Source organism: Streptodolium elevatio (assembly GCF_053592165.1).
On record NZ_JBSFVE010000010.1, the window covers coordinates 197,823 to 255,493 of the forward strand.

General features: G+C 72.1%; 41 protein-coding genes and 1 pseudogene (1 of these 42 only partly in view). 28 read left to right on the forward strand and 14 right to left on the reverse strand.

The genetic code is table 11. The features are described 5' to 3' along the window. Positions 1-67: 67 nt before the first annotated feature. Complete coding sequence (locus ACWD12_RS20130; RefSeq protein ID WP_358365060.1) at positions 68-481, reverse strand: ATP-binding protein; 414 nt, start codon at positions 479-481, stop codon at positions 68-70. Positions 482-841: 360 nt separating this feature from the next. Here ACWD12_RS20130 and ACWD12_RS20135 point away from each other — a divergent pair, with 360 nt between their 5' ends. Continuing rightward, positions 842-1,369, forward strand: coding sequence for an ATP-binding protein (locus ACWD12_RS20135; protein ID WP_450100634.1), 528 nt, complete (start codon positions 842-844; stop codon positions 1,367-1,369). Positions 1,370-1,410: 41 nt separating this feature from the next. Here ACWD12_RS20135 and ACWD12_RS20140 read toward each other — a convergent pair whose 3' ends face one another. The 4 genes from ACWD12_RS20140 to ACWD12_RS20155 form a co-directional block, all read right to left on the reverse strand. After that, positions 1,411-3,123, reverse strand: coding sequence for a hypothetical protein (locus ACWD12_RS20140; protein ID WP_450100635.1), 1,713 nt, complete (start codon positions 3,121-3,123; stop codon positions 1,411-1,413). Positions 3,124-4,107: 984 nt separating this feature from the next. Then, positions 4,108-5,250: a hypothetical protein gene (locus ACWD12_RS20145; RefSeq protein WP_358365282.1), complete on the reverse strand. Its 1,143-nt coding sequence runs from the start codon at positions 5,248-5,250 to the stop codon at positions 4,108-4,110. A gap of 512 nt (positions 5,251-5,762) precedes the next feature. Further along, positions 5,763-8,153, reverse strand: a complete 2,391-nt coding sequence (locus tag ACWD12_RS20150; protein ID WP_450100636.1) for a hypothetical protein — start codon at positions 8,151-8,153, stop codon at positions 5,763-5,765. Between the two features lie 424 nt (positions 8,154-8,577). Further along, positions 8,578-9,876, reverse strand: coding sequence for a hypothetical protein (locus ACWD12_RS20155; RefSeq protein ID WP_450100637.1), 1,299 nt, complete (start codon positions 9,874-9,876; stop codon positions 8,578-8,580). 704 nt (positions 9,877-10,580) lie between these two features. Between ACWD12_RS20155 and ACWD12_RS20160 the strand changes: the two genes are divergently transcribed. The 10 genes from ACWD12_RS20160 to ACWD12_RS20205 all read left to right on the forward strand — a co-directional run bounded on the left by ACWD12_RS20160 (position 10,581) and on the right by ACWD12_RS20205 (position 23,951). Then, on the forward strand, positions 10,581-11,411 hold the full coding sequence (locus ACWD12_RS20160; RefSeq protein ID WP_450100638.1) for a hypothetical protein: 831 nt from the start codon (positions 10,581-10,583) through the stop codon (positions 11,409-11,411). Between the two features lie 545 nt (positions 11,412-11,956). After that, on the forward strand, positions 11,957-13,525 hold the full coding sequence (locus ACWD12_RS20165; RefSeq protein WP_450100639.1) for a hypothetical protein: 1,569 nt from the start codon (positions 11,957-11,959) through the stop codon (positions 13,523-13,525). Between the two features lie 308 nt (positions 13,526-13,833). Then, a complete protein-coding gene (locus ACWD12_RS20170; protein ID WP_450100640.1) occupies positions 13,834-15,102 on the forward strand; it encodes a WxL protein peptidoglycan domain-containing protein in 1,269 nt (422 codons plus the stop codon). 80 nt (positions 15,103-15,182) lie between these two features. Further along, entirely contained in the window at positions 15,183-16,550 is a 1,368-nt protein-coding gene (locus ACWD12_RS20175; protein WP_450100641.1) for a hypothetical protein, read from the forward strand. Then, positions 16,547-17,368, forward strand: coding sequence for a WxL domain-containing protein (locus ACWD12_RS20180; protein ID WP_450100642.1), 822 nt, complete (start codon positions 16,547-16,549; stop codon positions 17,366-17,368). Before ACWD12_RS20175 ends, ACWD12_RS20180 begins: the two co-directional genes overlap by 4 nt. A gap of 81 nt (positions 17,369-17,449) precedes the next feature. Next, on the forward strand, positions 17,450-18,364 hold the full coding sequence (locus ACWD12_RS20185; protein ID WP_450100643.1) for a hypothetical protein: 915 nt from the start codon (positions 17,450-17,452) through the stop codon (positions 18,362-18,364). A 103-nt stretch (positions 18,365-18,467) separates the two neighbouring features. Beyond that, the gene (locus tag ACWD12_RS20190; RefSeq protein ID WP_450100644.1) at positions 18,468-20,231 is read left to right on the forward strand and encodes a hypothetical protein; all 1,764 of its coding nucleotides are present in this window, start codon (positions 18,468-18,470) and stop codon (positions 20,229-20,231) included. Positions 20,232-20,407: 176 nt separating this feature from the next. Then, positions 20,408-21,256 carry a hypothetical protein gene (locus ACWD12_RS20195; RefSeq protein WP_358353329.1) on the forward strand — a complete coding sequence of 283 codons (849 nt, stop codon included), beginning with the start codon at positions 20,408-20,410 and terminating at the stop codon, positions 21,254-21,256. A 715-nt stretch (positions 21,257-21,971) separates the two neighbouring features. After that, a complete protein-coding gene (locus ACWD12_RS20200; RefSeq protein WP_358353327.1) occupies positions 21,972-22,643 on the forward strand; it encodes a response regulator transcription factor in 672 nt (223 codons plus the stop codon). A gap of 33 nt (positions 22,644-22,676) precedes the next feature. Next, complete coding sequence (locus ACWD12_RS20205) at positions 22,677-23,951, forward strand: ATP-binding protein (RefSeq protein ID WP_450100645.1); 1,275 nt, start codon at positions 22,677-22,679, stop codon at positions 23,949-23,951. A 116-nt stretch (positions 23,952-24,067) separates the two neighbouring features. On the opposite strand, the gene ACWD12_RS20210 is transcribed toward ACWD12_RS20205, so the two are convergent. Together ACWD12_RS20210 and ACWD12_RS20215 are read right to left on the reverse strand one after the other, a co-directional pair. Beyond that, positions 24,068-24,562: a GtrA family protein gene (locus ACWD12_RS20210; RefSeq protein ID WP_358353323.1), complete on the reverse strand. Its 495-nt coding sequence runs from the start codon at positions 24,560-24,562 to the stop codon at positions 24,068-24,070. Positions 24,563-24,570: 8 nt separating this feature from the next. After that, a complete protein-coding gene (locus ACWD12_RS20215; protein WP_358353321.1) occupies positions 24,571-25,071 on the reverse strand; it encodes a GtrA family protein in 501 nt (166 codons plus the stop codon). Positions 25,072-25,354: 283 nt separating this feature from the next. Between ACWD12_RS20215 and ACWD12_RS20220 the strand changes: the two genes are divergently transcribed. Next, positions 25,355-26,494, forward strand: coding sequence for a 5-(carboxyamino)imidazole ribonucleotide synthase (locus ACWD12_RS20220; RefSeq protein ID WP_450100646.1), 1,140 nt, complete (start codon positions 25,355-25,357; stop codon positions 26,492-26,494). Continuing rightward, on the forward strand, positions 26,491-27,003 hold the full coding sequence (gene purE / locus ACWD12_RS20225; protein ID WP_358353317.1) for a 5-(carboxyamino)imidazole ribonucleotide mutase: 513 nt from the start codon (positions 26,491-26,493) through the stop codon (positions 27,001-27,003). Before ACWD12_RS20220 ends, purE begins: the two co-directional genes overlap by 4 nt. A 64-nt stretch (positions 27,004-27,067) precedes the next feature. On the opposite strand, the gene ACWD12_RS20230 is transcribed toward purE, so the two are convergent. The 3 genes from ACWD12_RS20230 to ACWD12_RS20240 form a co-directional block, all read right to left on the reverse strand. Further along, positions 27,068-27,490, reverse strand: a complete 423-nt coding sequence (locus ACWD12_RS20230) for a CoA-binding protein (RefSeq protein WP_358353315.1) — start codon at positions 27,488-27,490, stop codon at positions 27,068-27,070. Positions 27,491-27,636: 146 nt separating this feature from the next. Further along, positions 27,637-28,068, reverse strand: coding sequence for a CoA-binding protein (locus ACWD12_RS20235; protein WP_450100647.1), 432 nt, complete (start codon positions 28,066-28,068; stop codon positions 27,637-27,639). A 51-nt stretch (positions 28,069-28,119) separates the two neighbouring features. Continuing rightward, complete coding sequence (locus ACWD12_RS20240) at positions 28,120-29,445, reverse strand: UDP-glucose dehydrogenase family protein (RefSeq protein WP_450100648.1); 1,326 nt, start codon at positions 29,443-29,445, stop codon at positions 28,120-28,122. A 180-nt stretch (positions 29,446-29,625) separates the two neighbouring features. Here ACWD12_RS20240 and ACWD12_RS20245 point away from each other — a divergent pair, with 180 nt between their 5' ends. Then, positions 29,626-30,786 carry an acyl-CoA dehydrogenase family protein gene (locus ACWD12_RS20245; RefSeq protein WP_450100649.1) on the forward strand — a complete coding sequence of 387 codons (1,161 nt, stop codon included), beginning with the start codon at positions 29,626-29,628 and terminating at the stop codon, positions 30,784-30,786. A 101-nt stretch (positions 30,787-30,887) separates the two neighbouring features. On the opposite strand, the gene ACWD12_RS20250 is transcribed toward ACWD12_RS20245, so the two are convergent. The 4 genes from ACWD12_RS20250 to ACWD12_RS20265 all read right to left on the reverse strand — a co-directional run bounded on the left by ACWD12_RS20250 (position 30,888) and on the right by ACWD12_RS20265 (position 39,053). Continuing rightward, a complete protein-coding gene (locus ACWD12_RS20250) occupies positions 30,888-33,833 on the reverse strand; it encodes a hypothetical protein (protein WP_450100650.1) in 2,946 nt (981 codons plus the stop codon). 14 nt (positions 33,834-33,847) lie between these two features. Next, complete coding sequence (locus ACWD12_RS20255) at positions 33,848-35,728, reverse strand: HSP90 family protein (protein WP_450100651.1); 1,881 nt, start codon at positions 35,726-35,728, stop codon at positions 33,848-33,850. A 110-nt stretch (positions 35,729-35,838) separates the two neighbouring features. Then, positions 35,839-37,332, reverse strand: a complete 1,494-nt coding sequence (locus ACWD12_RS20260; RefSeq protein ID WP_358353303.1) for an LCP family protein — start codon at positions 37,330-37,332, stop codon at positions 35,839-35,841. A gap of 191 nt (positions 37,333-37,523) precedes the next feature. Next, the gene (locus tag ACWD12_RS20265) at positions 37,524-39,053 is read right to left on the reverse strand and encodes an LCP family protein (protein ID WP_450100652.1); all 1,530 of its coding nucleotides are present in this window, start codon (positions 39,051-39,053) and stop codon (positions 37,524-37,526) included. A 306-nt stretch (positions 39,054-39,359) separates the two neighbouring features. On the opposite strand from ACWD12_RS20265, the pseudogene ACWD12_RS20270 reads away from it, so the two are divergent. The 14 genes and pseudogenes from ACWD12_RS20270 to ACWD12_RS20335 all read left to right on the forward strand — a co-directional run. Further along, positions 39,360-40,370: pseudogene (locus tag ACWD12_RS20270) on the forward strand (glycosyltransferase family 2 protein); the annotation flags it as partial. A 236-nt stretch (positions 40,371-40,606) separates the two neighbouring features. Next, positions 40,607-41,779 carry a glycosyltransferase family 4 protein gene (locus ACWD12_RS20275; RefSeq protein ID WP_450100653.1) on the forward strand — a complete coding sequence of 391 codons (1,173 nt, stop codon included), beginning with the start codon at positions 40,607-40,609 and terminating at the stop codon, positions 41,777-41,779. Between the two features lie 78 nt (positions 41,780-41,857). Continuing rightward, positions 41,858-43,135: a hypothetical protein gene (locus ACWD12_RS20280; RefSeq protein ID WP_450100654.1), complete on the forward strand. Its 1,278-nt coding sequence runs from the start codon at positions 41,858-41,860 to the stop codon at positions 43,133-43,135. Positions 43,136-43,268: 133 nt separating this feature from the next. Beyond that, positions 43,269-44,762: a glycosyltransferase family 4 protein gene (locus ACWD12_RS20285; RefSeq protein WP_450100655.1), complete on the forward strand. Its 1,494-nt coding sequence runs from the start codon at positions 43,269-43,271 to the stop codon at positions 44,760-44,762. Further along, the gene (locus tag ACWD12_RS20290; RefSeq protein WP_450100656.1) at positions 44,762-48,364 is read left to right on the forward strand and encodes a glycosyltransferase; all 3,603 of its coding nucleotides are present in this window, start codon (positions 44,762-44,764) and stop codon (positions 48,362-48,364) included. The genes ACWD12_RS20285 and ACWD12_RS20290 overlap by 1 nt, the downstream gene beginning before the upstream one ends. Continuing rightward, positions 48,364-49,950 (forward strand): glycosyltransferase, encoded by a 1,587-nt coding sequence (locus ACWD12_RS20295; protein WP_450100657.1) that lies wholly within the window; start codon positions 48,364-48,366, stop codon positions 49,948-49,950. The genes ACWD12_RS20290 and ACWD12_RS20295 overlap by 1 nt, the downstream gene beginning before the upstream one ends. 17 nt (positions 49,951-49,967) lie before the next feature. Next, a complete protein-coding gene (locus ACWD12_RS20300) occupies positions 49,968-51,419 on the forward strand; it encodes a glycosyltransferase (protein WP_450100703.1) in 1,452 nt (483 codons plus the stop codon). A gap of 263 nt (positions 51,420-51,682) precedes the next feature. Beyond that, the gene (locus ACWD12_RS20305; protein WP_450100658.1) at positions 51,683-52,588 is read left to right on the forward strand and encodes an ABC transporter permease; all 906 of its coding nucleotides are present in this window, start codon (positions 51,683-51,685) and stop codon (positions 52,586-52,588) included. After that, a complete protein-coding gene (locus ACWD12_RS20310) occupies positions 52,572-53,438 on the forward strand; it encodes an ABC transporter ATP-binding protein (RefSeq protein ID WP_450100659.1) in 867 nt (288 codons plus the stop codon). Before ACWD12_RS20305 ends, ACWD12_RS20310 begins: the two co-directional genes overlap by 17 nt. A 10-nt stretch (positions 53,439-53,448) precedes the next feature. Next, positions 53,449-54,597: a glycosyltransferase gene (locus ACWD12_RS20315; protein ID WP_358353285.1), complete on the forward strand. Its 1,149-nt coding sequence runs from the start codon at positions 53,449-53,451 to the stop codon at positions 54,595-54,597. Positions 54,598-54,661: 64 nt separating this feature from the next. After that, on the forward strand, positions 54,662-55,306 hold the full coding sequence (locus ACWD12_RS20320) for an acyltransferase (protein WP_358353346.1): 645 nt from the start codon (positions 54,662-54,664) through the stop codon (positions 55,304-55,306). Next, positions 55,306-56,394 carry a DegT/DnrJ/EryC1/StrS family aminotransferase gene (locus ACWD12_RS20325; protein WP_450100660.1) on the forward strand — a complete coding sequence of 363 codons (1,089 nt, stop codon included), beginning with the start codon at positions 55,306-55,308 and terminating at the stop codon, positions 56,392-56,394. The genes ACWD12_RS20320 and ACWD12_RS20325 overlap by 1 nt, the downstream gene beginning before the upstream one ends. Before the next feature lie 43 nt (positions 56,395-56,437). After that, on the forward strand, positions 56,438-57,442 hold the full coding sequence (locus ACWD12_RS20330; protein ID WP_450100661.1) for a Gfo/Idh/MocA family protein: 1,005 nt from the start codon (positions 56,438-56,440) through the stop codon (positions 57,440-57,442). A 158-nt stretch (positions 57,443-57,600) separates the two neighbouring features. Further along, positions 57,601-57,671, forward strand: the 5' end (the start) of a protein-coding gene (locus ACWD12_RS20335) for a UDP-N-acetyl glucosamine 2-epimerase (protein WP_450100662.1). 1,093 nt of this gene lie beyond the right edge of the window; only the first 71 of its 1,164 coding nucleotides appear in the window; it begins with the start codon at positions 57,601-57,603; its stop codon lies off the right edge, out of view.

Consider the following 57,671-nt stretch of genomic DNA (forward strand, 5'->3'; position numbering starts at 1 on the left):
GAGGCTCCGGCCGCCCGACAGCCGCGGGCGGCCGGAGCCTCGTCGTGTCGGTGGACGGACGCTCCGCTCAGCAGCCGCCGCGGCCGTCCAGCGGGAGGACGACCCACATCGTCTTGCCGCCGTCCTCGGTCGACTGCACCTCGGTGATCCCGTGCGCCTCGGTGATGACCTCGTGGACGACGCCGAGGCCGTCGCCGGGGCGGGCCGGCGGCCGCGGGTCGGCGTCGTGCACGCCGACCCCGATGTGCCCGTCGCCGAGCACCATCGTGAGGGTGAAGACCGGCGAGAGCCGGTCGGCGTTCCGCACCGAGTTGGCGGCGAGTTCGGAGACGATCAGGCGCAGGTCGTAGGCCAGGTCCGTGCCCGGGGACACGCCCCAGTCCGCAAGCGCCTCGGTGAGGAGCCTGCGCGCCTGCGGAATGGCCGCGGGGGCCGCGCTGAGGCGGGCCGTGCGGTGCCGGGCCCGCTGGTCGACAGTCATGAAGGTCCTCGCACGACGGGCGAACGGGCGAACGGGCGGTCGGAGTCGGGCGGGACCGTCCCGCCGGGGGTTTTCGGGCGTGCGGACGTGCATATCCACCGGTGCCGCGGCGCTCCGATGGGTCCGGGCCACCTAGCATGGCGCGCGCGGAGATCATGCCGCAATGCGTTCGTGCGACCGGCCTCCGTGCGCTGACCTGCGGCATCCGTTCTGCGCGGGTAGAACCCCGGGCCCCGTACGCTGCGCGGTGCGGCGCCGGGGACCGGGCGGGCGCGGGGCAGATCCGCCCGTCCCGGTGGTGTCCGGCGCCGCGGAACGGGCACTATCCCCCGCACCACCCCGAGCGAAGTGGACCCCTTGATGAGCGCCATGCGGTCGCGTACCTCCGGCGGCGGGGACGCGCGGGACCGCGGCCCCCGACCGCAGGTACGCCGGCTGCCGTTCACGACCGCGTCCGGGGCGGTGGCACGGTCGCGGACCTTCCTGCGGACCGCGATGCAGGCGTACGGCTGGCTCCCCGCACCCGACCAGGCCACCGAGCTCGCCGCCGACGACATCCTGCTCGTCGCCGTGGAACTGGTCACCAACGCCTGCCTGCACGGCGGCGGCCCGGTCGAGCTGCGCCTCGTGCGGCTGGACGGCGTGGTCCGCGTCGAGGTCGACGACCGCAGCGACCGCGTGCCGGAGCCGCGCAGCCCGTTCGAGGGGCCGCGCGCCGGCGGGCACGGCCTGCACATCGTCCGCAGACTCGCCCGGGAGTGGGGCGTGTTGGTGCACTCCGGCCCGCGAGGCCGCGCCGGGCGCGGGGCGCCCGGCAAGACGGTGTGGGCGGAACTGGCGGAGCCCGGCCTCCGCGGTGGGGACGCGGGGCCGGGCTCCGGGGGATGACGGTGGGCGCGGGCCATGCGGGGAACGCCTGCCGTCCGAGGTCAGACCAAGGTGAGCGTGAGGGTGCCGGAGTACGTGCCGGCCGCGGTGAACTCCGGTGTGGTGAGCGCGAGTCGGGCGTCCGCGGTGAAGGTGCCGCCCGACGCGCCGCCCGGGGCTCCCGGCGACTGCGTGCACAGCGCCGCGGCGGCGGTGCTGCTCAGCGGTCCGGCGGTGCCCGACGTCACCTGGCTCGGACTCCCGGGCAGCGCCGCACAGTTGGGCACCCAGGAGACGTTGCCGGCCGGAATCGCCGCCATCCCGCCCGCGTGTGCCAGGTCGGTCATCGTGCCGGTGAGCGACCACCCCATTCCGCCGCTCCGGGTGTCGGTCACGGTGAGCTGGTTGAGCGACGCCTCAAGGGTCTTGGCGGTGCCGTCGAGCGTCGCGCCGCCGAAGTCGACGGCGGTCCCGGTCTGCGTCATCGACAGGGTTCCCGGCTCGGGCGTGCCCGGCTCCGGCCCCGGTCCGGGGCCCGGGGTGACCGTGAACGCCGCGGTCGCCGTGCCGCCGTCCCCGGATCCCTCGCGCACCCGGATCGCCGTCGTCGACGGGTCGGTGACCGGGAGGTCCGCGGTGAACGTGCCGTCCGGGCCGACCGGCACGTCGATGCCGCCGCCGAGCTCGCGGCCGTCGCCGGCCAGCGCCCGGACGGCGACGGACCGGCCCGCGGTGAAGCCCGCGCCCGCCAGTTTGACGACCGTCCCGACCGGGCCGGCGGCGGGCGCCGCGGTGACCGTACGGGCCACCGCCCGCACGGCGACGGGCACCGTCTTCTGCGCGGTGCCGACCTTGACTCTGAGGGCGTAACTCCCGGGCACCGCCGCCGGGTCGAGGGTGGCGGTGCCGGTGAGGCGGCCGTCGGCGACGGCCACGGTGTTCGCGGCGATCCCGGTGGCGCTGCAGCCTCCGCCGTCCGCCTGGCACAGCGAGACCTCGGGAGTCCCGGCGGGCCAGTCGGCGCCGTTGAGGGTGACGAGTCCGCCCGCCGCGACCGCGGTGAGGTCGGCCGCCAGCGTCGGTTCGGCGGTTGCCGCGGCCGGCGGCGCGGCCGGTGCGTCGTCCTCGACGGTGAGCACGGTGGACACCGCCACCGGCGAGGCCGGCGTGCAGCGCGTCTCGGCGTCGACGGGGCCGGTCCTGGTGAACCGCGCGAAGTCGCCGGGCGCGAGGCTTACTTGCCCGGCGGCGGTCAGCCTGAGCGTCCCGGTCATGTCGGCGACCTTGAGCGCGGATCCGGCGACCGCCTCGGGGTTCTTGCGCTCGCCCGCCACGGCGACGGTCCCGGCCTGCGCGCCGCCGACGACGATCTGACCCTTCGGCAGTGTCGAGTCGGCCGGCACCACGGCCGGTACGGGGGAGGGGGTGGTGCTGGGCGAGGTGGTCGGTGACGAGGTGGCCGGCGTCGAAGCGGGCGTCGTGTCGTCCGGGACCTTGGGGTACGTCTTCCACACCCAGGTCACCGTGACCTCGTCGCCGACCCGGTACGTGGACTTCGCCGGGCTGATCGTGATCTCGACGTCGAGCGGGGCGTCCGGGACGACCCGGGCCGGCGCCGTCGGGTCGACGCACTTCGCCGTGTACGGGACGGGCACCGCACCCGCGGGCGGGGCGGCGAGCACCAGGCCGGCCCCGGCCGCCACCAGAACCCCGGCGGTCGTCGCGGACGTCAGGCGCCCCCTGTGCAGCCTTGGCCGTGAGAACGACGCGAACACTGCGCTCCTAGTGGGCGATAAGAAGAATCGGCCACCGTATCCATGCGGAATTCCGGGCCGATGTCAATGCCCGATGACAAGAGATCTTGGTATCACGTGTCACCAGCGCCGGGTGGTCCGCACGGCGCTTCGTACGCGGTCCGCCGGGTGGTCCGCGTCCCGCAAAGGAACCGGCCGGCCGGGCGCCGCACGGCATAATGCACGGCATACCGCGGGCCGCGAGGGTGCGATGCTTTTATAGCGGATTATCCAATAGGAAGTCAATGCCTGATGACATGTTGATCTTTACGACACGTGTCACCGCCCGGGGCTTTTAGTGCGCCGACAATACGCGGATTCCCGGTGCCGCAATTAACCGGGATATCCAGGGTTGACATTCATGTGGAACCGCGGATTCACTCATGGATGAGTATCGCCACGGCGCCCGGCGCCCGGCGGCCACTCCGATTCACCGCGCACCGTTCGTCCGCCCCACCGGTCGCATCCGTCTCGCGCACCCCGCGGCGGTCGGCGTCCCCCGCCGGGACGCACAGACAGCACGTCGGCGCACCAGACGGCGCACCGGTCGGCGCGGCAAGTGAGCGGAGCACGCCGGCGGAGCGGGCCGAGAACGACGCCAGGGAACGCGGCCAGAGAATGCAGCCAAGGAACGCGGCCAGGGAACGAAGAAGGGAGTGCCCCCCGATGTCCACCGGCAGCACCGGCGACGCGGTCGACAGCGTCGACTCGGGGGCACTCCCGCCGCGGTGGACCCTTCACGGCCTTTCGCCCCGGTCGAGGCGCGCACACGCCTCGACCGGGCCGCCTGCGCCGGGGTTCCCCCGCTCGGGGCCGGGGCCCGAGCGGGGACAGCCCCGACGCGAACGACGGCCCCGGTACGCACCGCGTACCGGGGCCGTCGCCCTGTCTCCCGCCTTGCCTTGCGGAACCCGGCCCGGTGCGGCGTACGCCGCCCGTGTCAGATCACCGGCAGGTGCCCGCGGTTCACCACTTGACGGTGATCGGGGCGATCGCCACCTTGTCGAACTTGAAGGTCAGGTCGATCTCGGCGGCCGTGATCGAGTTGACCTTGGTGCTGGTGACCAGGATGTACGTGGTGAACTTGCCGTCCTTGCCGGCGAACGCCGCCGAGAAGTTGGCCACCGGGGTGGCGCCGTTGACGCCGATGATCGCGATCAGCGTGTTGGGGGTGAAGTTCTCCCCCGTCACCTTGACGAACGTCCACGGGCGGATGTTCGACTTGCTCAGCGTGATCGTCCGCTGCGGGACCGGAACTTCCTTCTTCTTCACGGCGATCGGCGCGGTGGCGCTCTTGGCGCCGTTCGTCACCTTGACCGTGTAGGAGCCGTCCGCGGTGCCCGCCGCGACGGTCGCCGTGCCGCCCAGGCGGCCGTCGGCGCCGATCGCCAGGGTGTTGGCCGAGATACCGGCCGGGTTGCAGTTCGCGCCGGCCGCGTCGCACAGTTCGGGCGTCGCGGTGCCGCCCGGCGTCCAGTTGACGCCCGACAGCGTCGTGGCGGCACCCGGCTCGACGGTGCCCGGGTCGGCGCTGAGCGTCGGCACCTCGGGCTGCGGCTCCTTGACCGTGACGGTCTCGGCGACGCCGCCGCCGGTCGTGATGTCGCACGGCGTGACCTGGGTCAGGTTGTACGCCGGGATGAACACCGTCGTCACCAGCTTCACCGGGGTGAAGGTGACGTCGCCGGCCGCGGTGGCCGGGATGGTCAGCGCGCCGGTGTAGGGCGGCGGCGTGATCGGCGCGTTCTGCGCGATGTCCATCGTCGTGGTCGGGCCGGTCACGGTGACCGTGCCCTCCGCGCCGCCGCCGAGCTTGAGCTCGATCGTCGGCGTGACCTGCACGCCGCTGAGGGCGAGCGGGCTGGTGGCCGGGCTCGGGCCCAGCTTGACGTTCGCGGTCACCGACGCGCCCGGGTCGGCCGGGTTCGGCGTCACCGAGAGGTCGATCGACTGGGCACCGATGAAGTGCTTGTCGAGCGCCTGGACGTAGCAGTCCACGGTCGGGTTGACGGTGCCCGCGGAAGAGGCCGGGGCCAGGGCGATCAGACCGGTCGCCGCGATCGCGCCGGCGCCCAGGCCGGCCGCGAGCCGCCTGCCGAGTGAGGTCATGGGGATGGAGCTCCCTTCTGAGGATGCCGTGCGAGCCGCCTTGGGCGGTGCGTACGGCGGTTCGGGCGACCAGCGGGCGTCGCAGGAGGGGGACGGGGACGACCGGGGCGCCGTCGTGCCGAGAAGCCGGGGGTGCGGCCGGGGCTCCCGACCCCTGTTCGGGAGCCGACCGGCCGCACGACTGGAACGTGTTACAGAAGTGGGGCGGGGACATTCAGCCGTGAAAGACCGCCGAAGTCAATACCGCAATTACTTCCGGTAACACCGGACTTCGCCCGTCCGCAGCGCGCTGACCTGCGGTGACACGTGTCGATCCAGACGGCCGCCGACGGCCGTCGGAGCCGGGCGCGGGGTCCGGAAAACCACGGAGGGTGCCGCCGACATCCCGCACGGGATGTCGGCGGCACCCTCCGAGGTGCCTCCGGTCGGGCCGTCGTACCGGCGTTGTGCCGGCGCCGAGATCAGCGTCGAGATCAGCGCCCGATCAGCGCCCGTTCCGCATCAGGTCCCCGTCAGATCAGCGTGAGCGTCAGGGTCGCCGTGTACGTCCCCGCGAGCGGGAACGCGGGCACGTGGAGCGCGAGCCCCGCGTTCGCCGAGAAGTCCCCGCCGCTCGGCAGGCCCGGCGTCGTCTGCGCCGGCATGCCGCACAGCCGCGAGCCGTCGACCGCCCCCGGCACGCCGGTGAGCACCGGGCTCGGTGAATCCGGGTTCACCACCGCGCAGTTGGGCGTCCAGTACAGCGCCGCGCCGGGCAGGGTGCCCGTCGTGCCCTGCGTGTCCGAGACGAAGTCGCCTATGCGTCCCGTCAGTTCCCAGCCCAGGGTGCCACCTCGGAAGTCCTGCACGACGACCTGGTTCAGGGCGCCGTTCATGGTCTGCGGTCGTCCGTCGATGGTCACCGGGGAGAGCTCGACGAGCTTGTCCGACGTCCCCGTCCGCTTGAACCCCAGGTGTCCGGGCAGGACTTCGCCGTCCGTGTTGCCGCCGCCCTCGACGGTGAACTTGGCCGCGGCGGCCTTGTTCTGGTCCACGCCCTCGGCGGCGGCGATCTGGTCCGTCTGCGCCTTGGTGACGGTCAGCTGCCCCACGAAGGTGCCGTCCGGTCCGGAGTCGAGGAAGGCCAGGTCGAACGTGGGTTGAAGGTCCTTGTCCACGCCCGCGATCGAGATCGCCGTGTTCGGCGTGTAGCCGGTGCCGCGTACCGTCACCACGGTGCCCAGCGGCCCGTGATCGGGTGTCAGCTCCACCTTGCGCAGGTTGGGTGCGGGCGGCTCCACGGTCAGCAGTGCGGTGGCCGTACCGGCCCCGGGGCCGGATCCGATGGTCACCTTGACCAGGCGAGCCCCCTGCGGTGCGGTGGGCGCCAACGTGGCGTTGCCGCCGAGTGCCCCGTCGGGACCCACGCTCAGGGTGTTGGCGCTGAACGCCGTCCCGTCGCATGCGCCGCCGTCCGCCGCGCACAGCTGCACGGCGACCGTTTCGGCGCCCACGGCGGGCCAGTTGACGCCCGACAGCGCGACCGTCTCACCGGCCTTGACCGGATTCGGGGCGGCCGCGAGCGTCGGTGCCGGCGGGACCGGGAGGCCGACCTGCGCCGTCGAGGAGACGCCCGGCGTACCCGAGACCGTGCACGGGGTCGTCTGGGCGATGAGCTTGAGCGCGTAGTCGCCCGGGCTCACGTCGATCGCGCCGTTCGCAGTGACCGTGAACGTGCCGGTCATGTCGGAGACCTGGACGACCGCGGGCGGCGCACCCGCGCTCGGGTTCTTCTTCGGGCCGTTGACCGTGACGTTGCCGGTCTGGGCACCGGACAGCTTGACGACGCCGGACGGCGTGACGGTGTCCTTCAGCAGGATCACGCCCGGCATCTGCGGATTGCGCGGGTAGTCCTTCCAGCGCCACGTCACGTTCACCACGTCGCCGACGCTGTAATACGGCTTCTCCGGCGTCAGTTCGAGTGCCACGCGCGGCTTCCACGGGAAGACGTTGCCGTTCGTCGCCTGCTTGCAGCTGACGTCGTACGCGACCGGCTCCGCCCACGCGGGCGCGTTGTTGCGCACCTTGAGCGGCACCGCCACGGCGGTCGTGCCGGACGAGACGCGGACCTTGTAGTCGCCCTCGCTCGTGGTCGGCGGCACGGACGCGCGGCCCGCGAGGTTGCCGCCGGCGTCGACGCCGACACCGGCCGCGGTGATCCGCGAGGCGGCGCACGCGGTGCCGTCCGCGGCGCACAGCTCCACCGTCGGAGCCGCCCCGCCCGCCGGCCAGTTCGCGCCGACGAGTTGGAACGGCGCGCTGCCGGGCCGCACTTCGGTACGCGTGACACCGAGCGTCGCGGGCTGCACCGAGCCGTCCACCTGGAGAGTGGTGGACACCCCCGGTGTGCCGGTGGCGTTGCACGGGGTCTCCCACGTGCCCAGCATGCTGGCGACGTTCTTGTAGCTGCCGGGCGACAGGTGGAGCGCGCCGGGCTTCGCGATGGTCAGCGTTCCGGTCATGTCCGACAGCCACAGCGGCCGGCCGCTCGGCGTCGAGGCGTTCTTCTTCGGCCCGGACACGGCGACCGTGCCGCCCTGCGCGCCGGAGACGTCGACGGTGCCGAACGGCTGTACCGAGTCGGCGTTGACGGTGACGCCCGACGGGTTGTCGGCAGCGGCCTTCCAGGACCAGGTGACGGTGACCTGGTCGCCGACCGCGTACGCCGGCTTGCTCGGGCTGACCGAGAGGTCGACCTGGGCGGCGAAGTCGAACGGGCTGCCGCCGACGCTGGGCGGTGTGCAGTGAACGTTGTAGGTCACGGTCTCGGCGTGTGCCGCCGGGGAACCCACCGTGACCACAACCCCGACGGCCGCGACGGCGGTGCCGACCACCGCCGCGAGGCCCTTCGCGGGTTTGCGCATAGAGAGCTGTCCCTCCTCGGGATCGTGCCCGTCCCGCCCCGGGGTGAGCGGTCCGTGTGCCCGGTCTCCGGGGCGCGGAGGTGCGCGCGTACGCCTCGGAGTGCCGTGCGGTGGACGGCGGATGGCCCGGCCGGCACGGGGCGGGCCGAGCAGGGGTGGATCCGTCGACGCGGGTCGGCCGGCGCCCCACACGCCGGTCTCCCGATCCCAGACTGGAACGTGTTCCAGTTGGGGCCCTGCTATTCAGCGCCGAGATCGCCGGGAAGTCAAGACCGGTACGGGCAGCGGCGGGCGTTCCGTTTCCGCAGGTCGGCGCGGACGGCAGCGGCCCGGGACGCCCGGGCGGAGCACTCCGGGCAGGCCGGGGCGCGGGACCCGTCACGGGCCGTCCGGGCCCCGACCGCGCCGGACGATCGGGCCTCGCTCAGATCAGACTGAGCGTCAACTCCGCGGTGTAGGGCGTTCCTTCGGTGGTGGGGCCGGTCACGCCGAGGGTGAGTGCGGCGTCGACCTGGAACTCCCCGCCGGTCACCTCGCCCATGCTCGGGTTCTGACGGCACAGCAGTTCGGGGCTCGCGCCGGCGGAACCGGGCAGCCCGTTGGACACCGCACTCGACGCGGCCCCGGTCGCCAGGCAGTTGGGGGTCCACGCGAACCCGGACGAGGGGATCCGCGAGCCGTCGGGGGCCAGGAAGTCGCCGATCTGCCCGGTGAGCGTCCAGCCCAGCGTGCTGCCGCGCTGGTCCACGACCTGCAGCGGATTCAACTGCCCGGTGACCTGGCGAGGCCCGGTGCCGGGCGGCAAATCGCCCATGACCACCGCCTGTTGATCGGCCGTCATGAACAGCGGTCCGGCAGGCGGCGGACCTCCCGCGGCGGGCGGGAGGTCGCCCGGAGCCGGGGCGCCTGCCGGGGCGCCCGTTGCGGTGCCGTTGTCCGCGCCGGGGGAGGGGCTTCCGGTCGCGCCGGCCGTCGGGGGCCCCGAGGCGCCCGGAGTGCCGGTGGCTCCCGGCGTCCCCGTGGGCCCGCCGGGTGTGCCCGGGGTGCCGGTGGCCCCCGGCACGCCGGGAGTTCCGGTGGCGCCGGGTGTCGTCCCGGGCTGACCCGTGGCGGGCGGCGTGGTGCCGGGGCCGCCCGGGTTGCCCGGCCCGGTCGGCTGCGGGCCGGGCGTCGACGTCGTACCTGACTGGATGCTCAGCGAGATCGGGGTTGCACCGGTGGGCGTACACGGGGACGGAGGGCCCCACAGCCAGGAGTCGATCGCGTACGCGCCGGGCGCCAGGTCGATGCGGCCTTCCGCGGCGACGGTGAACTTTCCGGTCATGGCCTCGACGGGCAGGGGCTGCCCGCCTCCCGTCGTGGGGTTCTTCGTGGGGCCGGAGACCTTGACCTCGCCGGACTGCGCCCCGGACAGCTTCACCACACCGCTCGGCTGGGCGGTGTTCTCGGCGATCAGGACCCAACTGGAGGGGTTGCGCGGCGGCGTGCGCCACGACCAGGTGACGGTCACCTCGTCGCCCACGGCGTACGCCGTCTTCAAGGGCGCGACGGTGAGCTCGATTTTCGGGTTCCAAAGGAACTTGGATCCGTTCGCGAACGTCGGATCGCATTCGACGGCGTTGGTGACGGCGGCAGCCTGCGCCGGCGGGGTGCCGGTGCCGAATCCCGCTGCGGCGGCGACGACTCCGAGGGCCAGGAGAAGTCCGGTGCGCCGTGAAGCCATGGTGCGGTCGCTCCCTATCTGCGTTCCTTGCGGTTCCAGGCGGGCTTACTGACCCGGAGTCGAACAGCAATTCATCCGGTTCCCTGATGGTGTGTCAAGGGTCCGTGTCCGCACGCTTCGTCGCTTTTGGCGGCAGTGACCACAACAAACCAACCAGGCAGGTGACACGTGGCTCGAAGTTGCGTGTTCGGCCGCGCTCTCAAGAGTCCGCCGTGCGCCCTACCCGCCCGTAGTGGTGACACGTGTCGATCCGCGCCACCTCGGCTTTCGCCCGTCAAGCGGCATGTCGACACAGCGATTTCCCGGATTCCGAATGATGCCGAACTGTTTTCCGACGCCACCGTTTTTTCTGTCGATGACTGTTGTTCGCTCATGGGACTTGTCGTACCGTCACCCCATGATCTGACATGACATCAATGACTGGCACAGTCTTGATGTCTCTCGGGGTGCGGTGCGGACGGGGACTTCGATCTTCTGATTCCCAGGTCAGCGTGCCCAGGGCCTGTGCGCTGGTACGGGCCGTCGAGTCCGTCCGAACCATGCGACACGGTGCGGGCGGGGGGACGATCGCAACTCCGGTCCTTCGGAGGCGCGAACGGTCCGTGCAGGACGAGAAGGCCGGAGCGGTCGGGCTGCGCACGCAACGCAGACCGCGCCGGCCGTCGGAAGACGACAGGCAAGTCCCCGAAGGGAGAACCACCCCTATGGTCAAGCTGACGGGTCGAGCGGCAGGCAGCATTGCGGCTGCCGCACTCGCCACCGGTGCGACGCTGATGTTCGCGCCCACCGCGCATGCGGGTACGACCACCGGCCAAGCCAACTGCCCAGTGCCTGCGAACATCCAGCAGATCATGGGCGGCAAGACGAATCTGGCCGGCCCGCAGGCTTACACAGTCAACGGTCCCGCGACAGGCGCGGCCGGCGCGGACGTCGAACTCGACGTCGACCTGGGGCCGAGCCCCGCAGAGGTACCGCTCGACGTGCCCGGTGCCAAGTTGACACCGACGGTGGAGTTCAAGACCGCAGGTGCGTCGACGGCGCCGATCAGCGTCAAGGCCGCGCAGATAACGATGGACCTGAAGAAGGGCGGCATCGACCTGCCGGCCTTCAAGCTGAAGATCAAGATCCCCGCAAGCGCGACCGCGGGCAAGCTCGACCTGACGCCGACCAAGCTGACCCTCGACGTCGACGCCATGGGCTTCAAGCTGCCGATGGTCTGCACGGCGACCGGCACTGGCGTCGTGCACAGCATCACCGTCACCGCGGCGAGCACCACGGGCGGTACGTCGTCGGCGAGTTCGTCGTCCAGTTCGTCGAGCTCGACGGGCACCAGCTCGACGGGGACCAGCTCGACCGGTACCACCGGCACCACCGGCACGACCTCGGGCAGCAGCACCGGCAGCCTGCCCAAGACCGGTCCGCTGGACGACGCCCTGTCGATGGGTCTCGTCGGCGGCACCGTCGGCCTCCTGGGCATCGGCGCGGTGCTGATCGCGACCCGCAAGGTCCGCGCGTCGCGCAACACCCCCGCCTGACAAAGCGCTTCGGCGGCGCGGTGCGAACCGCGCCGCCGACGGCGACAACGGCGCAAATGCGGTTTCGACCGCCGCCCGCGAACAACAGGTCATCGGCCCGTCGAGCACGGCCGAGTGATCCCACAAGGAAATGTGCGTGCCGTCGCGCCCGAACTCCCGGGCCGGCGGCACCGTTTCCGCCTGTGCGAACCCGTTTTTCAAGATCGGACTTGTCGGGCCTTGTTGGTGTATTACGCAACTGTTAACGCGAGGCAGCCAAAGCCTTGACATCTGAGGCGCGTAAAGGCATCAATGGCACGCCTGGTTTTTGAAACAGGTTCCACCCGCACGTCGGTCCCGCGCACCTCTACCAGAGCCTTGGGGGCGCAAGGGCCGCGAGACGGCCGCCTCGGCCGTGTGCGACGGAAATTCGAGGCGACCGTCCCAGGACGGCACCGGAGCGCCTGAGTTCATGGTAGTGCGCTCTCGGCTCAACTCCGGTGTGGTGTTCGACTGCCCCGCCCCCCGGCGGCGGCAGCAGCCCCTGGAAGGGAGTAGCACCTCACATGTTCAAGTCCCGTAAGAAGGTTGCCGCGGGCCTGGGTGCCGCGGTGATCGCGGGTACCGCGGGCCTGGTGGCCGTGGCTCCGGCCGCGTCCGCCGGCACCGTCACGGTCAACGCCGTGTGTCAGGTCCCGGTTCTCGGCGAGAAGGTCGGGCCGCAGACGGTCACCGTCGACCTGACCCCGGTGACCGGGCCGGCCGGCATCACGGTCACGGCCAACGTGGACCTCGGTCCGCCGCCGATCACCAGCCCGTTCGCGTTCGCCAACGCGAAGGCCCAGAGCACCCTCCACCTGACCATGTCGGGCGCCGCCACCGGCGTCGTCAACCTGGCGGGCCCCGAGGTGACCCTCGACCTCCCGGCGAACGTCCCGATCGACCCGGCACCGTTCACCACGACGTTCACCATTCCGGCGAGCGCGGGCGTGGGTGCCATCAACTTCGAGCCCACGGGTTCGACGAATGTCACCGACATCCCGGGCGTCGGCAAGCAGACCGCCCCGTGTGTCTACACGGGCGGCGGGACCGTCGCGACGTTCACCACCAAGGCTCCTCCCGGCCCCGTGACGGCGGTCGTCGCGCCCACCACCATCAAGCAGGGTGAGAGCGGCACCGTCACCGGCACCGGCTGGGAAGGCGCGCTCGACCCCGCCAACGGTGTGCAGCTGTGCGCGGGCACGACCTGCCAGCCGTACCCGGTGAACAACATCGCGATCGCCGGCGGCAACCTGACCGGTGGCTTCACCGTCGTCGAGCAGGTGCCCCCGGGCTCCTACACCCTGAAGCTCACCAGCGACTCGGGGCAGAGCACGAACACCAACGCGTTCACGGTGACCGGCATCCCGCCGGTGACCCTCGGCGCGAGCCCGAACAACGGTGAGGTCGGCACGACCACCGCCGTCAGCGGCACCAACTGGCCGGCCGGCAGCGTCACGGTCCAGGGCCTGAAGTCGGACAACACCCCGACCTCGGACGCCCCGGTCACCGTGACGGTGGGCGCCGACGGCGTGCTCGCCGCGTCGTACACGGTCAACGACCCGGCCACCGCGAAGATCGGTGCGACGGGCGGCGGCAAGAGCGGCTCCACCCCGTTCACGGTCAAGCAGGGGCAGCAGCTCACGCAGCCGATCGAGGGTGAGGTCATCGGTGGTGGGCTGAAGTTCGAGCAGGCCGCCAGTGGCATCACGCTGACGCCGATCACTCTGAACGGCAAGCCGCAGACCATGAACGGCGCGCTGAACCAGGTCAAGGTGCAGGACTTCCGCGGTACCACGCTGGGCTGGTCCCTGACCGGCCAGATCACCGACTTCACCTCTCCCGCGGTGAGCGGCGTGATCGCGGCCGACCGGTTCACCTGGACCCCGGCGTGCGCCGTCACCAACCCGGACTCGCCGAGCCAGGTGCAGACCGGATCGGCGGGCACCGTGGGCGCGCTCTGCACCCAGACCGCGAACGCTCCCGGGCAGGTCTCCGGCGGTGAGTTCACGGCGGACGCCGCGACGAAGCTCGCGGTCCCGGCGTGGCAGCTCTCCGGCACCTACACCGCCACCCTCACGCTCACCCTCATCTGATCTGAGCGTGGACTAGGACTCCCGGCCGGAGCCTCGGCCCGGCCGGGACCCTGAACGGCTTTGCCGTACCGGTGCCGGACAGCGGGAGCCACCCGCAGTCCGACACCGGTACGACGGGCCGCTGCGGATCGGCGCAGAGCGGAGGGTGGGACGGGCAATCCGGCCCGTTCCACCCACGCCGCTCGGCTCCGGATCCGCACCGCAGGACCCGCACCACCGGCACCACCCAGGCCACGGCCCAGGTCTCCGCTCCCGGGCCGCACCCGCCGCCGATCCGCCAGCCCCGTTGAAGCCGCAGGAGACAAGACATGACGGACACGTCGACACAACGCAGGGACAGAGCCGCCCGTCCGCGCCGCACCGGCCCGCGTACCCGGGCCTTCTCCCTGCTCGCCGTGCTGTTCACCGTCCTCGCCGGCCTCCTGGTCGGGCCCGTGCCCGCCGCGCACGCGGCGAGCAACGGCGACTGGTCCGTCGACCCCCTCGTGCCGCCCGGCACCGACCAGAACAACCGCCGCTACTTCTTCCTGGAGGCCGCGGCCGGCGACACGGTGACCGACACGGTCGTCGTGGCCAACACCAGCAGCCGCAAGCTGACCTTCAAGATCTTCGGCGCGGACGCCTTCAACACGCCGCGCGACGGCGCGTTCTCGGTCCGCCGCCTCGGCGACCCCATGAAGGGCGTCGGCCTCTGGCTCAAGGTCGCCAACGGCCAGGACACCATCGAGGTCGAGCCCGGTACGCGCGTCGCGATCCCGTTCCAGATCGCGATACCCGCCAACGCCACGTCCGGCGACCACGTCGGCGGCATCATGGCGCTCAACAACGAGAGCATCGGCGAGCAGCAGGAAGGCCAGCTCCGCGTCGACCTGAAGATGCAGGTGGGTGCGCGCATCTACCTCAAGGTCCGCGGTCCGAGCGTGCCCGCCATGGACGTTCGCGACGTGAGCGTCGAACGCGCCACCGGCTTCGGTGAGTTCTTCGGCTCCGACAAGGCCGTCATCCGCTACACCATCGTCAACACGGGCAACGTGATCATCCGCCCGCAGACCGACCTCAAGGTCACCGGACTCTTCGGCCGCACGCTGCTGACCAAGAAGAGCGACCCCGCGAACCAGATCGAGATCTTCCCGGGCGAAAAGGTCGAGCTGGTCCAGACGTGGAAGGACGCACCCCTGCTGGACCGGGTCAACGTCCAGGTCAGTGCGGTCACCGAGCAGGAGAACCAGCAGCTGTCCGACAAGACTTCGACGTCCTACACCGCCGTGCCGTGGCCCGCGCTCCTGGTCCTCGCGCTCCTGCTGATCGGCGGCGGCGTGGCGTGGCAGCTGATGCGCAACCGCAAGAGCGGCGGCGGCAACAGCGGTGACAAGGCCGAGAACCAGGGTCCGAAGGACCCGTCCGGCGGCGAGTCCGCACCGGTCACCGGCGACACCGCCAAGGGTTCGGGCGAGAAGGGCGTCGACACCGCCGAGGGCTCGGGCGAGACGAAGGACCAGCCCAAGGAAGAGCCCAAGGAAACCGCACCTGCTTCTGCGGGTGGCGAGGCGGCGGACCCTGCGGGGGTCGGTCGTTGAGCTACCTCGCACTTCGACGCACCCTCGCGGGACCGGCGCACCGCCGGTCCCGCCGAGGGGCGTTCGCGTATGCCCTGCTCGTGTCCGCATTCGTCGCCCTGCTCCTGGCCGCCGCCGCTCCGGGGTACGCGGTCACTCCGCCCAGCCCCACACCCGGCGCGCCCGAAGGCGGTCAGGCGTCGCTCAGCACGACCAAGACCAAGCCCGGCGGCATCGTCAAGGTCACCGGCGTCGCGTGGGCGCCCGGTTCGATGGTCAACATCGCGGTGTGCGGCCAGAACGGCCTGGCCGGCACCAAGACGTGCGCGGTCGCCACGTCGATGAACGTCCCGGTCGCGACGGCGGGCGAGTTCGCCGTGTCCATCCGGGTCGAGACGCCTCCCGTACCGTGCCCGTGCGTCATCCGCGTGGTCACCGTGACCGGCGGACGGTCCCTGGACCGCGCCATTCCGGTGGAGATCGAAGGCGCCCCGTTCGCCGCCATGCAGAACAGCGGCAAATCGCCCGGCCGGCTCACGTTCATCAAGAGCGAGATGACCGGCAAGGACAACGTCTTCACCTGGTTCGGCTCGCCGGTCAGCCGCCGGTTCGAGATCGAGGTCGGCAACATGGGCGAATCGCCCATCACCAACCCGGTGTTCCGGATCGGCACGTTCCAGGGCGTGTACGCGCCCACCTGGGAGGACAAGACCTGGAACGGCACCATCCTGCCGGGCCAGCGGGTCAAGGTCAGCCTCCCCATCGAGCTCAAGCCGCGCCAGCACGGCGAGTTCCGCTACCGGGTCATGTACGACGGCCGGGTGGTCGACGAGATCGGCCTCAAGGTCGGACGCCCCTGGGGCGTCTACCTGTTCGGTGGCCTCCTGCTCATCGTGGTGCCGATGACCGTATGGCGGCTGGGCACCAGCCTGGTGCGCGCGATCAGGGAGAACCGGGCGGACCGCGACGCCGAGCGCGACCGCGAGGTCGGGGTCCCCGGCCAGTCGATCATCCGTCGCGCCGAGGCGGACGCGGCCGCGGCCGAAACCGCCGCGGAGGCCGTGCCGGAGCGCGCACCGGAACCGGTGCGCGAACCGGTCCTCGTCCCGGGCGGCGGCACTCCGCTGCGCCGCGTCGAGGAGACGATGGTCGTCGGCGCACCGTTGTTCGCCCGCCCGGCCCCGGCACTGCCCGCCGCGGGCACAGCCGCCGAACTGCCTTCGGGGTCAACCTCTTCCGCATCGTCGACCGCGTCTCCCGCCGCTTCGGCTGTGCCCGCGGCCGGGCCTGTGGCCGCTCCCGCGAGCGCTCCGCCGGAGTCTCCCGCCGAGGAGACCCGCGTACTGCCGTCGCGGCCCGACACCGACCCGGAGTCCGACGCCGAGGGCGGCACGCCGAACCTGGTGCGCCCCTCGGACGTCGCACGCGGACTCGCCTGGGGACCGGGAGAGGAGCGCGGGTCGTCATGACGTACCGGCCCGGGCAGGGGACCGCGGCCTTGTTGGGGACGGTCTTCGCCGTCGCCGTGACCACGGCCGTCCTCGCGTCCTTCTTCCTATTCCCGGGGAGCGGGTGCAACGGGGAGAGCTGCGGCGACGCGTCCGAGCCGACCGTCGTCGCGGTCGGCGAAGTGACGCCGTCGCCCACCGCGCCGCCGTCCGGCGACGGCAGCGGCGGCGGAACCGGCCCGGACGGGCAACCGACGGGCGGGACACCGCAGTTGCCCGGCAACGCGCCGACCACACCGGCCGGTTCGCCGACCGACGGGGACCTGCAGTTCTCCGCGCAGGTCGACATGCCGCCCGCCCCCGAGGCGCAGACCGGCGACCCCGGCGGGGTCAGCGCGATGATCCACGCGGGTCCGCTGCGTGTCCTGACCCCGTCCAGTGCGGGATCGGGCTTCCTCAAGGTCGACCGCACGACCAGCACGGCGAGGGGCCAGCTGGAACCGATGCTCGTCCAGGACTTCCGGGGCTCGCACTCCGGTTGGACGCTCACCGCCACCATGTCGGACTTCTCGGTCCCCGGGGGCCGGACGCTCGACGCGGACAAACTCGCATGGGAGCCGAAGTGCGGCGCCCATCCGGGCGGCGAGCCGTACCCCAGCACCGCCGTCCCCGGTTCGCCGGTGTCGGCGGGCCGCACCGCCCTCCTGTGCTCGGCCCCCGCGCTGGCGGGGGTCACAGGAGGCCAGTTCGACGTGGGAGCCGACATCCGGCTCCCCGTGCCCGCCGGATCGACGACATCCGGGAGTTACACGGCGACTTTGCTGCTGACTTTGGCCTGACCGGCGCACCGGTCGGGTGACCGAAGCAAGGGGGCAAGTCCCGCCCCGGAGAAGGGAGTACGCAGTCCGATGGCCACGCGGATGAAAAGAGCCGGCCTCGTCGCGGGGGTGAGCGCGGCGTGTGCGGCCGGGGGGATTCTGGCCCTCGGACCGTCGGCGAGCGCCGCCCCGGCGGCGCGCACCGCGATCGTAGTGCTCGACTGCACCTGGCAGACCGCGAGCGGCGGTACGCCCTACGGCTCGGCGTTCAAGCCGAGCCCCGAACTGGTCATGTCCGTCGGCGAGTCCGCCGCGCGGATCGGCACCAAGGCGGATCTGACGGGCAAGGCGAAAGCCGGTCCGCTGCTCACCATCCCGGCCGGGGCCCGGGTCCACAACCTGTCCTACACCGGCGCCTCGCTGACTGCGGACGTCGAGGGCGGCGAGGGGGCCAACGCCTCGGTGACACTGGCCACTTCCGGTGACAGCGGCACCGTCGGCGCGGACGGCAACGTGACCGTGGGCACGCTGGCCGGGCAGTTCGACCTGCCCAAGGCCGGTTCGTACACGGCCGTACTGAAGTCCCTGAAGCTGACCTTCCTGGACAAGGGCGACGGCGACAAGGCGCTGACGCTCGAGTGCGCGGCCTCGAGTACGGCGGGCCGCTGGCCCGGCGTGACGGCGTCCTCCGGCGAGTCGCCGTCCAACGGCGGGACGCTGACGCAGGGCGTCAACGTGGGCATCAGCGGGACACCGACCACGACCACGTCGCCCACCGGGACGCCGACGACCACGGCACCCACGTCGGCGACCCCGACCGCCACCGGTACGACCGCGGCACCGACCACCGCGGCCCCCACCACGACTTCCCCGGGCTCGAGCGGTGGCCTTGCGCCGACCGGTTCGGGCGGCTCGAAGGTGCTCGCTTTCGCGCTCGTGGCCGCTTCGCTGGTGCTCGGCAGCGTCGCGGTGCTCCTGGCCCTTTCGAACCGCCGAAGGAGCCGTCCACTCACCTGACGCTCATTCAGGAATGCGCGAAGCAGCGTCAACCCACTTCGGAGATTGGGACATTCACCTAATGATGAGAGTCAACAAGAGAGCCGCCGCATTCCTCGGGGCGGTGACAATAGCCGGAGGCGCGGGCCTGACGATGTTGGCGCCGGCGGCCAACGCGGCAAAAGTGACGGCCCAGGCCACCTGCCAGGTGCCGGTGCTCGGTGAGAAGAAGGGTCCGCAGGACATCAGCGTGACGCTGACCCCGGTGACCGGCCCCGGCGGCATCGAGGTCACCGCCAACGTCGACCTCGGCCCGCCGCCGATCACCGCCCCGGCGGAGTTCAAGGACTCGAAGGCGCAGAGCACGCTGCACCTGGAGATGTCGGGAGCTGCCACCGGGACCGTCGACCTGGTCGGTCCCGAGGTGACGCTGACCATCCCGGCGAACGTGCCGATCGACCCCGCGCCGTTCACGACGACCTTCACCGTCCCGGCGGGCGCAACGGTCGGCGGCACCATCACCTTCAAGCCCAAGGGCTCGACGAACGTCACGGTGCTTCCCGGCCTGGGCAAGCAGACCGCCCCGTGCACCTACGTGGCAGACGCCGTCGCGACGTTCGCCGTGACGGAGCCCGACGTCCTCCCAGGCGACGTCAAGGTGGCCGAGGCGACGGTCAAGGCGGGCGATAACGTCACCGTCTCCGGCGACAACTGGAAGGCCCCGCTCGGCAAGGTGCAGCTCTGCAGCGCGTCGAACGTCTGCAAGGACGTCACCGGCGTCACGCGCACCGAGGCGGACAACAAGATCGCCGGGACGCCGACGATCCCTGCCGACACCGCGGCCGGCAAGTACAAGATCAAGGTCGCGTACGCCGACGGAGTCAGCGCGCTGAGCAATGAGTTCACCGTGCAGGCGCCGAGCATCTCCCTCGACCCGGTCGAGGGCAAGGCCGGCACCAAAGTGAAGGTCACCGGCACGGACTTCCCGGCCGGCAAGGACGTCAAGGTCGAGGGCCTCAAGGCGGACGGCTCGAAGACCGGCGACGCCGCGGTCACCGCCGCCGCCGGCAGCGACGGCAAGTTCTCCGCGGACTTCACCGTCAACGACAAGGACACCAAGACGATCAAGGCGACGGCCGAAGGCGCGGCATCCGAGGCGGCGTTCACCGTCAAGCCGGACGACCCGGTCGGCACCGGGGACGCCACCCTCAAGGGCGGCGTGGCCCGGGTCGAGTACTCCTGCGAGACCACCGGAAGCCCGATCCCGATCCCGAAGCTGGACACGGTTCTGGACGTGACGGTCACCGTGCCGGCCACCGCCAAGGCCGGTGACGACATCGACGTCAAGGCGGCGTTCGCGAACGACGTCGTGGGCAAGATGCCGTCCATCCCCGGCGCGTCGGGGCTGACCATCGAGGTCGAGCCGTCGCTCGCCATGAAGGTCACCGAGGCGGGCGGCAAGGCCGGTTCGGAGCTCACGCTCCTTGCGCCGAAGAAGTCGTTCCAGGTCGTCGAGGGCGCCGACATGAAGGGCGGCCCCTTCGAGGCCAAGTACAAGGTGACGGACAAGGGCGAGTGGACCTTCGCGCCCGACACGCTCACCCTCGCCACCACTACCAAGCTGGGCGAGACCGCCCTCACCACGAAGACCGTGTGCAGCGCCAAGAAGGTCACCTGGTCGCCGACCGGGCCGCCGCCGAGCAACAACAACACCGGTGGCAGCGGTTCCACCGGCGGCAACGGTGCCTCCAGCGGCGACCTCGCCAAGACCGGCTCCGGTGGCTCGACCATCAACGCCTTCGCGCTCGTGGCCGGCACCGCCGTCCTCGCGTCGGTGGGTGTGCTGCTGCTCATCACGCGTCGCCGCCGTACCGTCGCCGGAAGCTGACGTACGGGACGGACGGACCGCCGAGATGAGTGACACGGCATGACGCCGAAACGTCGGTGAGGGTCCTCCTCCCGGGATCTCCCGGGAGGAGGACCCTTCGCGTACTGTGCCTCCCGGGAAGATCCCGAGAGCGGCAAGTGGTCAGGCGCACAACGATGAAGGGACCGCGATATCCGATGGCTCGACGTATAGCCAGAGCCGGGTTCGCCCTGGGACTGACCTCCGCGACCCTTGCCGCGTCCGTGGTGGGCCTCGCCCCGCCCGCGTTCGCCGGGCAGGTCGCCATGCAGGTCAACTGCCAGCTCCCGCTCGACCAACCCTCCGCCACCGGCGAGCAGTTGGTGACCCTGGAAGGGCCCGCCGAGGCGGTGCGGCCCGGCGCCAAGGTCAAGATCCGGGTGACGTTGGGACCCAACATCGCGACCAGCCCCATCGCCTTCCCCGGCACCCCGCTGACCCCGTCGATCGACCTCACCATGACCGGCGGCGCGACGGGTACGGTGCGCCTGCTCGGGCCGCAGATGCTCGTCGACATCCCCGGCCACCCCAACCTCATCGTCGTGCCGCCCTACGAGGGCGAGTTGACGATCCCGATAGAGGCGCGCGGCGACATCTCCCTGACGCCCGGGAAGATGGTCACCAACACCGCGATCTTCGGGGTGCAGACCACGACGTGCACCCCGATCGCACCGGTCGAGGTGTCCACGGTCGTCAAGATCACCACCCAGGACCCGCCGCTCGGTCCCGCCCAGGGACCGGCGGCCTCGACCGGCCAGGAGGCCCCGCAGAGCGTCGTACCGGCGACCCCGCCGGGCAGCCTCCCGGCGTTCGGTACGGCGACCGCCACCGCCCCGCAGGAGCCCGAGCCGTCCAGCGCCACCCTCAAGTCCGAGGGCTCCTCGGCGTCGTCGGACGACGGGCTGTCCGGTGCCGCGATCTTCGGCATCGCAGCCGGCGCGTTGGTGCTCCTCATGGCCGTCGTCACGATGCTGATGTCCTGGCGCCGGCACACCGAGGACGACTGACCGCGGCGGCCCGACCGGGCAAGACCACGCAACGTAAAGGCATTTGTACGACCGGAAAGCGGCGCGCGGAATGAATTCCGTTGCGTCGCTTTCCCGTTGGCTTTCTCCTTGACTTCCACCGTCATCCTTGACTGATGCTCAGGCGAATTTTCGGTAACACGTTCCACCCAGTACAGGATGGCTTCGGGGGCGTCAGACCGTTCGGCGGACGGCCGTTGTGCTCGCCTTCGGCGGTCTGACGGCGATGGCCCCGAGCGCGTCGGCGGGCTCGACGTCCGTCAACGCCTTCTGCGAGACGCCCGTCGGGTCACGCAGCGGTCGGCAGGAGATCAGGGTCGAGTCGGCCGTTCGGCTCTCGCCGGTCGTCTTGAACGGCAAACCGCAGCGGATGGCCGGAGCGCTGGACCAGAACTCCGTGCGGGACTTCCGCGGCACCGCGCTCGGCCGGGACCTGACCGGGCAGCTCACGGGGTCGAGCGGTGCGCAGGGGCTGCTGTGCCGACAGGCGGCGAACCCGGTCGGGGTGGTCTCGGGGGTGAGTTCGGGCGTGTATGCAGACCGACGCGCCGACGGGCCGCGGCCGCGACGGGCCCGGTCGGCACGTCCGGCGTCGCCGTACGTGGCGAGTGCCCGAAACCGCCCGGTAACCCGCTTCGACCGCACTTCTCCGGGACAGGTACGGGACCAGCGGGCTGATGGGTTCTACGATCGGGCCATGACCCGCGTACTGCTCGCCGAGGACGACGCCTCAATTTCCGAGCCCCTTGCACGCGCGCTGCGCCGCGAGGGCTACGACGTCGAGGTGCGTGAGGACGGACCGACGGCCCTGGAGTGTGCCGCACAGAGCGGGGTCGACCTGCTCGTGCTGGACCTCGGGCTGCCCGGGATGGACGGCCTGGAGGTCTGCAGACGACTGCGCGCCGAAGGGCACGGGTTCCCGGTGCTCGTGCTGACCGCACGCGCCGACGAGGTCGACACGGTCGTCGGCCTCGACGCCGGCGCCGACGACTACGTCACCAAGCCGTTCCGGCTCGCCGAACTGCTCGCCCGCGTGCGCGCGCTCCTGCGGCGCGGCGCCGCCGAGGTGGGCCAGGGGGTGCACGGCGTCCGGATCGACGTCGACTCGCACCGCGCCTGGATCGGCGAGGAGGAACTGCAACTCACCGCAAAGGAGTTCGACCTGCTGCGTGTCCTGGTGCGGGACGCGGGCCGGGTCGTGACGCGAGACCAGCTGATGCGCGAGGTGTGGGACACCACGTGGTGGAGTTCCACGAAGACTCTCGACATGCACATCTCGTGGCTCCGCAAGAAGCTCGGTGACGACGCCGGCAACCCGCGCTACATCACGACCGTGCGCGGCGTCGGATTCCGCTTCGAGAAGAGCTAGTCGGCGGGGAAGGAACTGGGAACGGCCGTATCTGTGCGTCGCAGGCTCATCAACGCCACGCTGGGCGTCGTGCTCGTGGTGGTGGCCGTCCTCGGTATCCCGCTCGCCTTCGTCGAGACCAACGCGATCGAGACGACCGCGCGTGACAACCTCAAGGCCGAGGCGTCGCGTCTGCTGGAGACCGTCGAGCTGCGCCTCGCGGCCGGCGAGGAGCCGGACACCGCGCTGCTGGCCCGCCAGGTCACGGCGCCGCGGTACGCCACCATCACCATCCCGGGCCGTCCCACGCTGGCCTTCGGCGACGAGCCCAAGGGCAAGTCCTTCGACGTCACGATGAGCGGGGCGTTCGGCGAGCAGGTGACCGTCTCGGAGTCCCGGGCCCGGGTCACCCGCGAGGTACGCGAGTCGCTGCTGCTGATCCTGTGCGTCGCCTTGCTGGCGGTGGCCGCGGCGGCCGCGCTGGCGGTGTGGCAGGCCCGGCGGCTCGCGCGCCCGCTGACCGACCTGGCGGAGACCGCCGAGCGTCTCGGCTCGGGCGACCCGCGGCCCCGGCAGCGCCGCTACGACGTACCGGAGCTGGACCGGGTGGCCGAGGTGCTGGACCAGAGCGCCGAGCGCATCGCCCGGATGCTGACCGCCGAGCGCCGCCTGGCCGCCGACGCGTCGCACCAGCTGCGCACGCCGCTGACCGCGTTGTCGATGCGGTTGGAGGAGATCATCGCGACCGAGGACCCCGGGACCGTCAAGGAGGAGGCCGCGATCGCGCTGTCGCAGGTGGAGCGGCTCACCGATGTCGTCGAGCGGCTGCTGACCAGCACCCGGCGCGGGGCGGCCGGCCGGGATCCGAGGACCGCGTCCGCGGTGACGGTCCGCGTCGACGACGTCGTACGCCAGCAGGTCGACGAGTGGCGTCCGGCGGTGGCGAGCGCGCACCGGGTGATCCGGGTGGCGGGGGAGCCGGGCCTCGTGGCGGTCGCGACGCCGGGGGCGTTGGCCCAGGTGCTCGCCACGCTGCTGGAGAACGCGCTGATGCACGGCGACGGCACGGTGACGATCCGGACCCGGCGTACCGGCACGTCGGTCGTCGTCGAGGTGGAGGACGAGGGTGCCGGGGTTTCGGACGTGCTGGGCGCACGGGTGTTCGAGCGCGCGGTGAGCGGGCGTAACTCGACGGGCCTGGGCCTCGCGGTGGCCCGCGACCTCGCGGAAGCCGACGGAGGGCGCCTGGAGCTGCTGCAGCTGCGTCCGCCGGTTTTCGCGGTCTTCCTGGCCGCCTACCCCGGGGAAGCCGGCGGGAAGGACGGCTGACGGCGGCTGAGGGGCGTCCTGGCCTTGCCGACGCCCTCGCCCGTCCTTTGCCGTCCGGAGGACGTCCCAGGCCGCCGCTGAGGGCGGCTGAGGGCCTGTGGGGGCGGTCCGAGGTGTCAGCGCCCGGTGGGCGTCGACTCCTCCTCGACCAGGCGGGCGGCCTCGCGGTCCAGCTCCGCCGCGGTATGCGTACCGGTGAAGACCCACGTGCGGTACGACCAGAAGCGGAACAGCGTGCCGATCGGCAGGCCGATGGCGTAGTTGGCGATGTTGTTCGCCAGCACGCTCGTGAACCCGAGCGCGTAGTTCGAGATCGCCACGACACCCGCGGTCAGGCCCATGCCCACGCCGCTGAAGACCAGGAAGAGCACCAGCTCGCGGCGCCGGTCCTCGGAGCCGCGGTGCCGGTACGCCCAGTAGCGGTTGCCCAGGTAGTTGACCGCGATCGCGGCGGCCGTGGCGATGATCGTGGACCGCACGGGGGCGAGGTCGAGGTGGTTCAGGCAGATGTTGAGCACGACCACGTTGACGACGACGCCGAAGCCGCCCACCGCGCCGAACTTCAGAAGCTCGTGCACGAGGTGCCGGAATCGCCCGTAGGCAGAGGTCAAGCGCTTGATCATGAGGTACCGCCGGCGTTGGACATCGCGGGCTCCGTCGTGGCCGAGGCCTCCGACCGCTTGTGCTTGAACACGAAGGTACGGAACGCCCAGAACCGGAAGAGAGTTCCCAGGGCCATACCTACGATGTTGCCCGAGATGTTGTCCGCCAGCGTGCTGGTGTAGCCGAGCAGGTTGTTCGAGACAAAGACGCAACTTGCCTGGATCCCCGCCGCAATGGCGCTGAACACGAAGAACATCGTGTATTCGCGGGTGACGCCGGTGCGCTCGCGGTGGCGGTACGTCCAGTAGCGGTTGCCCACGTACGCGACGATCGTCGCCGGCACCGACGAGATCACCTTGGAGACGACCGAGTCGAGGCCCAGGTACAGGCACAGGTTGAACACCGCGACGTCCACGGCGTAGGCCAGGCCGCCCGCGATGAGGAACTGCGTGACCTCGGCGCGGACGCGGGCGATACGCCCCGGCTCGGCTTCCGACTCCGCGGGGGCGGCGCTCACCGGCTCTCCTGACTGCGCCTCGGGCACACGTGGGTATACGGACGACTCACCTCACGAGGGTAGCCGCTGACCCGGGCTGCCTTCCTGAGCGGGGGACCGACCTGTTGCACAGTCTTTACACGTTCCTCGGCATGACTTGCCTTGGCGACCGTTCCGCCCCGATACGCCCCCATGCCCCACCGGCACCACCCGTTGCGCCCGGACGGCCCCTCCGCGGCGTCCCGACAGCCGGGCCGGGACGCCCGGCCGACCCGCCGCCCACGGCCGGATACCCTTGGTGCCCGTGACATACCCGATCGTCGGCATGGTCGGCGGCGGCCAGCTCGCCCGCATGACCCATCAGGCCGCAATCCCCCTCGGCGTACGCTTCCGCGTCCTCGCGTCCGCCCCCGACGAGTCCGCGGCCCAGGTGGTCGGCGACGCCTTTCTCGGGGACGAGGCGAACCTCGACGACCTGCGCGACTTCGCCCGTTCGTGCGACGTCGTGACGTTCGACCACGAGCAGGTGCCGACCGCGTTCCTGCGCGCTCTGGAGGCCGAGGACGTCGTCGTCCGTCCCGGGCCCGACGCGCTGGTCCACGCGCAGGACAAGGGCGTGATGCGCGAGCGGCTGGCCGCGATCGGCGTGCCGTGCCCGCGCAACCGCCTCGTGGCCGACCCGGCGGACGTCGCCGCGTTCGCGGAGGAGGTCGGCGGCTGGCCCGTCGTCCTCAAGACCACGCGCGGCGGCTACGACGGCAAGGGCGTGTGGGTGGTCCGCGACGCGGCCGGGGCCGAGGCGCCCTTCCGGGCCGGTGTCCCGGTACTCGCCGAGGAGAAGGTCGACTTCGCCCGTGAGCTGGCCGCCTGCGTCGTACGCTCGCCGCACGGCCAGGCCGTGGCGTACCCGGTCGTCGAGTCCATCCAGGTGGACGGCATCTGCCACGAGGTCATCGCGCCCGCCCCGGAGCTGTCCGAGGACCGCGCCGTCGAGGCGCAGCGCATCGCGCTGACCATCGCGGGGGAGCTGGGGGTGGCCGGCCACCTCGCGGTCGAGCTGTTCGAGACGCGCGACGGCCGGATCCTGGTCAACGAGCTGGCGATGCGGCCGCACAACTCCGGCCACTGGACCATCGACGGGGCCGTGACCTCGCAGTTCGAGAACCACCTGCGGGCCGTCCTGGACCTGCCGCTCGGCGACCCCCGGGCCCGGGCCAAGTGGACGGTCATGGTCAACGTGCTCGGCGGCGACTACCCCGACATGTACCACGCGTACCTGCACGTCATGGCCCGCGACCCGGGCGTGAAGGTCCACATGTACGGCAAGGACGTCAAGCCGGGCCGCAAGGTCGGCCACGTCACCGTCTGCGGCGACGACCTGGACGACGTGCGCGCGCGTGCCGACCACGCCGCGGCCTACCTGCGAGGGAGCATCACCGAATGACGGCACGGACCGCGTCCCCGGTTGTCGGGATCGTGATGGGCTCGGACTCGGACTGGCCGGTGATGAAGGCCGCCGCCGAGGTCATGGACGAGTTCGGGATCGCGTACGAGGCCGACGTCGTCTCGGCGCACCGCATGCCGCGCGAGATGATCGCGTACGGCGAGGGCGCGGCCGGGCGCGGCCTCAAGGCGATCATCGCGGGCGCCGGGGGCGCCGCCCACCTGCCGGGCATGCTCGCGTCGGTGACCCCGCTGCCGGTCATCGGCGTGCCGGTGCCGCTCAAGTACCTGGACGGCATGGACTCGCTGCTGTCGATCGTGCAGATGCCCGCGGGCGTGCCGGTCGCCACCGTCTCGGTCGCGGGCGCACGCAACGCGGGACTGCTGGCCGTGCGCATGCTTGCCGCGCACGACCCGGCGTTGCTGGCGCGGATGACCGCGTTCCAGGCGGACCTGAACGCGCAGGCCACCGAAAAGGGCCGCAAGCTCCGCGAGGAGGCCGGACGTTAGCCCGTCCGGGTGAGTCCGGGTGAGTGGGGGTTGGTCCGGTTGAGTGGGGCTGGCGGCCGGTCGGTCAGACCGCCGCGCCGGCCAGGCCGATGCGCTGCATGGTGACCGCCGCACAGCGGTCCATGATCATGTCGAGCCCCGCGGCCGTGGTGCGCTCGTAGGCGGCCAGGTCCACGACGTCGAGCTGGAACCACACCGCCTTGGCGCCGATCTTGACGGCCTGGTCGGCGATTTCGCCCGCGGTGTTCGAGTTCACGAAGACCTCGACCACGTCGACCGGGAACGGGATGTCGGCGAGCTGCGCGTAGCCCTGTTCGCCGTGCACCGTCTCCGCCCGGGGATGGACGGGCACGATGCGCTTGCCCCACTGCTGGAGGTGGGCGGCCACCCCGAAGGCCGCGCGGTGGGAGTTGGTGCTGAGCCCGACCACGGCCCAGGTGCGGTGGGAGAGGATGCGCCGGATGGTCGCGTCGTCGCCGTACGGCATGCTGTGCCCCTCACGTGTTGGGGATCGGTGCGTGTTGGGGATCGTGCGGCCGCTTCGTCCGCACTCCATCGTGCGCCTCGGCGGCTTGCGGGTCGAGGGCGGAACCACAGGATTCGCGGCGGTTTTACCGGCCCGAAACAGTCGGGTCAGGCGCCGATCAGCCGGGGCCACTCGATGGCGGGACAGCGGTCCACGATCACCTGGAGGCCCTCTTCGAGGGCGAGCGCGATCGCGTCGTCGTTGATCACGTCGAGCTGGTACCAGATGGCCTTCGCGCCGATGGCCGCGGCCTGTGCGGTCACGGACTCGGCGAGGTCGGCGTTGACGAACACGTCGACGACGTCGACCGGGAACGGGATCTCCTCGAGCAGCGCGTAGCCCTGCTCGCCGTGGACCGTCTCGGCCTTCGGATGGACCGGCACGATCCGCTTGTCGTGGCCCTTGAGGAACCCCGAGACGCCCCACGCGGGGCGGGCCATGTTCCCGCTCAGGCCGACCACGGCCCAGGTGCGGTGGGTGATCAGGAAGTCCCTGATCGCCTGATCGTCGGTGATGACCCCGTCAGCGACATATGCCATGCGGCCCATCGTGCCCTGCGGACCGCGGGTCCACCACAGGACGGCGCGCGGTCAGGGCCGTCCGAGTGCTCGGAAGGTCCATCCCGCGGCCCGCCAGCGCGGTGCGTCGAGGGCGTTGCGGCCGTCGATGATGTGGCGCGCGGCCACGATCTCGCCCAGTTCCTCGGGGTCGATGGCGCGGAACTCCCGCCACTCGGTCAGATGCAGGACGACGTGCGCGCCGCGGGCCGCGTCGAATGCGGTGTCGGCGTACGCGAGCCCCGGGTACATCTTCCGGGCGTTGTCCGTCGCCTTGGGGTCGTAGACGGTCACCTCGCCGCCCTGCAGCTGCACCTGGGCGGCGACGTTGAGGGCGGGCGAGTCGCGGATGTCGTCGGACTCCGGCTTGAACGCGGCGCCGAACACCGCGACCCGGCGGCCCAGGAAGCCGCCGCCGCACGCCTCGCGGGCCAGGTCGACCATCTTGAAGCGGCGGCGCATGTTGATCGCGTCGACCTCGCGCAGGAACGTCAGCGCCTGGTCGACGCCCAGTTCGCCGGCCCGGGCCATGAACGCGCGGATGTCCTTGGGCAGGCAGCCGCCGCCGAAGCCGAGCCCGGCGTTGAGGAACAGGCCGCCGATGCGCGGGTCGTAGGACAGCGCCTCGGACAGCTGGGTGACGTCCGCCCCGGCCGCCTCGCACACCTCGGCCATGGCGTTGATGAACGAGATCTTGGTGGACAGGAAGGCGTTGGCGGAGACCTTGACCAGCTCGCTGGTCGCGAAGTCCGTTGTCAGGAACGGCACACCGGCGTCGAGCAGCGGCGCGTACACCTCGCGCAGGCGGGCCTCGGCGGCCGCGGAGCGTACCCCGACCACCAGGCGGTCGGGCCGGAGCGTGTCGTTGATGGCGTGCCCCTCGCGCAGGAACTCGGGGTTCCAGGCGAGTTCGGCGGCCTCGCCGACCGGGGCCCGCGCGCTCAGCCGCTCGGCGAGCCGGGCCGCGGTGCCCACCGGGACGGTCGACTTGCCGACCACCAGGCAGGGGCGGACCAGGTGCGGGGCGAGGGCGTCTACGGCCTGGTCGAGGTAGCTCGTGTCGGCCGCGAACTCGCCTTTGCGCTGCGGGGTTCCGACGCAGATGAAGTGCACGTCGCCGAACGCCGCGGCCTCTTCCGCGGACGTCGTGAAGCGCAGGCGGCCCGAGGCGATGTGCGGGGCGATCAGGTCTTCGAGACCGGGCTCGTAGAAGGGGACGCGGCCCGCCTGGAGGTCGGAGACCTTGTCGGGGTCGACGTCGACACCGATCACCTCGTAGCCCAGCTCGGCCATGCACGCGGCATGCGTCGCGCCCAGGTAGCCGGTGCCGATCACGGTGATGCGGGGCGCGGATGCCACACCGCCTCCATACGTTGTCGAATTCGCCGTCGTGCCTACCCCCGGATCGTAGTCGTCCGCCGAACGCCGCACCGGTAGTCGGCGTATGCCCGCGCGCCGTGTGATCGTCGTAGAATCGTCACCAACGATGGCTACTGACGAGTAACAAAAGTCTCGGCATCAAGAGAGGCAGGCCCGCACGTGGCAGGACGAGGCGACTTCGATCTGTTCCGCATCGGCGAGGAGCACGACATGCTCCGCGACTCGGTGCGGGCGCTGGCCGAGGCGAAAATCGCGCCGTACGCGGCCGACGTCGACGAGCAGGGGCGCTTCCCGCAGGAGGCGTTGGACGCGCTGACCGCGAACGACCTGCACGCCGTGCACATCCCCGAGGAGTACGGCGGCTCCGGCGCCGACGCCCTCGCCACGGTGATCGTGATCGAGGAGGTGGCACGCGTGTGCGCGTCCTCCTCGCTCATCCCCGCGGTCAACAAGCTGGGCACGATGCCGCTGATCCTGTCCGCGTCCGAGGAGCTGAAGAAGCAGTACCTCGCGCCGGTCGCGCGCGGCGAGGCGATGTTCTCCTACTGCCTCTCCGAGCCCGAGGCCGGCTCCGACGCCGCCGGCATGAAGACGCGCGCGGTCCGCGACGGCGACTTCTACGTGCTCAACGGCGTCAAGCGGTGGATCACCAACGCCGGCGTCTCCGAGTACTACACGGTCATGGCCGTCACCGACCCCGAGAAGCGCTCGCGCGGCATCTCCGCGTTCGTCGTGGAGAAGTCCGACGAGGGCGTCTCCTTCGGCGCGCCCGAGAAGAAGCTCGGCATCAAGGGCTCCCCGACCCGCGAGGTCTACCTCGACAACGTACGCATCCCCGCGTCCCGCATGATCGGCGACGAGGGCACCGGCTTCTCCACCGCGATGGCCACCCTGGACCACACCCGCGTCACCATCGCCGCCCAGGCCCTCGGCATCGCGCAGGGCGCCCTCGACTACGCCAAGGGCTACGTCACCGAGCGCAAGCAGTTCGGCAAGCCCGTCGCCGACTTCCAGGGCGTGCAGTTCATGCTCGCCGACATGGCCATGAAGCTGGCGGCCGCCCGCGCGCTGACCTACCAGGCCGCCGCGAAGTCGCAGCGCAACGACCCCGACCTCACCTTCCACGGCGCCGCCGCCAAGTGCTACGCCTCCGACGCCGCGATGGAGATCACCATCGACGCCATCCAACTCCTCGGCGGCTACGGCTACACCCGCGACTACCCCGTCGAACGCATGATGCGGGACGCCAAGATCACCCAGATCTACGAAGGCACCAACCAGGTCCAGCGCATCGTCATGGCGCGCAACCTCCCGAAGTAGGAGCGGCAAGGCCGAAGCCGGTTGGCCGCCCTCGACGGCATGCGTTGCTCTGCGGCGAGGCTCCCACGGACGCCTTCCCGTCGTGCGTCTCCCGGCTCCGGTCAGGACGTGAAATGGTCGCGTAGGCGGGTCAGTTTGGCGGTGGCGGTGTCGGCTTTGGCCATGCGGCAGATGGCCAGGGCCGCGTCGATGCGGGCGATGGCGAGGGCCGGCATGTCGAGATCGGCGTGCTCGATGCGGGCCGCGATGGTGACGATCGCGGTGTAGCGGTCCTGGAAGCGCGGAAGCGTGATCTCCAGTCGGGCCACCGCCCGGTCGGCGAGCGCGAGTGCGGCGTCGTTGCGGCCGGCGGTCCACAGCGCCTCGGTCCATTCGGCCTCGGTGTCCGCGCGTTCCAGTGCGCGGTCGAGGTCGGGGCCGTCGGCGGTCGCGGCGTCGAGGAGGGCCGCCGCCTCGGCGAAGTACGCGAGTCCCCGGTCCACGGCGGCGGTTCCGGTGTACGTTCCGACGTCTGTTCCGGCGCCGGGGGCCGGGACGCGGTTCTCGACGAGGTTCCAGCCGGCCGCGCGCAGCAGGCGGATGACCGTGCCCGGGCGGTCCAAGGGCCGCATGGCCTCGACCGCGGCCGCGAAGGCCCGGTCGGCCGCGTCGCCGCGGCCCGTTCGGGCCAGGGCGAGGGCGGCCTCCGCGGCGATCTCCGCGTGCGTTTCGGGGGCGCCGTCGCGCGCGGTGTCGCGGGCGAGCGCGGCCAGGACGTCCGCCGCCTCGAACCCGTCGCCCAGGACGGTCAGGCCCGCGGCCAGTCGGCGCCGCGCGAGCCAGGCGGCCTCCTGGCCGAGGAACTCCGCGATGTCGGGCAGGCTTTCCTCCAGCACGGCGACCGCGTCGGCGGCCCGGCCGGCGTTGTGGAGGAGTTCGGCCAAGCCGCGGCGGGCGTACGCGGCACCCGCGCGGTCGCCCAGGCGATCGAACTCGTGGGCGGCGCGCACCGCGTAGTCGCGGGCGCTGTCCGGGCGGGTGGGGGCGGTCGAGTTCGCCAGTCCGACCAGGACCTCGGCGTAGTCCTCGGGGCTGTCCATGCTGTCGCGCGCGGCGTCGTGCACCGCCAGGTACGCCAGCTCCGCACCCGCCCAATCCCCTTGGTGGAGAAGGAGGCTGCCGAGGACCCGGCCCGGCTGCACGGCCTGCCACGGACGGCCCGCGGCGTGGCAGAGGTCGACCACGGAACGCAAGTGCCGTATGGCGGCGGCGTGGTCGCCGTCCAGGAGCGCGAAGTGCGCGCGGGCCTCGGCGGCGTCGGCCTGCCGGGCGGGCAGCGCGAGGCGTTCGGCGGCCTCGGCCAGCCGGTCGACCTCGACCTCGGCGGTCCTGCGGGCCGCGTGCGCGTCATCGCCGGACTCCGGTCCGGCGTCCGGGTCTTCCGGTGCGCTCGAGGTGAGCATGCGCATGCGGGCGGCGGCGCGGACCGTCAGGACGGTCGCCAGGTCCTCGTCGGTGGCACGGCCGGCCTCGACCAGCCCGGTGACGTCGTCGGTGACCGCGTCGAGGTCGGGCGCGGTGGCCGGGCCGGGGATCCGCGGCGTATCCGGGTGCAGGGCCGCGACGATCGCCCGGGACCGCGCGACCGCGGCCTTGCCCGGCAGGTCGGCCCGGTCGAACGCCTCGGCCGCGGCGCGGAATCCGCTCGTCGCGGCGCCCGTCTCCCCGCGGCTCAGGAGCACCAGGGCCCGGGACAGCGCCAGTTCGGCCACGGCCCGATCAGGCGGCTGGACACCGCGGTCCTCGACCGCGCGGGCGTACTGCTCCCAGACCAGGTGCGCCCGGGGGTGGCCCACGGCGTCCAGCGCGCGGGCGTCCGCGAGGAGTTCGTCGAGCGGCACCGCGGGCGGGGGAGTGGCCGCGATGCGGGTGGCCGGTGCCGCGGTCAGCGCGGAGCGTACGCCCAGCGGCAGCGAGACGGCCAGCGGCTCGCGGTCCAGGCGTTCGCGCAGGGTCGCACCGACGAAGTCCGAGCCGTTGCGCTCGTCGAAACGCGTCGCGAGGACGGCCACTTCGCGGTCCAGTACGGCCAGGACGCCCGCCGCCGTGCCGTCCGTCCCGGGCAGCGGCGCGACCGGCAGGTCCCCGCGGCCCAGCGTCACCAGCCGCCGCAGCAGCACCACGACACCGCCGAGGAATTCCAGGCGGTCCATCGCGGAACCCGAGCCGTCGGACAGCCACATGCGGTGCTCCGCGACGATCTCGACGCCCCGGCCCTCGTTGCCGGTGAGAGCGCAGAACTCGATGTGCCGTCCGACGATGTCGTGCATGCCGGCCCGGCCGCGCACCATGCGGTACCCGCGCAGGTGGTTGGCCCGCGCCTCGTCGAGGCGGCCCAGACGCACCAGCGGGATCAGCGAGTCGGACAGCGTGATCTGCGGTTCCTCGGCGCAGGACCGCGCACCCGAAAGCGTCGGCCCGAAGATCTCCAACGCCCGTTCGTCGTCGTGCTGCTGGGTCAGCCAGCGGCCCTGCTCGCGACGCTCGCACGCGTCGCAGTCCGTCAGCGCGTCGCGGTCGGCCGCGAGCCACGCCTCGAACTCGCGGGCGGCACCGGCCTTGTCGCCGGTGTGGTCGTACAGGTAGAAACGGCACTTGTGGACCGGCCGCATGCTGTGGCCGGCCGTGCGGTAGCGCCGTTCCAGGTCGTCGAGGAAGCGGCGGATGGTCGCGAGCGGCACCTCCGGCACGCTGAGCAGCGACGACGTGACCCACTTCAGATACCAGAAGACGTAGTGCGTGAGCCCTTCGTCGAAGGACGCGGGCTCGGTGTCGAAGAGTCGGAGCAGACGCCCCATCGACACCGCGCTCTTGGGCGATTCGCCGCCGTAGTTGTACGCGACGATCGTCCCCACCAGGGCGTGCCCGACCAGCGCCGTGTCACCGACCCGCTCGGCCGCCGCGAGCAGGGCCTCCGCCTGGGCGCAGCGCGTGGTGCCGTACGGCTCCGCGCGCACGCGCTCGGCGGCGGCGTGGAAGGTCCCGGCGTCGATCACCTCGTCGAACATGCCCGTGCTCCCCGTCACTTGTCCTCGGTGGCCGTCGTCCGCACCGCGCGTTCCAGCAACCCCAGGAACGAGCGGTTGAGCAGCGCGCTCTCCTTCGCCGAGACCGGCCGTCGGCTGAGCAGCAGCGCCTGGCCGTACAGCCCTTCCACGGTCGTGCGCGCCAACTCCGCGTCGTCCACCGTCAGGATGCGCCGGACCAGCGGATTGAGGTGGTTCAGGACGAGCCGCGCCCGGGGCGCCGCGCCGCGCAGCGAGCCGAGGATGCCCGCCCACACGTCGTCCCCGGCGTCCGAGGCCTCGGACTCGGCCTGCGCGCGCGAGCGTTCGTTGCGCTCGTCCCGCCCGTCGAGCAGCAGCGCCGGCACCGCCACCGGGTGGAACGCCCGCAGCGACGCCTCGCATTCGAGCGGATCGAGGACCGAGCGGGCCAGCGCGAGGAAGGCGCCCGCGGCGAGTTCCGCGACCGGCTCGACCGCGTCGAGGTGCGCGGTGACGGTGTCCGGGTCCAGCCGGTCGACGACGACGCCGGGGCGCAGCACGGCCAACCGGCGTACCAGGTCGGCGTCGTACGTGTACCCGCCGTTGACCACGCCCAGCCCGGCCGCCGCCGCGATCGGGGCGATCTGCCGGAACTCGTCGACGGAGTCGGTGAGATGCAGGACCGGGTGACGGCGGGCGAACTCGTCCAGGCTGACCTGGCCGTCCGTGGTCTCGAACGACAGCCACGGCAGCATGACCTCGAACAACTCGTCGTCGTGCCGGGCCATGGCCTTGACGCCGAGCTGGTGGACGCCGAGGAACCGGGCCAGCCGGTGCGGGTCGTCCGCCGCGAGTCCGGTCAGCCACGCCCGCAGGGTGCTGCCGAGGGCCTCGCGGACGGCGCCCAACGCCTCGTCGTCGTACAGGCTTTCCCGCGAGGCGGTGGGCCGCAGCGCCTCGGTGTCCACCGCGCAGCGCACGAAGAACGCCCAGTCGGGCAGCAGTCCGTCGGCGGCCTCGGTGAGCAGCATGCCCTTGAGGTGCACGCGGTGCTTGCCGCGCATCGCCGGACTGACCGCCGACGGCAGGACGAAGGCCGCGCCGCGCACCCCCGCGAGCGGCACGTCGAGGTCCACCACGTCGAGCGGCGGGAAGCCGAGGATGTCCTCGCAGTAGCGCGCGAGGGCGAGGTGCCGCGCGGTCGGTGTCGCGTACGTCCGGTCCCACACCGCCGGGGTGTCGCCGACCGCGGCGGGCCGCCCGTCGGCCCCGGTGACGGTGATGTCGTAGGGCAGCAGCGCCCCGAAGTCGCGGGCCAGTTGGGTGACCCGCTCGGTGTCGAACCACTCCTCGCACCCGCGGCGGGCCCGCAGGAGCACCGTCGTGCCGGGCTCGGCGCGCGCGTCGGCGCCGAGGACCCGTACGCCGTACCGCCCGTCCGCATTCGCCCGCCACTCGACCGGCGGGGCCTCGGCGTCGGTCGCGGAGCGCGTGACCACGGTGATCTCGTCCGCGACGACGAAGCACGCGAGCAGGCCGATGCCGAACTGGCCGAGGTAGTCCCGTCGGGCGGACTCCAGGTCACCGCGCTTGGAACTGCGGCCGATGGTCGCGAGGAAGCGGTGCACGTCGGCCTCGGTGAGCCCGACACCGGTGTCCTCGACCCGGAGCGTCGCGCCGTCCGCGGTGATCCGAACGGCCGCGGGCGCGCCGGGATCGGCACCGCGCCGCGCGGTGATCGCGTCCACGCCGTTCTGCAGCAGTTCGCGCAGGTACACCTTGGGACTGGAGTACAGGTGGTGCGACAGAAGGTCCACGAGGCCGCGCAGATCCACCTGGAAGGTGTGGTTGTTGACGGGGGCCGGTATCCCGGCCGCCCGGCTGTTTGCGTCGGCGGCTTCGGCAGCGTGGTCCATGGGTGACGATGATGTCCGAGAACGCCGACGGCGGGCCAGTCGAAACCGGCCCGCCGCGGGTGCGAAGTTCTTCTCGTGTCAATACCGGGCCGGCTTCCGCCCGGGGCGCGTCAGCGCGGCACCGGCTTGCCGTTGCGCAGCGCGTCGAACAGGGCCTTCGCCTTGGCGTCGTCCCATTGCACGGTCGACCCGACGCCGCCGCCCGGATTGAAGTCCGGGTTCTTGATCGGCACCGTGATGGTCCCGCTCTTGCTGCCGCCGGACAGCGAGCCCATGTCCTTGAACAGGCCGTACAGGTCGAAGAGTCCGGTCTCGTTGTCGACGATGACCGCGCTGAGGCTCGCGTCGGCCATCGGGAAGCCCTTGAACGGGTTCAGGAGCACCGACGGCGACTTGGCCTTCTTCGCGAGCGCCGCGAGGAACTGCTGCTGGCGCTGCATGCGGCCGAGGTCCGAGGTCGGGTCGAAGTAGCGGGCGCGCACAAACGACAGGGACTCCTTGCCGTTCAGCGTCTGGCACCCGGCCGGGAGGTCCGCACCCGACTTCTGGTCCTTGATCGGCTTGTCCAGGCACAGGTCCACGCCGTCGAGCGAGTCGACGATGCCCACGAACCCGTCGAAGCCGACCTCCGCGTAGTGGTCCAGCCGCATGCCGGTGGCCAGCTCGACGGTCCGGGCCAGGAGCGGCGCGCCGCCGAGCGCGTACGCCGCGTTGAGCTTGTTCTTCTGCGCCTTGACCTTCGTCTTGCCGTTCTCGTACGCCGGGATCTGCACGTACGAGTCGCGCGGCAGGCTGATCAGCGTCGTCCCGCCCGCGCCCTTGTGCAGCAGCATCATCGAGTCGGTGCGCTTGCCGGCCGCGTCGCCGGTCTTGAGCTTCTTCTTGTCCTCGGCGGACAGGCCTTCGCGCGAGTCGGAGCCCACGATGAGCCATGTCGTGCCGGCCGTCGCCGCGGGGCGTCCCTGGTAGCCCTTGAGGACGTCCTCGTGCCGGATCTTGGAGTCGAGCCAGAAGTAGGTGCCGGTCAGGAACAGCAGGACGACCACCAGGAAGACGGTGATCCCGATGAGGATGCGCTTCTTCCAGTTCGGCGGGCCCTTGGGGCGCCGGCGCGACGGACCGTCGCCGCGTCCCGGTCCGCCGGGGCCGCCCGGTCCGTCCGGGTCGTCGGGCCCGCCCGGCCTGGTGAGCGGCCGGGGCGGCGCGACCGGGTCGGCGGCCGCCTGGGCCGCGGCCTCCTGCGGGGACGGCTGCGCCGGGTAGCCCTGCTGGGGGCCGCGCGCGGCCGGCGGCAGCACCTCGGTCGGCTGCGCGTCCGGGGATATCGGCGGGTACTGCGGGTACTGCTGCGCCGGCGGCGGACCGGGCGGGCGCGACCCGGGCGCCGGAATGGTGCCCTCGGGTCGCGCGGGCCCGCTGCCCGGCGACGGGAGCGTCCCGGGCGGCGGCACCGGTCGGCCGTGACGATCGCGTGGCATCACCGCGGTCGGCTCGGATTCGGGCGCGGCGGGCCGGGCGGGCGGCGGGTTGTGCTCCCGTCCGTCGCGCCGCGGGCCTCCCCGAAGCCCGTCGTCCTCCGCCCATCCGGGCGACCGTGAGTTCATGTGTACGAACCTGCCATCGTGCGCGTGTGCCCGGCAAACCCCGTACCGGACTACGACGTAACTGTGGCCCGGTTGGTACGACTGTGTCCGCTTGTTGACCCCCCGACCCCAGCACCGCCCGTCCCCGGCGCCCGCCGCGGAGCGAAGGGAACGCGCCTAGGCGTTCGCCGCCGCCACCCGCGTCGCCGCCGTCACTTGCACACCACCTTGTCGCCCGTGGTCGCGGTGATCGCGGGTGCCGGGCCGGAGGGCGGGCCGCCGGCGCTCGGGGCGGAACCGCTTGTGACGGGTGCCGCGGCGGCAGCCACCGGGGTGACCCCGGCGTACTGCGACCCGACGACGACCTCGATCGTGCGGCCCAGGCCCTCGACAGGCGCCAGCTTCGAGCCGGGCAGCGCGGTCGCGACGGTCTGCACCGAGCGGTCCCAGCGCGGGTCGTACCGGATGACGGTCTGGGTGACCCCGGTGACCCCGATCGCCTGCCCGCCGCGCGCGGCGGCGTTCATCTTGAACCCGGCCGCCGACAGGTCGGTGTGCGCCCTGCCACCCAGCCCCTGGGTGTCGGTGCCGTTGTAGACCTGCACCCATACCTCGGACGGCGGCACCTCCACGGTCGCGGGCGCGTGCGGCGCGGGGGACTGGCCCTTGCCGGACGGGGTGGGCTTCGGCGGTTCGAGTACGTCGCGGTCGTCGCGGATGGCGTCGAAGAGCACGCGCGCGCCGGCCTCGTCCCACAGGACCGTCGATCCCCAGTCCTTGACCTGGTGGTCCATGGTCTTGAGCGGGATCTGGGCGTACGTCACACCCGAGTTGGACATGCCCTTCATCTTGGTGCCGAGGTCGAGCAGGCTCTTTATCCCGAGGTCCTTGTCCACCGTCAGGGAGTTGAGTGCCGCCTCCAGCACGCCCTTCAGCTTGACCGGGTTGGCCAGCGTGCCGGTGCTGGTGGCGCGGGCCAGGATCTGCGACATGAACTTCTGCTGCCGCTGCGTGCGGCCGATGTCGCCGGTCGGGTCGCTGGCGATGTAGCGGGCCCGCACGTACTTCAGCGCGTTCACACCGTCCAGATGGGTGGTTCCGGCCGGCAGGTCGAGGCCCGACTTGGGGTCCTTGAGCGGTACGGGCGTGCACATCTCGACCCCGCCGAGCTTGTCCACGACGTCGACGAACGCCAGGAAGTTCACCTCGATCCAGTGGTCGATCCGGATGTTGGTGGCCCGCTCGACCGTCGCGATGGTCAGCGGGCGCCCGCCCAGCGTGTACGCCGCGTTGATCTTGCCCTTGGACTCGCCGACCTGTTGCCCGGTGCGCTTGTCCGTGTGCGCCGGGAAGGTGACGTAACTGTCGCGCGGGATGCTGACCACCGTCGCCTTGTCGCGCTTGGCGTTGAGGTGGACGATCATCATGGTGTCCGTGCAGTCGCAGCTCTCGCCGCCGGCGTGCAGCTCGTTGAGCCGGGCGCGCGAGACGCCCTCACGGCTGTCCGTGCCGACGACCAGGAAGTTGAGGTCGTCGTCGGAGCCGGTGCCCGGACGGTCGTCCAGGCCCGCGAAGGGGTCGACCCGGTTGATCTTGCCGTCCAGGTACTTGACCCAGGCCCAGCCGATGCCGCTCGTGAGCAGGACCAGTACGGCCAGGAACCCGGTGATGGTCATCGCCCACCGGCGGGCCGGGCGTGCGGGGGGCGGGGTACGTCCGGCTGCCGTGTTGCGCGTCGCCATGCCCTGCTCTTCCCCTCCTCCGCCCGGACGGGTCTCCCTCGGGCACCGCCTGATGGCGGTGGTCCCCGCACAACCACTGCCCCGTTCCGCGCCGTTCACCCGGGGGCTGACGCGGAGTCACCACCATAGGGTGACCCCCGCGGACGCCCCCCGAAGGCACGCCGGAGCGCCCGGAGGAGATGATCAGGGCGCGGCGGGCCGCCGGACGGTGTCAACACGTTTCCGCTTCCGCAGTACCCTCGGGTCTCGATGAACCCGATCCCGCAGGCTCCCGACGCCCATGACCGCCCCGGCGACCTCCCGCCGCTGCCGCCGACGCCGCCCGTGTCGATCGTCATGCCCGTGCTCAACGAGTCGCGCCACCTCGAAGAGGCGGTGCGCCGCGCGCTCTCCCAGGACTACAAGGGCGAGCTGGAACTCGTGATCGCGCTCGGGCCGTCGACGGACGACACGGACGAGATCGCGGCCCGCCTCGCCGCGGCGGACCCGCGCGTGCGCACCGTGCCCAACCCGAGCGGGCGTACGCCGGCCGCGCTCAACGCCGCGATCAAGGTCGCCCGCCACCCCGTCGTCGTGCGGGTCGACGGCCACGGCATCCTGCCGCCCGAATACGTGCGGACCGCGGTCGCGCTGCTCAGCGACACCGGCGCCGCCAACGTCGGCGGCATCATGGACGCGGAGGGCACCACGGCGTTCGAGGAGGCCGTCGCCGGAGCGATGACGTCCAAGCTCGGCGTCGGCAACGCACGGTTCCACACCGGCGGCGGCGCGGGCCCGTCCGACACGGTGTACCTCGGCGTGTTCCGCCGCGAGGTGCTCGAACGCCTCGGCGGCTACAACGAGGAGTTCGTCCGGGCGCAGGACTGGGAGCTGAACTACCGCATCCGGCAGGCCGGGCACCTGGTGTGGTTCTCACCGGACCTGCGGGTGTCGTACCGCCCGCGGCCCACCGTGAAGGCGCTCGCCAAGCAGTACTTCCACTACGGGCGGTGGCGCCGCGTCGTCGCCCGGCACCACAAGGGCTCGGTCAACCCCCGCTACCTGGCCGCGCCCGTCGCGCTGGTCGCGGTCGTGGGCGGCACCGTCGCGGGTGCGGCCGGGTTCCGGCGCGCGTTCGTGCTGCCGGCCGGGTACGCCGCCGCGATCCTCGCCGGCTCGGTGTGGGAGGGACGCGGCCTCAAGCCCTCCGCGCTGGTCCGGCTCCCGGTCGCGATGGCGACCATGCACGGCTCGTGGGCGGTCGGATTTTTGACCAGCCCGCGCGGGCTCGCCGAGCAGGTGGCCGCCGGCACCGCCGCCGACATCGGCTCGGCTACGGACGCGGTGGTGCGCGCCGCCGACGCCGAGACCGAGGCCGCGATCGACGCCGTGATCGCGGCGGCGGTCGAGGCCGAGGCCCAGGCCGAGATCGCGGTCGAGACCGACCCCGACGCGCAGGCGTCGGCCGAGACGGTGGCCGCGGCGGCCGCCGACGCCGGATTCTTCGTCCTGGCCGCGGAAGCGGACCCGCTGCCGGGGATCCCCTCCGACACCGCCGGGGAGACCGACTCGCGGTGAACATCCTGATGCTCGTCATCACCACCGTCGCCACCGACACCCGTGTGGTGCGCGAGGCGACGACGCTGGCCGACGCCGGGCACCATGTGCACGTCATCGGCAGGGGCGTGCCCGAGGACTGGACGCCGCCGCGCGGCGTCACCGTCTCGTCCGTCGGCGGCGCCTCGGTCTTCCAGAAGGCCGGGGCACCCGTCGGCGGCGGACGCCGGCTTCCGCCGCACATGCGGGCGGCGCGCTGGGCGCTGCTGCCGCAGCACCGCGCGTCGGCGTTCGCGGCGTGGGGCCGAGCGGCCCGCACCGACGCGCTGGCCCGCACCTTCGACGTCGTGCACGCCCACGACTTCAACACCCTCGAACTGGGCGCCGAACTGGCTCGCGAGCGCCGCGTGCCGCTGGTCTACGACACCCACGAACTGTGGTCGGGCCGCCCTCGCGTGGGCCGGCCGACCCCGGTGCGCGCCGCGCGCGAGGCCAAGGTCGAAGGCGAACTGGGGGCCGAGGCGGCTGCGATCATCACGGTGGGCGAGGGCGTCGCCGACGCCCTGCGCGCCCGCTACGACTGGTCGCACGTCACCGTCGTGCACAACACCTTCCCCAGCGGTACGGCCGCCGCCGACGTGCCGCTGCCGGACACCCCCAAGGGCGCGGTGTACGCGGGGCGGATCGCGCCCTACCGCGAGATCGAGGCGATCGTCACCGCCGCCCGCGAACTGACCGACCTCGACGTCACGCTGGTCGGACCGGCCGACGACACGTACCTCGCCGCCCTCGACCGCGGGCCTGTCCAGGTGCTCGGCGCGCTGCCGGTGGACGACGTCGACGCGCTGCTGCGGCGTACCGGACTCGCGCTCGTGACGCACTCGGACCGCTGGGAGAACCACCGGCTCGCGATGCCCAACAAGCTGTTCCACGCGGTCCGGGCCGGGGTGCCGGTCATCGCCACCGACGTGCGCGAACTCGCCCGCGTGGTACGGCAGCACGACCTGGGCACGCTCTACCGGCCGGGCGACGCCGCGTCGCTGGCCGCCGCCGTGCGCGAGGCCCGCGACCGCTACCCGGAACTGCTGGCCAACGTCCGCGCCGCCGAACCGCTGCTGTCCTGGGAGCACGACGCCGAGACGCTGCTGCGGCTGTACGCGGACCTGCCCGTGCCCGACCGCGCCTCCTGACCGGCCCCGCGAGCCCGCCGGCCGGACCACCCGCCCACCGCACTCCGCCCGTCCGCGAACGCAGGAAGACACGCCGCCATGACGTCACTCCGGGTTCTCTACGCTCCCCGCGACATCGCCGGGCAACCCAGCACCTGGGCCCGCGGAATGCGCGCGCTCGGCGTCCACGCGGAGGTGTGGAGCTTCGGCGAGCCGGCCTTCGGCATCGTGCCCGACCGGGTGTGGGACGCCGACCGCCTGCTCGCCGAACCCGAGTACCGCTGGCAGGTCCTCGACCACGCGGTCCGCAACTTCGACGTCTTCCACTTCCAGTACGGCCGCTCGCTCCTCAACGCCCACGAGCCGCTCCTGCCCGCCCTGTGGGACCTGCCCCTGCTGCGCTCGCTCGGCAAGAAGGTCTTCATGCACTGGCACGGCTCCGACGTGCGGCTGCGCAGCGTGCACATGGAACGGGAGCCCGACTCGTACCTGAAGGACGCGGTCGTCGACGAGGTGCGCATCCACGCCATGGTCGAGATCGCCCGGCGGCACAGCGACCGCATGTTCGTCTCCACGCCGGGCCTGCTCGACTACGTGCCGGACGCCGAACTGGTGCCCCTGGCCATCGACGCCGAGGCGTGGCGCACCGAGCGCGGGCCCGAACCGCGCGTGCCGGTCGTCGTGCACCTGCCCTCCAAGCGCGCCACGAAGGGCTCGCACCTGGTCGACGCCGCGCTGGCGCCGCTGCACGAGGAGGGCGTCGTCGAGTACCGGCCGCTGTCCGGGCTGTCGCACAGCCAGGTCAAGGCCGAGTTCGCGCGCGCCGACATGATCGTCGACAGCCTGACCATCGGCGACCACGGCATGGTGTCCGTCGAGGGCATGGCCTGCGGCGCGATCGCCATCGCGCACGTGCACGAGCGCAACCGCGCCCGGGTGCCCGGCTGCCCGGTGGTCGAGGCGGTCGGTGCCGACCTCGGGGACGTCGTACGCCGCCTCGCCGGCGACCCCGACGAACGCGCCCGCCTGCGCGCCGAATCGGTGGCCTGGGTGCACAAGCGCCACGATCTGGGCACGGTGGCACGGCAGTTGCTGGACGCGTACCGCGAACCGCCGGTCAAGGTGGTCGCCGACCGGCCCGACTGGCCGGTAGTCGAAGGCCGGGGCCGCATCACCGCCCTGGAGGCCGAGCTGTCGCGGCTGCGCCAGGCGCTGGGCCGCCAGGGCGACCGCGCCGCGACGGTCCCGCCGCGCTCGGTGCGCGACCGGATCGAGGACATCCCCCGCGTCCACCTGCTGGTGCGGCGCCTGGACGGGGCCCGCAAGCGCGCCCGGGTGAAGCTGGTCAAAATGGGCGCGCTGCGCAAGCGGTCCTGATCCCGGCGACGCCGCGCCCCGCGGCCCGCGCGCTGTCCCCGAGCGGAATCGCCGGGCGTGGCAAACTGACCGCGTGATCCGGGCCCACGCACCCGGCCTTGACCACCGCACAGTCGAGAGAGAGTGACCCGCAGTGCAGGGAGCAGAGCAGCGGCCGCGGCTCGCGGTCATGGTCGTCAGCAACTTCGTCGACGGCGACTCGCGCGTGCAGAAGACCGCGCGGTCGGTCGCCGAGGCCGGGTGGGACGTCGTGCTGCTGGGCCGGGCACGCGGAAACACCCGCGAGGAGTACACGATCGGCGACGCGCGGGTGATCCGCGTACCGCTGCGCATGACCGCCCAGACGTACCGCAAGGACAACCCGCCGCGCGGGGTCGCGGGACGCCTCGGCTACCGCTCCGGCGAGCAGGCGCGCATGCGCGTCGACGCGCGCCGCGCCCTGCGCGCCGACCTGGAGGTCGAGCGCCGCCTCGCCGCCCTCGGCGATGACGACCTCGCCGCCAAGCTGCGGCTTACCGGGCTGACCGCGGCCGACCGGGCGCGCGGCTACTGGATCGAGGCCCGGCGCAGGCTCTACGAACGGTCCGCGGCCAAGGCCAAGAAGCCGGGCGGGCGCACGCGCCTGGCCGTCGGCCTCGGCCGGGACGGCGGCGCGTGGCTCACGCAGCCCCAACTGGTCGACTTCGACACCGCGTTCGCTCCCGTGATCGCCGAACTCAAGCCGGACCTGCTGCACGCCCACGACTTCGACACCGTGGGACTCGTGGTGCGCGCGGGGCTCAAACTGCGCGGCACGGGGCACCCCGTGAAGATCGTCTACGACGCGCACGAGTACATCGCGGGCTGGGAGCGGCCGGGCGACCCCGCGTTCCGCCCGGCGATGGCCGCGCAGGAACGCAAGTACATCCGCCTCGCCGACGGCGTCATCACCGTCTCCGACGCCATCGCCGACCTGCTGGCCGCCGACCACGGCCTGGAAGTGCGGCCGACCGTGGTCTGCAACGCGCCGACCGTCGCCGAGCTGGCCTCGGGGGACGACGCGGACACGGTGCCCGACGTACGTGCCGCCGCCGGGCTCGGTCCCGACGTGCCGCTGATGGTGTACGCCGGGATGACCGCGCCCGAACGCTCGCTGGAGACCGCCGTCGCGGCCCTGCCGTCGTTGCCGGACGTGCACCTCGCGATGGTCACCGCACGCAACCCGTACGTCGACGCGCTGGAGCGGCAGGCCCGCGACCTCGGGGTGGCCGACCGGCTGCACATCCTGCCGTACGTCAAACCGCACCAGGTGGTGGGCCATCTCGCGGCCGGCAGCGTCGGCGTCGTGACGTCGCTGCACTCGCCGAACTACGAGCTCTCGCTCCCCAGCAAGTACTACGAGTACCTCAACGCCCGCCTGCCGCTGGTGGTGTCCGACCTGCGCACGGTCGGCGCGTTCACCCGGGAGCAGGGGATCGGCGAGGTGTTCCCGGCGGGCGACAGCGAGGCGTTCGCGGCCGGAGTGCGGGCGGTGCTCGCGGACCGCGACAAGTATGTGAAGCCCTACGACGGGGACCTGCTCGCCCGCAACACGTGGGAGGCCCAGGTGCCCGAACTGCTGGGACTGTACGAGCGGTTGGCGGGCTGATGGCGGCGTCCCGGCCCGCAGCCGCAGCCGCAGCCGTGCCGTCCGCCGCGGTGGCCGCCGTCCCCGCGCCCCGTGCGGCCGGCGCGCCGCCGCGCCTCGTACTGCTGCGCATGAACTGGATCACCGGCGACTCGCGCATCCAGAAGCTCGCGCTGGGGATGGCGGAGCGCGGCTGGGACGTCGTGGTGCTCGGGCGGTCGCGTACCGCGGCCCGGGAGGTGACCACGCTCGGCGACCCGGAGCGCGGTGCGGCCACGGTCATCCGTGTCCCGGTGCCCGCGGTGGTGGCCCCCTACCGCCGGTCGCGGCGCCTGCGCGGGGTGCTGGGCCGCATCGGCTTCCTGAGCCGCGAGGACGAGGTCGCCGACCGCGTCGCGGTCAACTTCCTGCGGCGCGAACAGGCCGCCGAAGAGGCCTTCGTCGAGACGCCGGCCGACCGCGTGCGGCACACCCTCAAGGGCGCGGGCGTGACCGCAGCGCGGGCCCGCCACATGGTGCGCCGCGAGGCCACCCGCCGACACGCCGCCCGTATGGCGCGCGTCGCCCGGCCGGGCGCGAAGGCCCGTGCGGTGGCCTACTCCTACCTCGCCGAGGGCTCCGGCTGGCGTGCCACACAGCCGCAACTGGTGGACTTCGAGGCCGCGTTCGGCCCGGAGATCGATGCGCTGCAACCCGACATCGTGCACGCGCAGGACATCACCGCGCTCGGTGTCGGCGCGCGGGCGGTCGAACGGGCGCGCCGCGCGGGCCGCAAGGCCGTGATGATCTACGACGCGCAGGAGTTCATCGCGGGCGCCGGCTACCCGGATCCGGAGCAGAAGGCCGCGTACGTCGGCCTCGAACGCGAACTGATCGCCCGCGTCGACGGCGTCGTGACCGTCTCCGACACCCTCGCCGACATGCTGCGGGACCGCTACGACCTGCGGGACCGCCCGACGGTCGCCACCAACGCGCCGCGCCTGACCCGGCCCACGGGCGGCACCGGGCGGGGCGTACGCGGCGCGGCCGGCCTGCCCGACGACGTCCCGGTGCTGGTCTACTCCGGCTGGCTCGCTCCGGAGCGCGGCGTCGACACCCTGGCCGAGGCGCTGGTGCGCCTGCCCGATGCGCACGTCGTCGTGGTCGCGGGCGACCGCCGCCCCTACTTCGCCGTGCTGGAGGCGCGCGTCGCCGAATTGGGGGTGGGCGACCGCTTCCACTTCGTGCCGTACGTCGACCCCGAGCAGGTCGTCGACCACCTTTCCTCCGCCACGATCGGCATCATCCCGCTGCGGCACCTGCCCAACCACGAGATCTCGCTGATCACCAAGTACTACGAATACATGCACGCCGGGCTGCCCATCGTCGTCTCCGACGTCAAGACGATGGCGGCCTTCACGCGCGAACTGGGCTGCGGCGAGGTGTTCGAGGCCGGCGACGCGGAAGGCCTCGCCGCCGCGGTCCGCAAGGTCCTCGCCGACCGCGAGCGGTACGTCAAGCCGTACGCCGCGGACGGGCTCCTGGAGGAGCACTCCTGGGACCGCCAGACCGAGAACGTCGCCGCGTTGTACGAGCGCCTCACCGGACTCGTGCCCGAACCGGTCGCGTCGGGCACGCTCGCGGCGGAACTCGCCGCGGGAGCGGCCGGATTCGCGGACCTGGCCGCCGACGCGCCGACGGTGGCACCGGCGGCGGCCGTCGCCGAAGGGCGCCCGCCGGCCGAGCTCACCGACGCCGCGGGCATCCCGGCCCCCGCCGCGCGCAGCGTGGTGCTCGTCGCGTCCGCGACCGGGGTACGCCGCGGCGTGGTCACCGCACTCGCCGACCGGGCGCGCGCCGAGGGCCATGACACCGTCGTCCTGGCCCCGGACCCCGACGGCCCGGGCGACAGCACCCGCCGCCCGCCGCAGGCCCCCGACGCCGCCCAAGTGCTCCTCGTCCCGGCGCCGCGCACCGTCGCCGCGGGCCGCGACCGCAGGCGCGGGACGGACGAGTCCGTGGCCCGTGCGGCCCGCACGTACGCGGAGTTCCTGGGCCGCAAGAGCAGTTCGTTGTTCGAGCGACTGCCGGACCTGCCCTCGGTCGGCTGGCGCGCCGCACTTCCCGAGGCGGTCGACACCGAGGTCGCGCTCGCGCCCGTGCTCGACGCGCTGGCTCCCGAAGTGGTGCACGCCTGCGACCCCGTGGCGCTCCTGATCGCCTCGCACGCGGCCGCCCGGGCGAAGAAGTCCGGACGCAAGCTGGTCGTCGAGTACCACCGCCCTGGCGCCGATCCGACGGGTCTTCCGGAGACCCAGGAGGCGCGCCGCGCGCTGCGCAGCCTCGAACGCCTCTGCACACCACGGGCGAACCGCGTGCACTCGACGCCCCCGACGCCGACGCCGGGCACTCGCGGGGCAGCAGGCAGTCCCGCCGCGTCGACCCAGGGGGCCGGTGCATCCGGGGCCGGGTCACCGACGTCCGCAGTCTCGGCGGACGCGGAATCGGTTGCGCAGGCGGTCACCGTGTCCTTCGGTTCGCAGCCGCGGTCCGTGGCGGCGGGTTCCCCGCCCGGCTCGGTGTCCCTGATGATCGGGCCCGCCAACATGGCCGGCCAGGGATGGGCCTGGGGGCAGGCCGCGGAGCGGCATCTCGGCGTACCGGCCGAGGTCTTCGCGTTGCGGCGCGAGGGCCCGCTGCGGTTCCCCGCCGACCGTTACCTCACCACCGCGGGCTGGGAGTCGGTGGACGTGCACCTCGCGTTGCGGCGGCACGCCGTGCGTACGGCAACGCACGTACTGCTCGAATCGGGACTGCCGTTGACCGGCAAGGCCGCGCGGTCGGGGCGTTTCTCCGGGGACGCCGACGTGCTGCGCGACGCGGGGATCGCCGTGGGGCTGGTGTTCCACGGATCCGATGTGCGCGACCCGCGCCGGCACCGCGAACTCTACGCCGAGTCGCCCTTCGCCGATCCGAACAGCCAGGTGTCGCAGGACCTTCAGCCGCGTTACGACGCGCGCATGCGCGATGTGGCCGACTGGGACGGACCGGTCTTCGTCTCGACCCCCGACCTGCTCGACTTCGTCGTCGAACGGTGGCCGCACGCGGTGTGGCTGCCCGTCGTGGTCGACCTGGCCGCGTGGCGCCCCGGCGACGAACCGCTGCGCCGCGACAAGCCCGTTGTGCTGCACGCCCCTTCGCGCGGCACGCTGAAGAGCTCCCCGGTCGTGGACGCCGTCGTCGGCGACCTCGCCGCGCGCGGCCTGGTCGAGTACCGCCGCGTCGAAGGGGTCCCGCCGACCGATATGCCCGCGCTCGTGGCGGACGCCGACATCGTGATCGACCAACTTGCGATCGGGAACGTCGGCGTCCTCGCCGCCCAGGCGATGGCCGCCGGGCGCGTCGTCGTCGGACACGCGGCGCCCAGCGTCCGCGAGCGCTTCACCGGCGGAGTGCCGCAGGTCGAGGCGACCCCGCAGACGCTGCGCACCGTGCTGACCGGGCTGCTCGACGAGCGCGACGCGGCCCGCGAAGTCGCGGCCCGCGGGCCCGCGTTCGCGGCGGCCCACCATGACGGCCGCCGGTCCGCGGCGGCACTCGCTTCCTTTCTCGCCAGGCATGCACCACCCCAGGGAGAGACCTGATGGCCGAAACGGAATCCGTCGTGACCGAGGGCGGGGCTGACGCGGGCGACGCGGGCGAGACGGCCGAGGCGGTGCCGGAGAACGCGCGGCGTGCGCTGCCGCGCGTCGTCCTGACGGCGGATGCCCCGGTGGGCAAGGCCGGGCCGGAGATCTCGGCAGGGCGCGCGCTCGCCGACGCCGGCAACTACGTGCTGCTCGCGGCGCCCGCCGAGGCCGCCGAGGTGTCCACGACGGCCGCCGTGTCGGACACGGGCGTGCTGCGTGTGCTCAATGTGCCGGTGGATGCCGATGCGGCCGCCCAGATCTCGGTGGCCCGCTCGAACGTCGCGGCGCTGGCCGGCTCGGGCCTGGTGACGGGACTGCGCCGCAAGCTGGCCCGCCGCAAACTCGCCGCGGTGCGCGACCGGGTGTGGCAGGCCGCGGCCGCGGACGCGCGGTGGGGGGAGCGGTGCGAGGCGGCGTTCCGGCCGTACGCCGAGGCGTTCGCACCGGTCGCGCAGGCGCCTGTCGGGCAGGCCGCGACCGTCGACGCCAAGGGCGCCGTACCCGAGGGCGTGGTGTTGGGCGTCGGGCCCACCAACATGGCCGGGCAGGGCTACGAGTGGGCGCGCGCCGTGGAGCGCCGGCTGCCGGGAGTGCGTGCGGAGACGTTCACCCTCAGCTCCGGCAACACCTTCGGGTTCGCTGCGGACCGCACCATCTCGACGGACGACTGGCTGTCGCGCACCTGGCAGTTGGGGCAGCTGGCCTACGTCCTCGACAACTACTCGCACGTGCTGGCGGAGTGCGCGATGCCGCCGTTCGGCAGGCTCAACGGCCCGTGGGCGAACTTCGACCTCGCCGAACTGGCCGCCGCCGGGGTGGCGGTGGGGCTCGCGTTCCACGGCTCGGAGATCCGCGACCCGGCCGCGCAGCGCGCCCGGGTGCCGTTCTCGCCGTTCGACCCCGACCACGAGCTCACACGTGCGCTGCAGAGCAAGGTGGACCGGTTGGGGCCGGTCGTCCGGGCCATGGACGTACCGAAGTTCGTGTCGACGCCCGACCTGCTGCACGACGTCCCGGACGCGGCCTGGCTGCCGGTCGTCGTGGACCCGCAGGTGTGGGCCACCGACAAGAAGCCGCTCCGCCGGGAGCGGCCCGTGGTGGTGCACGCCCCGTCCAGCCCGTTCACCAAGGGCACCGGGCTGATCGAGCCGGTCGTCGAGGAGATGCACGACGCGGGGCTGATCGAGTACCGCCGGATCAAGGGCGTGCGGGCGTCGGAGATGCCCGCGCTGCTGGCCGACGCGGACATCGTGCTCGACCAGTTCGTGTTCGGCTCGTACGGCGTCATGTCCGTACAGGCGATGGCGGCCGGCCGCGTCACCGTCTGCTACCTGCACGAGTCGGTCACCGAACACCTGCCCGACGACGTCCCCATGGTCAACGCCGACCCGGATACGCTGGGAAGCGAGCTGGAACGCATCCTCGCGGAGCGCGACGAGGCCGGGAAACTGGCGGCGCGGGGACCGGCTTATGTCCGCGACAACCACGACGGCACCCGCAGCGCGCGCGTCCTCGCCGAGTTCCTGGGGGTCACACCGTGACACGGCCTCGCGTGGCCATGCTGGTGGCCAACGACATCACGCGGGACTCCCGCGTGCAGAAGGTCGCGTACTCGGCGGCCGAGGCGGGCTTCGACGTCCTGCTGCTCGGCTACGACGCGAACGCGCCCGCGGTGCCGACCAGGACGACGCACATCGGTGCGGCGCGGGTCGTGCGGACCGGGCTGTCCAACCGCTTCAAGCTGAAGTCCGAGCAGTACGCGCACGCCACCGCGCCGGCCGACCGGGCCAGGGCGGGCGCGCTTCGCGCGGCGAGCTTCGCGACCCGCATGGACTACAAGGCGCGCCGCCGCCTGATGAAGAGCGTCAAGGAGCCGGGCACCGGTGGTCCCGGGGTCAAGGACAAGGCCAAGGAGACGCTCTGGAAGGTCTACATCCGCGACGGTGACTGGCGGCGTACCGCACGTCACCTGCTGCTCCTGGAGGACGCCTGGAGCGCCGTGGTGGAGGACTTCCGGCCGGACGTGATCCACGCGCACGACATGCACACCCCGGGCATCGGTGTCCGGATCGCCGACCGCATCGCGCGCGCGGGGGGCAAGCGCCCCAAGGTGGTGTACGACGCCCACGAGTACGTCGAGGGCGTGCACATGCCGACCCAGCGGAAGCTGGCGTACACGGGCCTGGAACGGGAGTTCGTGCGCCGCGCGGACGCCGTCGTGACGGTGTCGCCGACGCTCGCCGACATGCTGCTGGAGAAGTACGCGCTGCGCACCCGGCCGACCGTCGTCGCCAACGCGCCGATGGTGGACCTCGATCCGGGCGCGGAGCAGGACAAGGTCACCGGGATACGGGAGACCATCGGCCTGTCCGACGAAGTGCCGCTGCTGGTCTACAGCGGGGCCATCTCGCCCGCCCGTGGCGTCGACATCATGGTCGAGGCGCTGCCGTTGCTGGACGGTGTGCACGTGGCCGTCGTGTGCGGTGACAGGAAAGACCCCTATGTCCGTTCGTTGGTCGCTCGTGCGGGTGAACTTGGCGCGGGCGACCGGATCCACACGGTTCCGTACGTCGCGCCGCACCAGGTCCCGGAGTTCCTTTCGTCGGCGACCATCGGCGTGATCCCGATCCTGCACACCGTGAATCACGAGATCGCACTGATCACAAAGTATTACGAGTACATGCACGCCAAACTGCCCATCGTGGTCTCCGATGTGGAGGCGATGGCGGACAAGACGGTCGAACTCGGGTGCGGCGAGGTGTTCGCGGTGCGCACGACCGACGAAGTGGCGGACGCCGCTTTGCGCAAGCGGGACGCGGAAGCCTTCGCGGAAGCGGCCGGCAAGGTCCTGGCGGACCCGCGGAGCTACGCCGCGGCGTACACTGAATCGCTTCTGGCCGAGAACTCTTGGGAGGGCCAGGCGAGTGTCCTCGTGGCGCTCTACGGCGCGCTTGCGGGCCGGGCTCCGGAGCCTCTGCCGGGACACCGCCCGTTCGCCGAAGCGGAGTGATCCGGGAACCAAGTGAGCTGCCAGGGACGACTGTGACGCTGAGGAGTGTGCATGATCCGGATGGTCCGCGATCGATGGGCGATCAAGGAATCCGGTAACCTCGGCGGCGCCGCCGCGCGGCCGTCCGAACGTCGGGACGTCCGTGTGTGCTCCGACCACAGCCCCCGACCGGTATCACCGGTATCGTCGGTATCCACCCGTACGGAGCGGTTCGCGGTCGTCAGTTCCGAGGGGTGTACCCCGCAGCCGAGGAGAAGCCGGTAGTGGCGGTCATGGATGCCGAGGCGCAGGTGGCGAAGAAGAGCCGTGCGGCCGAGAGCGTGCCAGTGCACGTATACGAGCCGTACACCGCTCACCTGCCTCCGCTCAAGACGTATATGCACGACCTGGGGCAGCGGAGACGCTTTGCGTACCGCATGGCCCACGCGACCCTGAAGGGCCGCAACTACGAGACGGTGTTCGGGCAGCTGTGGCTGGTGATCAACCCGCTGCTGCTGGCCGCCGTCTACTTCATGCTCGTGACGGTCCTGACCGGATCGCACGAGGGCGGGGCGATGAAGGGCTTCACCCTCATCCTCTGCGGCTTGTTCTCGTACTACTACACGCGCAACATCGTGCAGCTGTCGTCGACGTCGATCACCGGCGGCGGCAAGATGATCATGAACATGGCGTTTCCGAAGGCGTTGCTTCCGCTTTCCTCGCTGTTCTCGTCCTTCATGATGTACTGGCCGACGCTCGTGGTGTACGCCATCGCGCACTTCGCCGCCGGGCGCTCCGTCGGCATCGCGTTCACCTGGCTGATCCCCATTTTCGTGATCCAGACCGTGTTCAGTTTCGGCTGCGGCCTGTTCTTCGCGGCGATGGCGGTCTACTTCCGCGACACCGCGAGCCTCCTGCCGTACGCGCTGCGGATCTGGATCTACCTGTCGCCGGTGCTGTTCACCGTCGAGCAGGCCAGGGAGAAGCTCGCGGGCAACGAGTGGCTGCTGTGGATCTTCAAGGTCAACCCGCTGTACCCGATCATCGGTTCCTGGAACCAGGTCATCCTGGAGAACCGGGCGCCCGACGGGATGCTCATGTTGTACGGCACGGCCTGGGCGGTCGTGGCCCTGTTCGGTGGAGCCTGGTTCTTCCTGTCCCGGGAGCGTGAATTTGCCTACCGCATCTGACCCCGAGGTCCTGGAGCCCGCCGTGTCCGACGCCGCCGCCCCGGGCGAGGCCGCCGGTCCCGCCCGTCCCGACCCGCGCGACCAGCCGCTCGCGGTCAAGGTCGAGAACCTGGCGATCACCTACCGCACCTCGGTCGAGAAGGTGCCGACGCTCAAGAGCGCGATCAAGCGCGTGGGCCGTCGCGAGCGGATGATCAAGGAGATCGAGGCGGTCAAGGACGTCTCGTGGAGCATCAACCACGGCACGGTGCTCGGCGTGGTCGGTGCCAACGGCGCCGGCAAGTCGACCATGCTGCGCGCCATCGCCGGCATCCTGCCGCCCACCCGGGGCCGCATCGAGGTGCACGGCCGGGTCAGCACCCTGCTCGCGCTGGGTGTCGGCTTCAACAGCCAGCTCACCGGGCGCGAGAACGTCATCCTCGGCGGTCTCGCGCAGGGCAAGAGCGAGGCGGACGTGCAGGCCAAGTACGAGGAGATCGCGGACTTCGCGGAACTGGGCGAGTTCATGGACATGCCCATGAAGTCCTACTCGTCCGGTATGTACCAGCGCCTGGCGTTCTCCGTCGGCGTGCACATGGACCCGGACATCCTGCTCGTCGACGAGGCACTCTCGGCGGGCGACGCGCGGTTCAAGCGCAAGGCCGCCGCCAAGATGGACGAACTGTGCCGGGCGGCAAGGACGATCATCCTTGTCAGCCACGGCATGGCATCGGTGCGCGAGATGGCGAACCACTGCCTCTGGTTGCACAAGGGGAAGCTGATGGACCAGGGCGACCCGGAGACGATCATCGGGGAGTACATGCGCTTCCTCGAGGTCGGCGAAGAGGCGTTCGCGATGGAAGACGTCTGATCCAGAGGCCATGACCGACGCCACCAGCGAGACCAGCAGTGCGGCCGGCCGCACGCCGGGTGACCGCACCCCGATCGACGTCAGCATCATCAGCTCGGGCCACGACGTCGCCGACGCGCGACTGCACCGCACCGCGGCGGCCCTCATCCGGGCGGGCCTGACCGTCGAGGTCATCGCCCTCGGCGACCCGGCCGGCGGACCGCTCGGCGCGCGCATCGTCTCGCTCGGTGCGCGCGGCGGCGCCATCGACCGGGCCCGCCGCGACCTGACCGTGCCCTTCAAGGCACGTGGCAAGGTCGTCATAACCCTGGACCCCGACCTGGTCCCGACCGCCGCCGCCGCCCGGCTGCTGCGCCGCGGCCGACTCGCGGTCGACGTGCACGAGGACTACCTCAAACTGCTGCGCGACCGCCCGTGGGGCAGCAGTTGGAAGGGGCGGGCCGGGGAGTCCCTGGTCCGCCTGTGCACGGCCGTCACCGGCCGCGCCGACCTCACCGTGGTGGCCGACGACCACGTACCGCCGCTCGCCGCGCGCAGCCGCCTGGTGGTCAAGAACCTCCCCGACATGGGCTACCTGCCGGAGCCCGGGGAACTCGACCCCACCCCCCGCGCCCTGTACATCGGCGACGTGCGCCGCTCGCGCGGGCTGGCCACGATGCTCGCCGCTGTCGAGGCCGCGGACCCGTGGGAGCTCGACATAGTCGGCCCGGTCGCCGGCACCGACAAGGTGTGGCTGGAGGAGTGGCGCCGGTCCTCGCCGGCCGCCAAGCGGGTCCGGCTGCACGGCCGGCTGTCGCCGGAGGCGGCGTGGCGGTTCGCCCGCGGCGCGTGGGTGGGATTCGCACTGCTCGACGACACGCCCGCATTCCGCGAGGCGGTCCCCACAAAGCTGTACGAATACCTGGGAAGCGGACTCGCCGTGGTGGCGACCCCCCTCCCGCGTATGGCTAGGATCGTGGGCGAGTCCGGGGCGGGTCGGGTTGTCCGCGACGCCGAGGACGCGGGGCGGGTCCTGCGCGACTGGGCCGACCACCCCGAGGAGCTTTGCGTGATGCGCGAGGCCGCACTCGAGTGGACCGCTCGCCATCTCGCCGGGGTGTCACCCTCCGACGAACTCGCCCGCACCATAAGTGATCTTGTCCGTGCCGCCGAGCGCTGACCCTGACGAGACTGAGGAGCGCTGAGTGGAGTCCACGGGCACCGACCCTTCCGCTGCAAGCGTCATGCCGAGCGCCGATGTCGACGACCGGGCCAAGATCGGTGCCGGGACGATCATCTGGCACCTCGCGCAGGTGCGTGAGGGTGCCGTGCTCGGCTCGGGCTGCATCATCGGCCGCGGCGCGTACGTCGGTCCCGACGTGCAGCTCGGCGACAACGTGAAGCTGCAGAACTACGCGCTCGTCTACGAGCCCGCCCGGCTCGAGGACGGGGTCTTCATCGGCCCCGCCGCCGTGCTGACCAACGACGTGTATCCTCGCTCGGTCAACCCGGAGGGAACCCTCAAGCGCGGGGGTGACTGGGACGCCAAGGGCGTCACCGTGCGGACCGGCGCCGCGATCGGCGCGCGCGCCGTGCTCGTCGCCGGCGTCACCGTCGGGCGCTGGGCGCTGGTCGCCGCGGGCGCCGTGGTGACACGCGACGTACCGGACTACGCGCTGGTCGCCGGGGTGCCGGCGAAGCGCGTGAAGTGGGTGGGCAAGGCCGGGCTCCCGCTGGTCGAGGAGCAGGCCGAGGCGGAGCAGCAGGTCGAACAGCAAACGGGGGAGCACCGCGGCGGCCAGACCCCGGTCGCGCGGCGTTGGGTGTGCCCGGAAACCGGTGCGCGCTATATCGAGATCGACGAAACCCTTTCGGAGGTAACCCCCTGATGGCCGGAACCATCCCCGCCGCGGCGCCGTTCTTCGGCGCGGAGGAGCGTGAGGCGGTCGACCGGGTGCTGCGCAGCGGCATGGTCGCCCAGGGTCCCGAGGTCGCGGCGTTCGAGCAGGAGTTCGCGCAGATCGTCGCCGGCCGTACCTCGGTCGCGGTCAACTCCGGAACCTCCGGCCTGCACCTGGCCCTGATCGCCATGGGCGTCGGCCCGGGCGACGAGGTGATCGTGCCGTCGTTCAGCTTCGCGGCGACCGCCAACGTCGTCGCGCTGGTCGGCGCGACCCCGGTCTTCGTGGACGTCGAGCCGGACCACTTCTGCATCGACCCGGCCGCCGTCGAGGCCGCGATCACGTCGCGCACCGCCGCGATCATGCCGGTCCACCTGTACGGCCACCCCGCCGACATGGTGCGCCTGGGCGAGATCGCCGAGCGCCACGGCCTCGCGATCATCGAGGACGCCTGCCAGGCGCACGCCGCCGCACTGCACGGCACCCCCGTGGGCGCCTTCGGCAAGACCGCGGTCTTCAGCCTGTACCCCACCAAGAACATGACCTCCGGTGAAGGCGGCATGGTCGTCACCGACGACCCGGAGATCGCCCGCAAGCTGCGCCTGCTGCGCAACCAGGGCATGGAGAAGCGGTACGAGAACGAGGTCGTCGGCTTCAACATGCGGATGACCGACCTGCACGCGGCGATCGGCCGCGTCCAGCTCGGCCGCCTCGCCGGCTGGACCGAGCAGCGCCGCGCCAACGCCGCGTACCTCGACGCCGGCATCGCCGGGTCGGGCATCGTCACCCCGGCGGTCGCGGCCGGTGCCACGCACGTCTACCACCAGTACACCGTCCGGGTGTCCGACGAGGCGTTCCCCGGCGGCCGCGACGCGTTCGCGGCGCGCCTCACCGAGCGCGGCGTCGGCAGCGGCGTCTACTACCCGGTGCCGATCCACCGCCTCCCGTCCTTCGGCCTGACGCTGGACCTGCCGGAGACCGAGCGGGCGGCCCGCGAGGTCCTGTCGCTGCCGGTGCACCCGTCGCTGTCCGAGGGCGACCTCAAGACCGTCGTCGAAGCGGTGGTCGGACAGTGAGCGGGCACAGCCGGACCACCGGTCAGAGCAGTGAGGAAACGGCATGAGTCCTGAGACGGCACCGCTCCGCGCCGGCCTGATCGGGCTCGGCATGATGGGTCGCCACCACGCCCGGGTCCTGCGCCGCCTGGCGGGCGTCGAACTCGTCGGTGCCGCGGACCCGATGGGCGACCCGCACAGCGCGGCGCAGGGCGTACCGCGCTTCGACACCGTCGAGCAGCTGATCGACCTGGGCATCGACTACTGCGTGGTCGCCGCCCCGACGGCGTTCCACGAGAAGCTCGGGCTGACCCTCGCGAACGCCGGCGTGCACGCGCTGGTCGAGAAGCCGCTCGCGCAGGACGTCGCGTCGTCGCGCAAGGTCGCCGAGGCCTTCGAGGCTGCCGGCCTGGTCGGCGCGGTCGGCCACATCGAGCGCTACAACCCGGCACTGCAGCAGCTGCGGGCGCGCCTGGAGGACGGCCAGCTGGGCAGCGTCTACCAGGTGGTCACGCGCCGCCAGGGGCCGTTCCCGAACCGCATCTCGGACGTCGGCGTGGTCAAGGACCTCGCGACGCACGACATCGACCTGACCGCGTGGGTGACCGGGCAGGCGTACCGCTCGGTGTCCGCGCGCACGGCGTACAAGAGCGGTCGCGACTTCGAGGACCTGGTGGCCGTCGTCGGCCAGCTCGCCGACGGCACCGTCACCAACCACCTGGTGAACTGGCTGTCGCCGATGAAGGAGCGGGTCACGATAGTGACCGGCGAGCGCGGCTGCCTGATCGCGGACACGCTGAACGTCGACCTGACGTTCCACAACAACGCCGAGATGATGACGCAGTGGGAGGCGCTGTCGAACTTCCGCGGCGTGTCCGAGGGCGACATGATCCGGTACGCGATCTCCAAGCCCGAGCCGCTGCAGACCGAGCACGAGGCGTTCCGCGACGCGGTCCTCGGCAAGGACTCGGACATCGTCACGATGCGCCAGGGCCTGGTCAACGTCGTCGTCGCGCAGGCGATGCTCGACTCCGCGTCCGAGGGCGTCACGGTCTCCGTGGAGTCCTGACCCGGGAAGCACGACACATCGGCGGCCGCGGATCACCGCGGCCGCCGATGGTGTTTCCGGTGCACGCGTTGCGTGCGCCGCGTGCCGAAACGACTGCGGAGCGTACCCGCACTCCGCCGTGGTCCGGGAGCACCGAACCGGCGTCGTACGCTGGCTCCGTGAAGGTCATCAGCGTCGTCGGCGCCCGCCCCCAATTCGTCAAGCTGGCCGCGGTGGCCGAGGCGTTCCG

Excerpts from the sequence above, each read along its gene's own strand:
- ACWD12_RS20130 (WP_358365060.1), bottom strand. The coding sequence starts at position 481 with ATGACTGTCGACCAGCGGGCCCGGCACCGCACGGCCCGCCTCAGCGCG.
- ACWD12_RS20135 (WP_450100634.1), top strand. The coding sequence starts at position 842 with ATGAGCGCCATGCGGTCGCGTACCTCCGGCGGCGGGGACGCGCGGGAC.
- ACWD12_RS20145 (WP_358365282.1), bottom strand. The coding sequence starts at position 5,250 with ATGACCTCACTCGGCAGGCGGCTCGCGGCCGGCCTGGGCGCCGGCGCG.
- ACWD12_RS20150 (WP_450100636.1), bottom strand. The coding sequence starts at position 8,153 with ATGCGCAAACCCGCGAAGGGCCTCGCGGCGGTGGTCGGCACCGCCGTC.
- ACWD12_RS20155 (WP_450100637.1), bottom strand. The coding sequence starts at position 9,876 with ATGGCTTCACGGCGCACCGGACTTCTCCTGGCCCTCGGAGTCGTCGCC.
- ACWD12_RS20160 (WP_450100638.1), top strand. The coding sequence starts at position 10,581 with ATGGTCAAGCTGACGGGTCGAGCGGCAGGCAGCATTGCGGCTGCCGCA.
- ACWD12_RS20165 (WP_450100639.1), top strand. The coding sequence starts at position 11,957 with ATGTTCAAGTCCCGTAAGAAGGTTGCCGCGGGCCTGGGTGCCGCGGTG.
- ACWD12_RS20170 (WP_450100640.1), top strand. The coding sequence starts at position 13,834 with ATGACGGACACGTCGACACAACGCAGGGACAGAGCCGCCCGTCCGCGC.
- ACWD12_RS20180 (WP_450100642.1), top strand. The coding sequence starts at position 16,547 with ATGACGTACCGGCCCGGGCAGGGGACCGCGGCCTTGTTGGGGACGGTC.
- ACWD12_RS20185 (WP_450100643.1), top strand. The coding sequence starts at position 17,450 with ATGAAAAGAGCCGGCCTCGTCGCGGGGGTGAGCGCGGCGTGTGCGGCC.
- ACWD12_RS20195 (WP_358353329.1), top strand. The coding sequence starts at position 20,408 with ATGGCTCGACGTATAGCCAGAGCCGGGTTCGCCCTGGGACTGACCTCC.
- ACWD12_RS20200 (WP_358353327.1), top strand. The coding sequence starts at position 21,972 with ATGACCCGCGTACTGCTCGCCGAGGACGACGCCTCAATTTCCGAGCCC.
- purE (WP_358353317.1), top strand. The coding sequence starts at position 26,491 with ATGACGGCACGGACCGCGTCCCCGGTTGTCGGGATCGTGATGGGCTCG.
- ACWD12_RS20230 (WP_358353315.1), bottom strand. The coding sequence starts at position 27,490 with ATGCCGTACGGCGACGACGCGACCATCCGGCGCATCCTCTCCCACCGC.
- ACWD12_RS20235 (WP_450100647.1), bottom strand. The coding sequence starts at position 28,068 with ATGGCATATGTCGCTGACGGGGTCATCACCGACGATCAGGCGATCAGG.
- ACWD12_RS20250 (WP_450100650.1), bottom strand. The coding sequence starts at position 33,833 with ATGTTCGACGAGGTGATCGACGCCGGGACCTTCCACGCCGCCGCCGAG.
- ACWD12_RS20255 (WP_450100651.1), bottom strand. The coding sequence starts at position 35,728 with ATGGACCACGCTGCCGAAGCCGCCGACGCAAACAGCCGGGCGGCCGGG.
- ACWD12_RS20260 (WP_358353303.1), bottom strand. The coding sequence starts at position 37,332 with ATGAACTCACGGTCGCCCGGATGGGCGGAGGACGACGGGCTTCGGGGA.
- ACWD12_RS20265 (WP_450100652.1), bottom strand. The coding sequence starts at position 39,053 with ATGGCGACGCGCAACACGGCAGCCGGACGTACCCCGCCCCCCGCACGC.
- ACWD12_RS20280 (WP_450100654.1), top strand. The coding sequence starts at position 41,858 with ATGACGTCACTCCGGGTTCTCTACGCTCCCCGCGACATCGCCGGGCAA.
- ACWD12_RS20290 (WP_450100656.1), top strand. The coding sequence starts at position 44,762 with ATGGCGGCGTCCCGGCCCGCAGCCGCAGCCGCAGCCGTGCCGTCCGCC.
- ACWD12_RS20295 (WP_450100657.1), top strand. The coding sequence starts at position 48,364 with ATGGCCGAAACGGAATCCGTCGTGACCGAGGGCGGGGCTGACGCGGGC.
- ACWD12_RS20300 (WP_450100703.1), top strand. The coding sequence starts at position 49,968 with ATGCTGGTGGCCAACGACATCACGCGGGACTCCCGCGTGCAGAAGGTC.
- ACWD12_RS20315 (WP_358353285.1), top strand. The coding sequence starts at position 53,449 with ATGACCGACGCCACCAGCGAGACCAGCAGTGCGGCCGGCCGCACGCCG.
- ACWD12_RS20320 (WP_358353346.1), top strand. The coding sequence starts at position 54,662 with ATGCCGAGCGCCGATGTCGACGACCGGGCCAAGATCGGTGCCGGGACG.
- ACWD12_RS20325 (WP_450100660.1), top strand. The coding sequence starts at position 55,306 with ATGGCCGGAACCATCCCCGCCGCGGCGCCGTTCTTCGGCGCGGAGGAG.
- ACWD12_RS20330 (WP_450100661.1), top strand. The coding sequence starts at position 56,438 with ATGAGTCCTGAGACGGCACCGCTCCGCGCCGGCCTGATCGGGCTCGGC.